Origin of the sequence: Campylobacter sp. CFSAN093229 (genome assembly GCF_011068225.1) — a bacterium.
Classification (GTDB): Bacteria; Campylobacterota; Campylobacteria; order Campylobacterales; family Campylobacteraceae; genus Campylobacter_D; species Campylobacter_D jejuni.
The window spans coordinates 1-57,671 of sequence record NZ_JAAMXB010000009.1 but is presented as its reverse complement, the minus strand read 5'-3'; the positions used below and the strand labels follow the sequence as shown (position 1 = coordinate 57,671).

The 57,671-nt window shown below is 29.7% G+C and carries 57 protein-coding genes, 1 tRNA gene and 3 pseudogenes (1 of these 61 running past the window's edge); 43 read left to right on the top strand and 18 right to left on the bottom strand.

All coding sequences use genetic code 11. The annotated features are described in order from the left end of the window. The 10 genes and pseudogenes from argB to FBE93_RS05775 form a co-directional block, all read right to left on the bottom strand. On the bottom strand, positions 1–19 hold the 5' end (the start) of the coding sequence (gene argB, locus FBE93_RS05825) for an acetylglutamate kinase (RefSeq protein ID WP_072225809.1). 827 nt of this gene lie to the left of the window's left edge; the window shows 19 of its 846 coding nt (coding positions 1–19); the start codon lies at positions 17–19; its stop codon lies off the left edge, out of view. A 3-nt stretch (positions 20–22) separates the two neighbouring features. Next, positions 23–469 (bottom strand): N-acetyltransferase, encoded by a 447-nt coding sequence (locus FBE93_RS05820; protein ID WP_165434258.1) that lies wholly within the window; start codon positions 467–469, stop codon positions 23–25. Positions 470–478: 9 nt separating this feature from the next. Further along, positions 479–1,507: an N-acetyl-gamma-glutamyl-phosphate reductase gene (gene argC / locus FBE93_RS05815; protein WP_002933742.1), complete on the bottom strand. Its 1,029-nt coding sequence runs from the start codon at positions 1,505–1,507 to the stop codon at positions 479–481. Positions 1,508–1,588: 81 nt separating this feature from the next. Further along, positions 1,589–5,215, bottom strand: a pseudogene (vvfC, locus tag FBE93_RS05805) (autotransporter serine protease VvfC). 39 nt (positions 5,216–5,254) lie between these two features. After that, complete coding sequence (locus FBE93_RS05800; protein ID WP_002851979.1) at positions 5,255–6,346, bottom strand: DNA adenine methylase; 1,092 nt, start codon at positions 6,344–6,346, stop codon at positions 5,255–5,257. Positions 6,347–6,384: 38 nt separating this feature from the next. Beyond that, a complete protein-coding gene (gene infC, locus FBE93_RS05795) occupies positions 6,385–6,903 on the bottom strand; it encodes a translation initiation factor IF-3 (protein ID WP_002851726.1) in 519 nt (172 codons plus the stop codon). After that, positions 6,900–8,708, bottom strand: a complete 1,809-nt coding sequence (gene thrS / locus FBE93_RS05790) for a threonine--tRNA ligase (RefSeq protein ID WP_002933745.1) — start codon at positions 8,706–8,708, stop codon at positions 6,900–6,902. Before thrS ends, infC begins: the two co-directional genes overlap by 4 nt. A 130-nt stretch (positions 8,709–8,838) precedes the next feature. Further along, a complete protein-coding gene (locus FBE93_RS05785; RefSeq protein ID WP_002933748.1) occupies positions 8,839–9,642 on the bottom strand; it encodes an undecaprenyl-diphosphate phosphatase in 804 nt (267 codons plus the stop codon). A gap of 70 nt (positions 9,643–9,712) precedes the next feature. Further along, positions 9,713–11,710, bottom strand: coding sequence for an oligopeptide transporter, OPT family (locus FBE93_RS05780; RefSeq protein WP_072225810.1), 1,998 nt, complete (start codon positions 11,708–11,710; stop codon positions 9,713–9,715). Between the two features lie 182 nt (positions 11,711–11,892). Beyond that, positions 11,893–13,239, bottom strand: coding sequence for an SLC13 family permease (locus tag FBE93_RS05775; protein ID WP_002933750.1), 1,347 nt, complete (start codon positions 13,237–13,239; stop codon positions 11,893–11,895). Positions 13,240–13,557: 318 nt separating this feature from the next. Between FBE93_RS05775 and FBE93_RS05770 the strand changes: the two genes are divergently transcribed. The 5 genes from FBE93_RS05770 to purF all read left to right on the top strand — a co-directional run bounded on the left by FBE93_RS05770 (position 13,558) and on the right by purF (position 18,478). Next, positions 13,558–13,905: a hypothetical protein gene (locus FBE93_RS05770; RefSeq protein WP_002851849.1), complete on the top strand. Its 348-nt coding sequence runs from the start codon at positions 13,558–13,560 to the stop codon at positions 13,903–13,905. 134 nt (positions 13,906–14,039) lie between these two features. Beyond that, positions 14,040–15,167 (top strand): hypothetical protein, encoded by a 1,128-nt coding sequence (locus tag FBE93_RS05765; protein WP_165434256.1) that lies wholly within the window; start codon positions 14,040–14,042, stop codon positions 15,165–15,167. Next, positions 15,167–16,348 carry an AAA family ATPase gene (locus tag FBE93_RS05760; RefSeq protein WP_059110875.1) on the top strand — a complete coding sequence of 394 codons (1,182 nt, stop codon included), beginning with the start codon at positions 15,167–15,169 and terminating at the stop codon, positions 16,346–16,348. The genes FBE93_RS05765 and FBE93_RS05760 overlap by 1 nt, the downstream gene beginning before the upstream one ends. A 62-nt stretch (positions 16,349–16,410) precedes the next feature. Then, a complete protein-coding gene (gene dapB / locus FBE93_RS05755; protein WP_002933755.1) occupies positions 16,411–17,139 on the top strand; it encodes a 4-hydroxy-tetrahydrodipicolinate reductase in 729 nt (242 codons plus the stop codon). 1 nt (position 17,140) lies between these two features. Next, positions 17,141–18,478, top strand: coding sequence for an amidophosphoribosyltransferase (purF, locus tag FBE93_RS05750; RefSeq protein ID WP_002933757.1), 1,338 nt, complete (start codon positions 17,141–17,143; stop codon positions 18,476–18,478). Positions 18,479–18,480: 2 nt separating this feature from the next. Here purF and fliI read toward each other — a convergent pair whose 3' ends face one another. Continuing rightward, on the bottom strand, positions 18,481–19,866 hold the full coding sequence (gene fliI, locus FBE93_RS05745; protein WP_002933759.1) for a flagellar protein export ATPase FliI: 1,386 nt from the start codon (positions 19,864–19,866) through the stop codon (positions 18,481–18,483). Continuing rightward, positions 19,866–20,438, bottom strand: coding sequence for a GTP cyclohydrolase I FolE (folE, locus tag FBE93_RS05740; RefSeq protein ID WP_100620958.1), 573 nt, complete (start codon positions 20,436–20,438; stop codon positions 19,866–19,868). The genes fliI and folE overlap by 1 nt, the downstream gene beginning before the upstream one ends. A gap of 141 nt (positions 20,439–20,579) precedes the next feature. Here folE and tig point away from each other — a divergent pair, with 141 nt between their 5' ends. From tig to FBE93_RS05690, 10 genes are all read left to right on the top strand, one after another. Continuing rightward, on the top strand, positions 20,580–21,914 hold the full coding sequence (gene tig, locus FBE93_RS05735; RefSeq protein WP_002933761.1) for a trigger factor: 1,335 nt from the start codon (positions 20,580–20,582) through the stop codon (positions 21,912–21,914). Further along, on the top strand, positions 21,914–22,498 hold the full coding sequence (gene clpP, locus FBE93_RS05730) for an ATP-dependent Clp endopeptidase proteolytic subunit ClpP (protein ID WP_002806309.1): 585 nt from the start codon (positions 21,914–21,916) through the stop codon (positions 22,496–22,498). Before tig ends, clpP begins: the two co-directional genes overlap by 1 nt. A gap of 35 nt (positions 22,499–22,533) precedes the next feature. Further along, complete coding sequence (gene def, locus FBE93_RS05725) at positions 22,534–23,061, top strand: peptide deformylase (RefSeq protein ID WP_002851936.1); 528 nt, start codon at positions 22,534–22,536, stop codon at positions 23,059–23,061. Continuing rightward, the gene (locus FBE93_RS05720) at positions 23,058–24,563 is read left to right on the top strand and encodes a YifB family Mg chelatase-like AAA ATPase (protein ID WP_052782234.1); all 1,506 of its coding nucleotides are present in this window, start codon (positions 23,058–23,060) and stop codon (positions 24,561–24,563) included. Before def ends, FBE93_RS05720 begins: the two co-directional genes overlap by 4 nt. 1 nt (position 24,564) lies before the next feature. Next, positions 24,565–25,263: an NYN domain-containing protein gene (locus FBE93_RS05715; protein WP_002826913.1), complete on the top strand. Its 699-nt coding sequence runs from the start codon at positions 24,565–24,567 to the stop codon at positions 25,261–25,263. Further along, entirely contained in the window at positions 25,247–26,617 is a 1,371-nt protein-coding gene (locus tag FBE93_RS05710; RefSeq protein ID WP_002933763.1) for a bifunctional ADP-dependent NAD(P)H-hydrate dehydratase/NAD(P)H-hydrate epimerase, read from the top strand. Before FBE93_RS05715 ends, FBE93_RS05710 begins: the two co-directional genes overlap by 17 nt. Then, positions 26,608–27,174, top strand: a complete 567-nt coding sequence (purN, locus tag FBE93_RS05705) for a phosphoribosylglycinamide formyltransferase (RefSeq protein ID WP_002933764.1) — start codon at positions 26,608–26,610, stop codon at positions 27,172–27,174. The genes FBE93_RS05710 and purN overlap by 10 nt, the downstream gene beginning before the upstream one ends. 71 nt (positions 27,175–27,245) lie before the next feature. Then, the gene (locus FBE93_RS05700) at positions 27,246–27,965 is read left to right on the top strand and encodes a TerC family protein (RefSeq protein ID WP_002933766.1); all 720 of its coding nucleotides are present in this window, start codon (positions 27,246–27,248) and stop codon (positions 27,963–27,965) included. Beyond that, the gene (locus tag FBE93_RS05695; protein ID WP_002933768.1) at positions 27,958–28,167 is read left to right on the top strand and encodes an alkylphosphonate utilization protein; all 210 of its coding nucleotides are present in this window, start codon (positions 27,958–27,960) and stop codon (positions 28,165–28,167) included. The genes FBE93_RS05700 and FBE93_RS05695 overlap by 8 nt, the downstream gene beginning before the upstream one ends. 9 nt (positions 28,168–28,176) lie before the next feature. Further along, positions 28,177–29,361, top strand: a complete 1,185-nt coding sequence (locus tag FBE93_RS05690) for a metallophosphoesterase (protein WP_002933769.1) — start codon at positions 28,177–28,179, stop codon at positions 29,359–29,361. A 12-nt stretch (positions 29,362–29,373) separates the two neighbouring features. Here the strand turns inward: FBE93_RS05690 and FBE93_RS05685 are convergent, their stop codons facing one another. Continuing rightward, a complete protein-coding gene (locus tag FBE93_RS05685; RefSeq protein ID WP_002854239.1) occupies positions 29,374–30,732 on the bottom strand; it encodes a hemolysin family protein in 1,359 nt (452 codons plus the stop codon). Between the two features lie 98 nt (positions 30,733–30,830). Beyond that, entirely contained in the window at positions 30,831–32,030 is a 1,200-nt protein-coding gene (locus tag FBE93_RS05680; protein ID WP_134860271.1) for a putative transporter, read from the bottom strand. A gap of 192 nt (positions 32,031–32,222) precedes the next feature. Here FBE93_RS05680 and FBE93_RS05675 point away from each other — a divergent pair, with 192 nt between their 5' ends. Genes FBE93_RS05675 through FBE93_RS05655 form a run of 5 tightly spaced genes read left to right on the top strand, consistent with a single transcriptional unit; the run spans position 32,223 to position 37,103 of the window. Further along, entirely contained in the window at positions 32,223–32,339 is a 117-nt protein-coding gene (locus FBE93_RS05675; protein WP_011812694.1) for a hypothetical protein, read from the top strand. A 10-nt stretch (positions 32,340–32,349) separates the two neighbouring features. Further along, positions 32,350–33,354 (top strand): Fe(3+) ABC transporter substrate-binding protein, encoded by a 1,005-nt coding sequence (locus tag FBE93_RS05670; protein WP_002933771.1) that lies wholly within the window; start codon positions 32,350–32,352, stop codon positions 33,352–33,354. Beyond that, the gene (locus tag FBE93_RS05665) at positions 33,354–34,970 is read left to right on the top strand and encodes an iron ABC transporter permease (RefSeq protein WP_165434255.1); all 1,617 of its coding nucleotides are present in this window, start codon (positions 33,354–33,356) and stop codon (positions 34,968–34,970) included. The genes FBE93_RS05670 and FBE93_RS05665 overlap by 1 nt, the downstream gene beginning before the upstream one ends. Further along, the gene (locus tag FBE93_RS05660; RefSeq protein ID WP_165434254.1) at positions 34,954–35,862 is read left to right on the top strand and encodes an ABC transporter ATP-binding protein; all 909 of its coding nucleotides are present in this window, start codon (positions 34,954–34,956) and stop codon (positions 35,860–35,862) included. Before FBE93_RS05665 ends, FBE93_RS05660 begins: the two co-directional genes overlap by 17 nt. A gap of 35 nt (positions 35,863–35,897) precedes the next feature. After that, a complete protein-coding gene (locus FBE93_RS05655; RefSeq protein ID WP_165434253.1) occupies positions 35,898–37,103 on the top strand; it encodes a saccharopine dehydrogenase family protein in 1,206 nt (401 codons plus the stop codon). 27 nt (positions 37,104–37,130) lie between these two features. Here the strand turns inward: FBE93_RS05655 and sodB are convergent, their stop codons facing one another. Next, positions 37,131–37,793: a superoxide dismutase [Fe] gene (gene sodB, locus FBE93_RS05650; RefSeq protein WP_002851662.1), complete on the bottom strand. Its 663-nt coding sequence runs from the start codon at positions 37,791–37,793 to the stop codon at positions 37,131–37,133. Between the two features lie 268 nt (positions 37,794–38,061). Here sodB and FBE93_RS05645 point away from each other — a divergent pair, with 268 nt between their 5' ends. Then, positions 38,062–38,244 carry a hypothetical protein gene (locus FBE93_RS05645; RefSeq protein ID WP_002851904.1) on the top strand — a complete coding sequence of 61 codons (183 nt, stop codon included), beginning with the start codon at positions 38,062–38,064 and terminating at the stop codon, positions 38,242–38,244. Between the two features lie 135 nt (positions 38,245–38,379). Here FBE93_RS05645 and FBE93_RS05640 read toward each other — a convergent pair. After that, a tRNA-Glu gene (locus FBE93_RS05640) sits at positions 38,380–38,454 on the bottom strand. A gap of 147 nt (positions 38,455–38,601) precedes the next feature. On the opposite strand from FBE93_RS05640, the gene FBE93_RS05635 reads away from it, so the two are divergent. Then, positions 38,602–39,165 (top strand): manganese efflux pump MntP family protein, encoded by a 564-nt coding sequence (locus FBE93_RS05635; protein ID WP_002933350.1) that lies wholly within the window; start codon positions 38,602–38,604, stop codon positions 39,163–39,165. Here the strand turns inward: FBE93_RS05635 and miaA are convergent. After that, on the bottom strand, positions 39,151–40,020 hold the full coding sequence (gene miaA / locus FBE93_RS05630; RefSeq protein ID WP_002933348.1) for a tRNA (adenosine(37)-N6)-dimethylallyltransferase MiaA: 870 nt from the start codon (positions 40,018–40,020) through the stop codon (positions 39,151–39,153). The genes FBE93_RS05635 and miaA overlap by 15 nt on opposite strands. Before the next feature lie 70 nt (positions 40,021–40,090). On the opposite strand from miaA, the gene mqnP reads away from it, so the two are divergent. The 21 genes and pseudogenes from mqnP to FBE93_RS05525 all read left to right on the top strand — a co-directional run bounded on the left by mqnP (position 40,091) and on the right by FBE93_RS05525 (position 56,224). Next, positions 40,091–40,975 carry a menaquinone biosynthesis prenyltransferase MqnP gene (gene mqnP / locus FBE93_RS05625; protein WP_002933346.1) on the top strand — a complete coding sequence of 295 codons (885 nt, stop codon included), beginning with the start codon at positions 40,091–40,093 and terminating at the stop codon, positions 40,973–40,975. Further along, a complete protein-coding gene (locus FBE93_RS05620) occupies positions 40,966–41,463 on the top strand; it encodes a hypothetical protein (protein WP_002933345.1) in 498 nt (165 codons plus the stop codon). The genes mqnP and FBE93_RS05620 overlap by 10 nt, the downstream gene beginning before the upstream one ends. Then, the gene (locus tag FBE93_RS05615) at positions 41,460–41,975 is read left to right on the top strand and encodes a hypothetical protein (RefSeq protein ID WP_002851715.1); all 516 of its coding nucleotides are present in this window, start codon (positions 41,460–41,462) and stop codon (positions 41,973–41,975) included. The genes FBE93_RS05620 and FBE93_RS05615 overlap by 4 nt, the downstream gene beginning before the upstream one ends. Positions 41,976–41,987: 12 nt before the next feature. Further along, on the top strand, positions 41,988–42,950 hold the full coding sequence (moaA, locus tag FBE93_RS05610; protein WP_002933344.1) for a GTP 3',8-cyclase MoaA: 963 nt from the start codon (positions 41,988–41,990) through the stop codon (positions 42,948–42,950). Between the two features lie 2 nt (positions 42,951–42,952). Next, a complete protein-coding gene (locus tag FBE93_RS05605; protein ID WP_002857378.1) occupies positions 42,953–43,696 on the top strand; it encodes a 7-carboxy-7-deazaguanine synthase QueE in 744 nt (247 codons plus the stop codon). Further along, positions 43,693–44,274 carry a 6-carboxytetrahydropterin synthase gene (locus tag FBE93_RS05600; RefSeq protein ID WP_002851757.1) on the top strand — a complete coding sequence of 194 codons (582 nt, stop codon included), beginning with the start codon at positions 43,693–43,695 and terminating at the stop codon, positions 44,272–44,274. The genes FBE93_RS05605 and FBE93_RS05600 overlap by 4 nt, the downstream gene beginning before the upstream one ends. After that, complete coding sequence (locus FBE93_RS05595) at positions 44,274–44,699, top strand: cytochrome c (RefSeq protein WP_002933342.1); 426 nt, start codon at positions 44,274–44,276, stop codon at positions 44,697–44,699. The genes FBE93_RS05600 and FBE93_RS05595 overlap by 1 nt, the downstream gene beginning before the upstream one ends. Beyond that, positions 44,699–45,106 carry a membrane protein gene (locus FBE93_RS05590; RefSeq protein WP_002851635.1) on the top strand — a complete coding sequence of 136 codons (408 nt, stop codon included), beginning with the start codon at positions 44,699–44,701 and terminating at the stop codon, positions 45,104–45,106. The genes FBE93_RS05595 and FBE93_RS05590 overlap by 1 nt, the downstream gene beginning before the upstream one ends. 1 nt (position 45,107) lies before the next feature. Next, entirely contained in the window at positions 45,108–45,764 is a 657-nt protein-coding gene (locus FBE93_RS05585) for a 16S rRNA (uracil(1498)-N(3))-methyltransferase (protein ID WP_002851903.1), read from the top strand. 78 nt (positions 45,765–45,842) lie between these two features. After that, the gene (rpmE, locus tag FBE93_RS05580) at positions 45,843–46,043 is read left to right on the top strand and encodes a 50S ribosomal protein L31 (protein ID WP_002851603.1); all 201 of its coding nucleotides are present in this window, start codon (positions 45,843–45,845) and stop codon (positions 46,041–46,043) included. 2 nt (positions 46,044–46,045) lie between these two features. Next, positions 46,046–46,870, top strand: a complete 825-nt coding sequence (gene rsmI, locus FBE93_RS05575; protein WP_002933338.1) for a 16S rRNA (cytidine(1402)-2'-O)-methyltransferase — start codon at positions 46,046–46,048, stop codon at positions 46,868–46,870. 13 nt (positions 46,871–46,883) lie between these two features. Then, entirely contained in the window at positions 46,884–47,567 is a 684-nt protein-coding gene (gene rlmB / locus FBE93_RS05570) for a 23S rRNA (guanosine(2251)-2'-O)-methyltransferase RlmB (protein WP_002933337.1), read from the top strand. Beyond that, a complete protein-coding gene (locus tag FBE93_RS05565) occupies positions 47,560–48,498 on the top strand; it encodes a hypothetical protein (protein ID WP_002933334.1) in 939 nt (312 codons plus the stop codon). The genes rlmB and FBE93_RS05565 overlap by 8 nt, the downstream gene beginning before the upstream one ends. After that, complete coding sequence (locus tag FBE93_RS05560) at positions 48,492–49,298, top strand: hypothetical protein (RefSeq protein ID WP_002933333.1); 807 nt, start codon at positions 48,492–48,494, stop codon at positions 49,296–49,298. The genes FBE93_RS05565 and FBE93_RS05560 overlap by 7 nt, the downstream gene beginning before the upstream one ends. 10 nt (positions 49,299–49,308) lie before the next feature. Then, on the top strand, positions 49,309–50,511 hold the full coding sequence (locus FBE93_RS05555) for an LL-diaminopimelate aminotransferase (protein WP_165434252.1): 1,203 nt from the start codon (positions 49,309–49,311) through the stop codon (positions 50,509–50,511). A gap of 3 nt (positions 50,512–50,514) precedes the next feature. Then, the gene (locus FBE93_RS05550; RefSeq protein WP_002933327.1) at positions 50,515–51,762 is read left to right on the top strand and encodes a homoserine dehydrogenase; all 1,248 of its coding nucleotides are present in this window, start codon (positions 50,515–50,517) and stop codon (positions 51,760–51,762) included. After that, on the top strand, positions 51,762–52,100 hold the full coding sequence (locus FBE93_RS05545) for a YraN family protein (RefSeq protein WP_002933326.1): 339 nt from the start codon (positions 51,762–51,764) through the stop codon (positions 52,098–52,100). Before FBE93_RS05550 ends, FBE93_RS05545 begins: the two co-directional genes overlap by 1 nt. A 56-nt stretch (positions 52,101–52,156) precedes the next feature. Further along, on the top strand, positions 52,157–52,471 hold the full coding sequence (gene trxA, locus FBE93_RS05540; protein WP_002778629.1) for a thioredoxin: 315 nt from the start codon (positions 52,157–52,159) through the stop codon (positions 52,469–52,471). Positions 52,472–52,604: 133 nt separating this feature from the next. Beyond that, positions 52,605–53,543 carry a thioredoxin-disulfide reductase gene (gene trxB, locus FBE93_RS05535; protein WP_002933325.1) on the top strand — a complete coding sequence of 313 codons (939 nt, stop codon included), beginning with the start codon at positions 52,605–52,607 and terminating at the stop codon, positions 53,541–53,543. Positions 53,544–54,140: 597 nt separating this feature from the next. Beyond that, positions 54,141–54,452, top strand: a pseudogene (locus FBE93_RS08350) (gluconate 2-dehydrogenase subunit 3 family protein); the annotation flags it as partial. Between the two features lie 56 nt (positions 54,453–54,508). Then, positions 54,509–56,224: a GMC family oxidoreductase gene (locus tag FBE93_RS05525; RefSeq protein WP_165434251.1), complete on the top strand. Its 1,716-nt coding sequence runs from the start codon at positions 54,509–54,511 to the stop codon at positions 56,222–56,224. 684 nt (positions 56,225–56,908) lie between these two features. Here FBE93_RS05525 and FBE93_RS08480 read toward each other — a convergent pair. Beyond that, positions 56,909–57,440: pseudogene (locus FBE93_RS08480) on the bottom strand (alkaline phosphatase PhoX). Between the last annotated feature and the right edge of the window lie 231 nt (positions 57,441–57,671).

Below are 57,671 nucleotides of genomic sequence, written 5' to 3'. Positions count from 1 at the left end.
AATATTTTTGCATGATCATTCCTTAAGCATTAAAGCTAGTTTGATTATACTCATTTAAAGAAAGATCGTAATAATTCGCATCCTCTCTTAAAGTAAAACCATAATGTTTCCAAAACTCATTGCCTAAATCATTGTTTTTAAAAGCGATTAAGGCGATTTTATTGATCTTTTGAGCTTTTAAGGCCTCAAGACAAAATTTTGTCATCTCGTGTGCTATACCCTTTTTTCTATGATCTTTATGCACACATACATGATAAAATCCCCCTGTGCGTCCATCATGCCCGCAAAGTATGCTTCCTACAATTTCTTCACCAAGCACTGCTACAACACTAAGATCTGGGTTTCTATCTAAAAAATTTTCTATATTTTCTTTGCTATCATCAATGCTTCTTATCCCAAAGCCTTTTATCTCCCACCAAAGCTTATAAACGGCTTCATAATCGCTTTTTTGCATAGCTCGTATTAACATTTTTATCCTTTACAAATTTGCAAAGAATTTAAGTCCTTCATCTTCATCAAAATCAAACATTAAATTCATATTTTGAACAGCTTGTCCTGCTGCACCTTTGATTAAATTATCAATAGCACCAAGCACAATAACACGCTTTGTGCGTTGATCTACACTAAAATTTATATCCGCAAAATTGCTTGATTTAACCCACCGAGTCTGCGGAAGCGACTGCGGCGGTAAAAGCCTTATGAATTTATTGTTTTGATAGTATTTTGTATAAATATCGCGTATATCTTGTTCTTGCAAGTCCTCTTTTAAATTTGCATAAGCACTGATTAAAATTCCTCTTTGCATAGGCACAAGATGAGGGGTAAATTGTAGAGTGATTTTCTCTTTGGCCGCATAACTTAAATGCTCTTCAATTTCGGGTGTATGGCGGTGCGAAGCCAAACCATAAGCTTTGATATTTTCATTAACTTCGCAAAAAAGATTTTCCATCTTTGCACTTCTTCCTGCTCCGCTTACTCCACTTTTTGCATCAATGATAACTGAGTTAAAATCGATGATTTTTTCTTTAAAAAGCGGATAAAGACTTAAGATAGAACAAGTGGTATAGCAACCTGGATTTGCCACTAAACTTGCTTTTTTTATCTCTTCTTTATAAAGCTCGCAAAGTCCATAAACCGCATTTTGCAAAAGCTCTTGATTAGGATGAGTGAATTTATACCAAAGCTCATAATCTTTAGGATTTTTAAGACGAAAATCCGCACTTAAATCAATGATTTTCATCTTTTTTAACAAATTCTCATTTAAAAGCTTAGCACTAAATTCATGCGGAGTAGCCAAAAACAAAAGATCAAGTTCAAATTCATCTAAATTTTTGTTTTCAAAACATAAATTTAAAGGGGTATTAGGATAAAGATCTTGATAATTTTGCCCCACGCTAGAACTCGAACCTAAATAAGAAATTTCAACTTTGGGATGATTAAGCAAAATGCGTACAAGCTCATTGCCCGCATAACCACTCGCTCCTAAAATCCCAACTTTTATTTTCATCTTTATCCTTTAAATGTAAAAGCAAGTATTATAAACAAAAAAAGCTTAAAATAAAAATACAATTTTTAAATTATTTTTTATTTAAAAACTATATCTTAAATTAGCATTTACACTCCAATCCACATTTAAATCGCCAAAAAATGTCTTTTCAAATTCGAAACTAAAGCGTGTTTTATCATTAAGCTTATAATCACTTCCTAAATTTATAAACATTCTTTGATCTTTTTTTCCTTCATATCTTCTCTGACTTGCTTGATCCTCTAAAATTTGATCTCCTGTTTTAATCAGATCTGCATACAAACCAAGTCCTGTTCTAAAATTTAAATTTTGATTTTGACTTCCTATGAAAAATGCTGTTTTTGCGACTAAAGGAATATAAGAAGATCGTTTTAAACTGGCAATATCTCCTTTTAGATCCATAGCTCCTACATAACCACTGATAAATTCCAAACTCGGCTCAAGATAAAATTTATCATAATTTTTTCTATAACCTAACTCAGCACTTAAGATGATATTATGCGAACCATCATTATCATCTAGTCTACCTTGATTTCCTGGGATAAAATTTGCATTTACTTCATTTTGATGATAAATATATCTTAAAACAAAATCACTATAAAAACCTTCATTAAACAAAAAGCTAAAATACTGTCCTATTCCATAACCATTTAATTTCGCACTTAAATCAGTAGCACTTAAATTCATATTTGTATAATTGATCATCACCCCGCTATAAAGTTCGAAATTCGAATACTCGTTTAATTTATCATATCCGCTTTGAATTTCAAAGTATTTTCCACTATTATACTCATCACTCGTACCCCCTCCAAAAGTTCTTAACCATACACCACTTTCGTAAGGATTATTACGTAATTCCCCCATTCTTTTATGCATATTATTCCATTCTATCATGGAGCCTAAAGTAGCTTGAGCAAGTATAGATTTAGCTTTTGCAATAGCTTGAGTATTATCATTAGTAAAAAAATACTCATCTTTAATTTTAGAATCAATTTTTTCTAAATTCCACTGGGCAAAATTTTCCTTATTGTGAGAAAAAACAACATTTGGGGTATAAATACTAAAACCTTGCTCCACATTTGGTATAGTAAAAAATTCCTTTGTTAAATGTTTATTTTCATCTTTTAAATGAGCTAGTAAGATATTTAAACCCTCTTTTTTACTAGGATTATTAAGAAAATTTAATACTAAAGTATTATTTGTTCCTTACGCGCTTTCCTTAGAATTAACATAATCTGCTTTAGATTTTTCAAAATCCACATTGATTTTAAATATTGTATTATTTGCATTTAATTTGTTTGTATCAACTTTCCCATAAATGGCACTTTTTTCTGCTTGAATATTACTCATTTGTATATTAGACTCAAGCAAAGAATCTTTAATCACAAGATTTTTTTGCACATCATCAACACCTTTAATATTACCGCTAAAAACTATGTTTTGTAAAGTAGCATCAGAATTATTAAGATTTAAATTCCCACTAAAATAAACCTTTTCTATCTTAGCATTTTGGGTATTTTGAAGCTTTTGCTCAAATCCCATTTCTTTACCAACCCCTGTATATGAAACATCTCCATAAAAACTATCTTGAACTTTATCAATGATATTTTCTCCATCTTTTTCATCGATCCATAAATTTTTACTTCCAAGCTCTATTTTGGAATTTTTAGCATTAAGGTTTTCTACTTTTAAGCTTGCATTTCGTCCTAAATAAAACTCGCTTTTTTCTAAATTAAGCTCTTTTAAAACAAAAACCCTATCTTCCCAATCTTCTTGTGTAAAACTTACAGGTTTGGTTAAAGCACTTAAACCTTGCTCTTGAAGTTTTTTAGCTTGTTCTTCGCTTACATAAGCGTGTATTCTAGCATGTCCTTGAAAATTTAACTTGGCATTTTCTGCCTTAAAAACACCTTCTTTATTGTAAATATTACCATCAAAAATCAAAGCTTTATCTGTATTAGCACTAATTGTTATGGCCTCATCTGAAAAAATATTGCCATGATAAAGATAATTTTGCTTGTTTTCTAAATTTAAATTTGCCCCTGCTTTAGAGCTTGTAATAAAAACATTATTAGAGTTAGCTTTAATTTGATCAAATTTTAATGTTAAGCCCGATAGATCCAAAGTTCCACCATTCATATATAAAGTGTCGGTTTTTAAATTTTGTGCGTTTTTAAACCCTAAAGTTCCACCATTCATATAAATTTCGCCAAAACTCAAACCTTCACCCTCAAGACTTACCTTGCCCTCACCCATTCTAAGTCCTGCATCCACACTTTGACTTTTGACAATAAGCTCCCCTTCGCCCATTTTATAAAGAAAATCATCTTTTTTGGTTTTAACATTATATTCTATACTTGAACCCTTATCAGCGTAAATTCCTCCATGTATAAGCCATTTGTCGCCTGTTATTTGCCAATTTGAATTTTGTTCAAAATTTAAAACACTAGCGCCTAAATCCACATCGCTATTTAAATTTATACTTCCATTTTGAGAAAAATACAAATCCTTGCTATTTTGCATTTCTTCAATTCTCTTATCATATTTAGTCTTATCATCAAAAGAATTTTTATAGCTTACATAACCCGCATTAGTCCCAGAAATCAAACTTACATTTTCTATTTTTTTACCATCTTTCATCAAACCATCACTACTAAGTGCATAAGTTCCAGATCCTATGGCTACTTTATGAGTATTTTGAAATTCATTGATCTTTGCTTGATTGATCAAAGCATAATCAACCTGTGAACAAGTATATCCATCAGTAAAATGGGCATTACAATTACTCGTACTTACTACACCTACTAAATACCATTTTTTATCAATCTTATCATAAACATAAACTCCACTTCCAGAATCCCCAGGTGTTGAAGAACTTGCAAAAGGATTTCTTTTATCATTGGTATAATTAAGAAATTGCAACTTAAAACGCTTATCTTCAGTATTTTTAGGAGCTAAACTGACAAAACCTCCTAAATTAATTTCATTAGAATCAAAAATCTTAATGGGTACTTTATTTGTATCTTCAAAACCTAAAGCTACAATACCACTTCCCTCTCTTACAAAGTACTCATAACGCGAACTATCAAAAAGCTTGCCTTTGCCTTTAGAATAATCACATTTTCCACTTTGACAACTATCCCAAAAAGGATCCTTGTATTCATAAATATCTCCACCATCGCCAGAATCTTTTTCAATAAAATTGAAATCTTTACTCAAATTTGCACTTTTATTGAGATTGATCTTACTCATTTTTAAAACAGCAAAATCCACATTTTCTTTCTTATAAGTAAAATTATCACTTGAGCTTACGATTCTATTTGCTACACCTCCAAAGTGTAAAACACTACCTTGTTTCACATAGCCTTTATTTACTTCCCCAGTATTTGAACTTGTACTCATATGAGAAGCACTGACTATATAAGATTGTCCTATATTGGTAAATTCTCCTTGGAATTTTCCTCCACGATTTGAAGTAGAAAAATCAATCATAGGTACATTGAAAGAGATGTTTTGATTAGGATTTTTTGCTAAAATTTCAAAGCCAATTTGACCTACTTGAAATTTACCCTTATTGCTAGCAAAATCAAGATATTCTTGAAAATAAAACTTTGGATCAATGGCCGAAGCAAAAAGATAATTAGAAAAACCAAATGCCATTAATGCACAAAAAGATAATTTTAGTTTCATAAATCCCTCCTTTTTATAAATATAATTTTAGCACAAAATTTAATTTTTAACTAAAATATAAAGTTGTTCATGAAGATGGATATTACGATTTTTAAGATTGCGAGAAGCTCTAAAAGTATTATATTTTTGTTCTAAAATCCGACATTTTCCAAGAGTACTTAAACGCTTTAAAAAAATTTCTTTTTTTACAAAACCTTCACAATTATAAGAAAGTAAAATCACTCTTGCTTTTAAATCATTAATAAGTTCAAATAAAGCATCTTGGGCAAATTTTGGCTTATTAAAAGTGCTACGGTTCCAATCTTTTGGAATGCCACTGATTTTAGAAATTTCTTCAGGTTTTTTATAATTTGCGATTAAATTTAGCATAAAATAATTAGAACTATAAGGGTGCTGATTATAAGGGGGATCAAGATACACTACATCAAAAAAATCAAGTTCTTTTGCAAGCATACTTGCATCCTTTTGCATCACTTCAAATTCACAAGAAAAATTTGAAAAAATAGGCATTTTAAGCTCTATTTCTCCTTTAATTCGTTTAAGTGCATTTTGTCCTTCGCCACCAAATTTTCCGATGCCATCCTTACCCTTATAAAAACCTTTAAAAACTCCACTAGTATTTGAATGAACACTGGCTTCATAAATCAAAGGAGCTATAAAGAAATGCCTCAATTCTTTTGGAATTTCATTTTCGATTTTTTGCCTTATAGTATCAAGATATAAAGCATTTTTAAAAGTATAAAAAACCCTTTCATTTTTTTTAATATCATCATCATCTTTTGGAGCATAAAGCTCACTGATAAAACCTTTTTGAAAATCTAAATTTTGGATTAAATTTTTATAATGCTTTTTTATATTTTGAAGTAAATCTTTGTCTTTATTGGCAAGATAACACTCATTGATGAGTTTTGAATAATCCTCTAAATCATTGGCTAAAATATAATTTGAGTGTGCTTTTGCAAAACGACTTACAACACCTGAGCCACTAAATATATCACAAAAACTAAATTTATCTTTACCAAGTTCTTTTTTAGCTACCTTAAAGCCCTTATTTAAAAAACTTAAAAGCGCTCTTTTATTTCCAAGATAAGTTATAATTTGCTCTTTTAAAAAAGAAGGATTTTCTTTCAAAATTTAAAACCTTTAAAAGCCTTATCCACAAAAGTGGATTAAGCTTTTTTTGGAGTTACAAGCATATTTACATAACGACCTTCAAAATTTGGCTCTTTGTCACGATTAGCTTCATTTTCTATCATAGTCCAAATTTTTTCAAGCAAAGCTACACCTGCTTCAGGAGTTGCCATTTCACGTCCTTTTAAGAACACACGAAATCTCACATGCTTACCTTGTTCTAAAAATTCTAAAGCATGTTTTACCTTGTAATTAATATCATTTTGAGCAATTTTTACAGAAAGTTTGATTTCTTTTATATCAATCACTTTTTGTTTTTTCTTTGCTTCTTTTTGTTTTTTCTCTTGTTGATAACGGAATTTACCATAGTCCATAATCTTGCAAACAGGTGGCTTAGCATCTGCAGCTATCATTACAAGATCAAGTCCTAAACGATTTGCAATTTCTAAAGCTTCATCACTACTAATAATACCATAAACCTTGCCATCATCGCCAACACATCTGATTTCATCCGCTCTTATTTCTTCATTGAGCAATACTTCTTTTTCTTTACTCAAAAGTGTACCTCACTCATTTTCTCCTTAACTAATTTAATAAATTCATCTAAGCTAAGATTTTTTTGTTCTTTAGCTCTTCTATCTCTTAAAGCAACGCTACGCTTTGCCACCTCATCATCGCCTAAAACTAAAATCATAGGTAATTTTTGTTTTTCAGCTGTGCGTATTTTCTTACTTAAACTCTCATTTTTTTCATACACCTCGCTATCGATATTAAGCTCTAATAATTCTTTTTGAATTTCTTTTGCGTAAGCAATATGTGCTTCGCCTATTGGCACTATACCCACCGCAGTTGGTGCGATAAAAAATGGAAACTCACCCGCACAATGCTCGGTTAAAATTCCTATAAATCTTTCAAAAGAACCTAAAATCGCACGATGCAACATTACAGGTTGTTTTTTTTCATTATCACTATCAGTGTATTCAAGTTTAAAACGACTTGGCAGGTTAAAATCTACTTGTATGGTTCCACATTGCCACTTTCTTTTTAAAGCATCGGTGATTTTAATATCAATCTTTGGCCCATAAAAAGCCCCTCCACCTTCGTCAATACCGTATTTTAAACCTTGTTCATCTAAAGCTTCTTTTAAAGCCTTAGTCGCTACTTCCCAAATTTCATCATCGCCTATGGCTTTTTCAGGTTTAGTTGAAATTTCCATTTCATAGCTAAAATCAAATAATTTCATCAAATTATCCACAAAAGCTAAAATTTCTAAAACCTGATCTTTAATCTGACTTGGCATACAAAAAATATGTGCATCATCTTGAGTGAATTCTCTCACCCTAAAAAGTCCATGCAAAACCCCACTTTTTTCATGACGATGCACTACGCCATATTCAAAAAATTTCAAAGGCAAATCACGATAACTTCTTACATCACTTTGATAAATTTTAATATGCCCCACACAGTTCATAGGCTTAATACCATATTCTTGTTCATCAATTTGTGTAAAATACATATTTTCTTTATAGTTTGCATAATGCCCACTGATTTTCCATGCATCTGCTTTTAAAAGTTCAGGCCCACGCACAGGTTCATAACCACGCAAACGATGGATCTTATAAAGCATGTGTTCAAGTTTAGATCTAAGTCTTGCACCATTACTTAACCAGATAGGAAGACCCCCTCCAATCTCATCATCAAAAGTAAAAAGCTTAAGCTCTGTTCCAAGCTTTCTATGATCGCGTTTTTTAGCTTCTTCAATAATAGTTAAATACTCTTTTAAACTTTCCTTATCTGCAAAAGCAGTACCATAAATTCGAGTAAGCATTTCTCTTTTTTCATCGCCACCCAAATACGCTCCTGCAACACGAGTGAGTTTAAAAAAGCGTAAAAATTTCGTATTTGGCACATGAGGACCACGACACAAATCTTCAAATTCACCTTGTTTATAAATACTTACAGCTCCATCAGGAATACGCAATAAAACTTCTTGTTTTAAATCATCATTTTGAAATTTAGCCAAAGCTTCGCTTTTTGTGATTTCATATTTTGAAATTTCAATCTTTGCTTCAGCAAGTTCTTTCATCTTTTTTTCAATTTTTACTAAATCTTCTTCGCCGATCTTACTTTCTACACGAAAATCATAATAAAATCCATCTTCTATAACAGGACCAACGAAAAATTTAGCTTCAGGATACAAGTTCTTAATCGCCTGTGCCATTAAGTGTGCACAAGAATGGCGGATTACTTCTAAACTTTCTTTAGAATTATCAAAATAAATTTCTTTTAAATTTGTATCTTTCACACTTTGAGAGTCAATTATTGTCTCATTATCCAAATACGCAATAACTTCTTTTTCCATATTTTTAACCCTTTGTCGCTCACTTACCCTGTGAGTGTTTATAAAGTTCTAATTTTAACTTTCTAAGACTTAATTATTTTTGAAATTCAGCTTATTTTTAAAAAAATCTTAGAATAAATTTAATATTTATTTATAGCTTAAATTCACTTCCAGCATTTAAAATCCCACTATAATACAAATAAAAGAAAATAAGCCCCAAAATAATGCGATAAATTCCAAAAGGGATAAAATTAAATTTAGAAATAAATTTTAAGAAAAATTTTATAACTAAAACCGCAACGACAAAAGCAGTGATAAAACCTATGCCTAAAGGAATTAAAGAATTTGCGTTACTCAGTAATTCAGGCTCTTTGTAAATGCTATAAGCCGTAGCAATAATCATCGTTGGAATGGCAAGCAAAAAGCTAAATTCAGCAGCCACTTTTCTATTAAATCCTAACAAAAGCCCACCAATAATACTTGCTCCACTTCTTGAAGTTCCAGGAATCATGGCTAAAGATTGAAAAATACCTATACAAAAAGCTTGTTTAAAACTTATTTCTTCTAAGGAATTGATACGATATTGTTTATTTTTATGTGCAAGTTCTATAAGAATAAACACAACACCACCAAAAATGAGCATTCCAACCACAACCCAACCATTAAATAAGGCGCTTAAGTATTTTGCCACAAAAAGCCCTATAACTCCGGTAGGAAAAAATCCCGCTGCAAGTTTTAACCAAATATCAAGCCCTTGAAATAATTTACGCCAAAATACAAAAATTACCGCCAAAATAGAACCAAGCTGGATGATAATCAAAAAACTTTTCCAAAACTCATCTATATCAATACCTAAAATAGTCGTACCTAAAATCATATGTCCTGTTGAAGAAACAGGTAAAAACTCAGTCAGGCCTTCTATAATTCCAAGTATTAAAGCATATAAATTTTCCATTTTAATCCTTGAATGATAATTGAAGAAAAATTATATCAGAATGGATTAAATGGGGTTTTAACCCCAAAAATTAAGCATCTTTTTTAACAATACGCTTAATGAAATATAATACAACTCCCGCAAAAAAGATAAGTGCGAAAAGCTCGCTATCATGAAAATTTATTAAATTTAAAGCTAAAGGATTTTCACTACCACCCATACTTACTGAAAATACAGTAATTCCTGCGATAATTACCCCAAAAATACTTTCACCCACTATAAGCCCTGAAGCAAAAAGCGTGCCTCTTTGCTCACAACTCGCAAGTTTTTCTTCTTTATGAGAATTTTTTGTATATTTTTTAGTCAAGTATTGCATTACAATATATTTTAAAATCCCGCCTATAACTAAAGGTATATTTACAGCAGGCGGAAGGTAAATACCTATTCCAACGGCTAAAGGCGGCAAAGACATCTTCTGTGTTCTTCTTAAAATTTTATCTATAATAATCATTAAAATTCCTACAAATACACCAAAAGCCATATAACTCCACTCTATATTGTGATGAAAAATTCCTTGAGCGATAGTACTCATTAAATTCGCTTGCGGTGCTGCTAAAGCCGAAGAAGCATCCATACCTTCTCTTGGCATTGCTCCGACAAAACCATAAGCTTGATAAAGTAAATTTAAAACAGGAACTATAGCCAAAGCACCAAAAACACAGCCTACAAGTAAAGCAACTTGTTGCTTCCAAGGAGTAGCTCCGACTAAATGTCCTGTCTTTAAATCTTGTAAATTATCATTCGAAATAGCAGCTGTAGCCAAAATAACACTAGTAGTAAAAATAGCTAATGCTACTGCAAATTTAGAAAGCATAGGATCTTGAAAAAGTTCCACACCTAAAACCAAAAAAACAATAGAAGAAATAATAACACCAATAAGCCCAATTCCAGAAATAGGACTAGAAGAAGATCCTACAAGTCCTGCCATATATCCGCAAGCTGCTGCAACAAAAAAACCTATTAAAACAGAAACTAAAGTTCCAATAAATGAAAATAGCATTTGATAATAAATACTTAAGTTAGCATCTTCAACAAAACTATAAAAAGTAATAAATAAACCCACAACCATTAAAACAAAAAGTATAAAAATACTTTTTAAAGAAAGATCTATATTTGTTCTTTCATTTTTTTCTTGATTAGTAATTTTAACATTTTTAACAATTTCTTTAATACCTTCAATAACCGGTTTTAAAAGTTCTATTAAAGTCCAAAGCGCTGCTATAGCAATAGCTCCTGTTCCTATAAGCCTTACTTTAGAACTCCATACACTAGAAGCTAAATCTACGGCATTTTTTGCACTATCGAATTCAAAATTTGAAAGATAAGGAGTAAAAATACCCCAAGCTAAAAACATACCTACAAAAAGAGCTATAGCACCTGCTAAACCAACTAAATAACCCGCTCCTAAAAGTGCCAAAGAATATCCCATAGAAAAACCAAAAACCATTTTATTCCAAATAAAAGCAAAATTACTCTCACTTGCAGCGAGTTTAAAACCATTGGTTAATAAACTAAAAATAGCAGCTATAAAAGAGCCTAATGCTATTTCTTTAATACCTTGTTTTCCTTTTTTATTGCTCTGATCTTTATTAGCTACTTTTAAAATTTCAGCTGCGGCCCTACCTTCAGGATAAGCAAGTTTGCTTTCAACCACCATAGCCCTTCTTAATGGTATAGTAAAAAGCACTCCAAGTCCGCCACCACAAAGACATATCATAAAAGTTTGCCAAAGTGGAAATTCACTCCAATACCCACACATAAAAAGCCCTGGGATAACAAAAATAACTGATGATAAAGTTCCTGCTGCTGAAGCTTGAGTTTGAACCATATTATTTTCTAAAATATTTGAAGTCTTAAAAAGACTCAAAACCGCCATGGAGATGACCACAGCTGGAATTGATGATGAAAAAGTAAGTCCCACTTTTAACCCCAAATATACATTTGAAGCTGTAAAAATAATGGTTAAAATACTTCCCAAAATCAAACCCCTTAAGGTAAGTTCTGGTAAATTTTGTTTTTTGTACATCATTTCTCCGTTTTAAAATTTACTTTCAACTTAAAAAATATTCTTATAAGTTTAAATTTATAATTTTTCTCTAAAGAAAAATAAAATAATACAAAAAAACGCTTATATTTTTATAAATTTTTGACTCAAAAATATCATAAAACAATGAACCAATCATTGAAAAATCAAAAGTTCTTTTATTTTAATTATATTATCCCAGCTACCTCAGCAAAAATCAAGCAAATAATACTTATACCCCATATATAAAAAAAGCTTCTTTTGATATGATCTTTAATATTAACCTCTGCTAAACCACAACCTAGCAAAGTTGCAGGCACAACAGGAGAAATAAATGTCGCACAATTTCTTGCTATCACCATGATAATAGCTATAGTCAAAGGTTCAGCACCAAAAGCCTTAGTTACACTCAAAACTATAGGCATCACTCCATAAAAATAAGAATCTGTACAAAAAATAATTGCCATTGGAACAGCCAATATCCCTACCATCAAAGGAATATAAGCACCTAAATAATCTGGAACAAAATTTAAAATCAAAACACCCATTTTCTCCATAATACCACTTTTATCAAATACGCCTATTAATATCCCAGCACCAATTAAAGTAATATACATAAGCATTGCACCAGCACTTGCACGATCTAAAACTTTTTTAGCTATTTTTAAATTAGGATAATTAAGCGGTAAAATTATTGCAAGTCCTATCATAAAGCAAATATAACTAGGAAAAATACCACTAATTAAAAGCCCAATAACCCCAATAGCTACAAGTAAATTTAACCAAAACCATTTTTCATTATGGTGTTCGCTTTTTTCTATATTTAAATTTATTCCCGACAAGTTACCTGCGCCTGCACCTCTTTTTATTTCTATCTTAGCAATCCAAATTGCCAAAAGAAGGGATAATACCAAACCTACAATCTGAATAGGTATAATATGGTGCCAAAGCAAATTTGCATCCATTCCTATATTAGTAGCCGCTCTTAAAGTAGGACCACCCCAAGGAATAACATTCATAACACCCATAGCCGAAGTAATAATCAATAACATTGAAGTCTTTCTTATACCTAAACGCTCATAAATAGGTAATAATGCAGGTATTACAATAAGAAAAGTAGAAGCACCTGAACCATCTAAATGTACAGCAGCAGCAATAAAAACAGTAAGAATGCAAACTTGATATACATTAGCTTTCATTTTTGATAAAAATGCATTTAAAATTTTAGTAAAAAAACCACTTGCATTTAAAACACTAAAAAAGAGTATAGAAAAAACAAACAAAGCCGCCGTATCCGTTACACTTTTGACTCCATCTTTAATAAAAGCAACCAATGTTTTAATATCAAAAACACCTCCTTTAACCCCTAAAGCTGCACCCACGCCAAAACCAAGCTGTTCAAGAATAAGTAAAATACAAGCTACACTAATACTTACACTTATAAAAGCTAATGCTGGAGTAGTATAATCTTTTAGCAAAAGCCAAACTATCAATCCTAACGAGAAAAACCCAAATAAAGCTAAAAAAATTTCCATATCCTATCCTTTTGTATCATTTTTATTCAATAATAAAATAGGATATTTTAAGTCCAACTTATATGTGTTTAATTTATAGCTTTTTGAAAAAAATATATTTTCTAATTGTAACCATTTTAAACAAGAATAAAAAAATAATTTTGAATTATCTTTGATAAAGTATTCACTCTTTTAAATTTACAACTAGAAGTAACGATGGTCAAAATATAATAAGTTGCATAATATTATCAAAACTAAAAAATCAAAATTTTTAACTTCACATTCACTTCACTTAAAAAGTTTATAATGTTATCACTTTACGTTGAAGGAGAAATAATTATGAAAAAAAGTATTTTATTTGCATCAGCACTTTTAGCTAGCTCAATGCTTTTTGCAGATAGTCTAAAACTTGAAGGTACTATTGCACAAATTTATGATAACAATAAAACCTTGCTTATTGACTCTATTTATGGCGGACAAATGGCTATAAAAGTTCTACCAAATACCGAAATAGAAATGGATGATTGTGGTATTTTTGGAACAGATAAAGATGGAACTTTTAAAGATTTACAGGTTGGAAATTTTTTAGAAAGTAAAATTTCTTATGGAACACCTGCTACACCAAATACTCAAGCTATTCCAGTAGCTAGAAAAATTGAAATTCAATGTTATAAAAAAGCTTATTAATATAAATCCCTTAACAAGGGATTTATAAAAATCATTCTTTACCAAATTACTTCATCACTCTTCAATAAAAATTTAAACTCTTTTTTAACAAGCAATTTATAAAATAACACTTATATTTTCATCTAAGGCAAATAATGAAAAAATGGATTTTTATTGTTTTTTGTTTTATATTAGGTTTTATTATTCATATATTTTATATAGGATACACTAACGAACTTTTATTTAATAAATTTATTAAAAACAGCAATCCTGATTATACAATTACAGATATTTACTTCAAAAAGGGTTTTTTAACTTCTAAAGGAAGTTTTACTTTAAATCACTCTCATACACAGCTTTCAACCAAAATCAACCTTAAATTTAATAATTATTTTTTCTTAAATAAAATTATAAAAGGAAATTTTACAAATCCTTTTGATTTTTTAGATGAAGTGTTAAAAAACAATAAATTAGGAGCTTTTACTCTCAAATTACACGATAACAACTCTAAAATATTTCTAAATATTAAAGATATAAATTTAAGCAATGAAGGCGGAGATACCATCATAAACGGCGGATATATTGAAGCTTTAATGAATAAAAATTTAGAAATTAAAAACATTAAAATACATTTTGATATGATTAATTTTTCTCAATTTTATACTAAATTTGTATTGCAAAATTTAAATTACGAACAATTTTTTAACAATCCTGTACAATTTTATGAGTTAAATTTATTTAGTGATAGCCAACAAGAGATCAACTTTGATTATCTTGTGCTAGATAACAATAAAATCAATTCTTTTTATAGCAAAAACCAAGTAAATTTTAATGAAGAAAATTCAACAATAGACTTAAACATACAAGGAAAATCCAATGAAATTGATATTGATCTTAAATCTTTATTAGGTCAAAATTTGAATTTTGACAAAACAAAATTTAATATAACCATAAATAAATTTCTTAACTCAAATTTCAATATCTCTCATTTTATTCAAAAAAATCTTGATCTAAAAATACAAAATTTAATTCTTGAAAAAAATAAACAAAATATCAGTCTACAAGGCAATTTAAATATTAACAACTCTTATCAAGCAAAATTACAAGTTATCAGTTCAGATGAACCTGATGAAATTTTTCCTTGGGTAAAGGATTATGGAGGTTTAAATCAATATTTTTTAAAAGAAAATAATAACTTTTTTCTAAATTTATCTTATGATAGCTTAGCCAATCCTCAGCTAAAAATTAATGGTAGTAAATTTTCAAATATGGATTTAAATTAATGAGCCTAGCTTTGACCTTTCGCCCTGAAAATTTTGATGATATTTTAGGACAATATGATCTTATAGAAATTTTCAAAAAATTTACTGCTTTACAAAAACTTCCTCATAGTATTTTTTTTGGAACAGCAGGTTCTGGAAAAACAACTTTTGCTAGAGTTGTAGCAAAAGAATTTGGCTTAGATTTTTATGAATTTGATGGAGGAAATTTTAAACTCGAAGAACTAAGAAAAATTTTAGATAATTATAAAAATAGTCTTTATAAGCCTTTAATTTTTATTGATGAAATTCACCGCCTTAGCAAAACCCAACAAGAAATGCTTTTAATTCCTATGGAAAATTACCGTTTAATTTTAATCGGCGCAAGCACTGAAAATCCCTATTTTGTTTTAAGTTCTGGTATAAGAAGTCGTTCCATGCTTTTCGAATTTAAATCTTTAGGGGTAAAGGAACTTGAAACTTTACTCTTGCGTGTACAAGAAAAAATGAAATTTAGTATTGATAATGAAGCTAAAGATTTTCTACTTAAAAGTGCTGATGCAAGAGCTATGCTAAATTTGCTTGAATTTGTCTTGGTTTTAGATGAAAAACATATCAGTCTTGAAAATCTTAAAAAACTTCGCAACACCATAAATAGTGAGGGTGTTAGCTCAAAAGATACACATTATATTTTAGCAAGTGCAATGATAAAAAGTTTACGCGGAAGTGACGTTGATACAGCTATTTATTATCTTGCAAGACTTATTGATGCAGGAGAAAGTGCGGATTTTATCGCTAGACGTTTGGTGATTTTTTCAAGTGAAGATGTTGGAAATGCCGATCCAAATGCTTTAAATTTAGCAGTTTCGACTCTAGAAGCTGTTAAAAATATAGGTTATCCTGAAGCAAGAATTATCCTAGCCCAATGCGTAGTTTATTTAGCAAGTGCAATCAAATCTAATGCAAGCTACAAAGCTATCAATGAAGCTTTAAACTATGTAAAAAACAATGAAGCTTTAGAAATACCTAATTATCTTAACAACAATCATCAAGAAAAACAAAACTATCTTTATCCACATGATTTTGGTGGCTGGGTAGAGCAAAAATATCTTAGTAAAAATTTAAAATTTTATCATAGTAAAGGCTTAGGAGAAGAAGCAAAATTGTTAGATAATTTATATAAATTAAAAAACCATAAAGCTTAATTTTATTATTTAAAATTTACAAAATAAATGCTAAAATCAATATTTTATTTTCAAGGAAAAAGATGATTAAAATAGGAATTTATGGCGCTAAAGGACGCATGGGAAAACAGATTAAAGAATGTTTAAAAAGCGAAACGCAAGCACAAATTTCGATACTTTATGATAAGGGTGGAAATTTAGAAGAGCTTTTTGAAAAAAGCGATGTGATTATTGATTTTTCTTCCCCAAGTGGAACTCATGAGCTTTTAAATTATGCAAGAACTATGCCTAAACCTTTGGTAATAGGTACAACAGGACTTGATGAGAAAATTTTACATTTAATGCAAAGTGCTAGCGAAGTGATGCCGATTTTTTATGCGACCAATATGTCTTTAGGTGTTGCGGTTTTAAACTATCTTGCTAGTAAAGCCAGTCAAATGCTAAGAAATTTTGATATAGAAATTTTAGAAATGCATCATCGCCATAAAAAAGATGCACCAAGTGGTACGGCTATGACTTTAGCCCAAAGTGTAGCAAAAGCTAGAAATTTAGAACTTGAAAAAGTAAGAGTAAGTGGAAGAGATGGCATTATAGGTGAAAGAAGTAAAGATGAAATTTCTGTGATGAGTTTAAGGGGTGGCGATATAGTAGGACGCCATACAGTAGGTTTTTATGAAGATGGGGAATTTTTAGAACTTAATCATACTGCTACTTCAAGGGCAACTTTTGCTAAAGGTGCGATTAAAATCGCTATTTGGCTTAGTAAGCAAGAAGCAAAAATGTATTCAATCAATGATTTTTTAGGAATTTAAAATGTGTGCAGTTGTAGGAGTTATCAATTCAAAAAATGCTAGCACTTATGCGTATTATGCACTTTTTGCTATGCAACACCGTGGGCAAGAAGCAAGTGGCATTAGTGTAAGCAATGGTAAAAATATTAAGACTATTAAAGCTAAAGGTGAAGTGAGTCAAATTTTTAATCCTGATAATCTAAAAACTTTAGAAGGTAAAATCGCTATAGGGCATAATCGCTATTCTACAGCAGGAAATTCAAGTTTAAACGATGCACAACCTATAGCAGCTACTTCGGTTTTAGGTGATATTGCTTTAGCGCATAATGGAAATTTAGTCAATAAAGAAGAAGTAAGATCAAGACTTATTCAAGATGGGGCTATTTTTCAAACCAATATGGATACAGAAAATCTTGTCCATCTTATCGCAAGAAGTAAGAAAGAAAGCTTAAAAGATAGATTTATTGAGAGTTTAAAAAAATGTATAGGAGCTTATTGTTTTGTTTTAGCAAGCAAAGATAAACTTTATGTTGTAAGAGATCCTCATGGGGTGCGTCCTTTGTCTTTAGGCCGTTTAAAAGATGGAGGCTATATAGTCGCTAGTGAAACTTGTGCTTTTGATCTCATAGAAGCTGAATTTATTCGTGATGTTAAACCAGGGGAAATCCTTATTTTTACTCAAGGAAATGATAAATTTGAAAGCATAGAACTTTTTTCTCAAACTCCTAGAATTTGTGCTTTTGAATATATTTATTTTGCTAGACCTGATAGCATAGTAGAAGGTAAAAGCGTATATGAAGTGCGTAAAAAAATGGGCGAAGCTTTAGCTAAAAAATTTGCTTATAAAGCAGACTTTGTTGTTCCCGTGCCAGATAGCGGAGTAAGTGCGGCTATAGGTTTTGCGCAATATTTACAAATCCCTCTTGAAATGGCAATAGTAAGAAATCATTATGTAGGAAGAACCTTTATAGAGCCAACTCAAGAGCTTAGAAATTTAAAAGTAAAACTAAAGCTTAACCCTATGCGTAAAGTTTTAGAAGGCAAAGAAATCGTAGTTATTGATGATAGTTTGGTGCGTGGCACTACTTCTAAAAAAATCATTTCTTTGCTTCGTGCTGCAGGAGCGAGCAAAATCCATCTTGCCATAGCTTGTCCTGAAATCAAATTTCCTGATACTTATGGCATAGATACTCCAACTTTTGAAGAACTTATCAGTGCAAATAAAAATGCTGAAGAAGTGCGTGAATATGTAGAAGCTGATACGCTAAGTTTTTTAAGCATAGAAGAATTAACCCAAAGCATAGGCGATGAAAGAAAATATTCTTTAATCAGTTTTGATGGAGATTATTTTATTAAATAATTTTATTTTAAATTAGGATTAGGCAAGGTTGCACTTGCACTTCCTACATTTATATTTTGAGTTGGTAGTGAAGGAGTATTTGGTGTATCAATTTGACTTAAAAGTTCTAAAGTTTGATTAAATTCGAAGCTTTCTTCAGGGTTTTGTCCTAAGAATTTTTGCATAAATTCTTTTTTAGAAATAGCTTCATCAAGTTCTTTATCACTTCCTTTTTGATAAGCACCAATGCGAAGCAATACTTCATTTTCTTTTAAAAGTGAGTTTAAACGCTTAAATTTTCTTGCCCAAAGTTTGTGTTCAGGACTTATAATATCACTCATTACCCTTGAAGCAGAGTTTTGTATATTAATAGGAGGATAAATTCCAAAGTCTGTTAATTCACGACTTAAAACAATGTGTCCATCTAAGATAGAACGACTTTGATCGGCGATTGGATCGCTCATATCATCTCCATCCACCAAAACGGTAAAAAAGGCTGTTATAGTGCCTTTACCTTCTTCTTTACCGGTTCTTTCCATGAGTTGAGGCAAAAGACTTAAAACACTTGGCGGATAACCTTTAGTTGTGGGAGGTTCTCCAAGAGCTAGTCCTATTTCTCTTTGCGCCATAGCAAAACGCGTTACACTATCCATGATAAAAAGTACATCTTTGCCCTGTTCTTTAAAGTATTCTGCCACACTCATTGCGCAAAAAGCACCGTATTTACGCATCAAAGCACTATCATCGCTTGTAGCAACAATAATCACTGTATCATCGAGCTTTCCACCTAAATTTTTTTGTATAAATTCAGGAATTTCACGCCCCCTTTCTCCTATGAGTGCCACTACCTTTATAGGAGCTTTGGAATTTTTAACTATCATTCCCATAAGAGTGGATTTTCCTACCCCACTTCCTGCAAAAATACCAAGTTTTTGTCCTACACCACAAGTTAAAAGTGCGTCTATGGTTTTAACACCCACGGGAAAAACTTCTTCTATAAGCCCTCTTTTCATCGCATCAATAGGCGCACGCATTATAGGCATATATTTACTTACTTCTATAGCTCCTTTACCATCTTTTGGACGCATAAAAGGATCTACTACCCTGCCTAAAAGTTCATCGCTAACACCTATTTGCATACCTGCATCACTTATGAAAGCACGATCGCCTATTTTAAAACCTTCTATAAAAGAAAAAGGGCTTAAATAGCTAAATTGTTCCTTGATTTCTACGACCATAGCTAGAGTGTTTAAATTTTCATTTTCATTAGAAACTAACTTCACTATATCTCCAACCCCTGTTTTAAGCCCACGAATTTCTATACTTGTAGCAGAAATTTTTGTAATCTCTCCAAAAATAGCACTTAAATTTTCTTTGCCAAGTTTGGAGCGTAGTTTTTCAAGATTCATTAAAATCTTACCTGTTTAGCAGAGTTTATGAGAGAAAAAAATTCCTCTCTGGTTTTTTCATTTTTTAAGAAAATTCCACGCAAAGCTGAAGTTGTAGTGGTGGAATTAGCTTTTTGTATTCCACGCATTTCAACACACATATGTCTTGCTTCTATGACTACACCCACACCTTTTGCATCGACATTTTCCATTAAAGCTTGTGCGATTTGTTCGGTGAGTTGTTCTTGGATTTGAAGTCTTCTTGCAAACACCTCTACAAGGCGTGGAATTTTGCTTAAACCTACTACTTTTTTATTAGGGATATAGGCTACATGAGCACGCCCAAAAAAAGGTAAAAGATGATGTTCGCAAAGACTATAAAATTCTATATCACGCACTAAAACCATTTCATTATTAGAGCTTTCAAATAAAGCATCATTTAAAATTTCTTTGACATTTTGCGTATAACCACTAGTAAGAAATTCATAAGCTTTAAAAACACGATTGGGTGTTTTAATCAGTCCTTCACGATTTGGATTTTCTCCTATAATTTCAAGTATGGTTTTAACACAATCTTCAAATTTTTTTTGCAAATTTTTCTCCAAAAATATTTTTATATTTTAATAATAATGTAATATTGCAATTTTATCATAAATTACTTTAAAATTTTATGCAAGTAATAAGGAAAAATTTGCTATCATTGAAAGCAAATTTTATTTTATAAGGAAAAAACTATGGAAGTAAAGGCAAAGCAACTAGATTCTGTTAATGCGACTGCTAGTGTAAAAATTCCTTCAGGAATGATCAAAAGTGAAGTAGAAAATTTAGCAAAAAAAGCTTCTAAAAGTGTAAAAATGGACGGTTTTAGACCAGGAAAAGTTCCTGTAAGTGCTGTACTTAAAAGATATGAAAGAGAACTCACTCAAGATGCAGAACAAAATCTTTTTAAATCCGCTGTAAATAGTGCTTTACAAGAACTTAAAAAAGAAAGTAAAGAGCTTGTAGGTGAGCCATATTTTGAAAAATTTGATCGTAAAGATGGAGAAATTATTGCTGAGTTAATACTTTCTTTTAAACCTGAAATTAAACTTGATGGTTATGAAAAACTCATCCCTGAATATCAAACTCCAAAAGTAAGTAAAAAAGAAATTGATGAGAAAAAAGATGAACTTTTAAAGCGTTTTGCTACTCCTGAAGCTATAAAAACAAAAAGAGCTTTAAAAGAAGGTGATTTTGCAAAATTTGATTTTGAAGGTTTTGTAGATGATAAAGCTTTTGAAGGTGGTAAAGCTGAAAATTATGTTTTAGAAATTGGTTCTAAGCAATTTATTCCAGGTTTTGAAGATGGTATGGTAGGAATGAAAATAGGTGAAGAAAAAGATATCAAAGTAACTTTCCCTAAAGAATACGGTGCGGCGCATTTAGCGGGTAAAGATGCAGTATTTAAAGTAAAACTACATGAAATTCAAGAGCTTAAAATTCCAGAACTTGATGATGAAATGCTTAAAAAACTTTTACCAGGAGAAGAAAAAGCTAGTGTTGAAGTTTTAGATGAAAAATTAAACGAGCAAATCAAAAATGAAAAACTTTTTAAACTTGTAAATGACGAATTAAAAGGTAAATTTGCAGATGCTTTGATTGAAAAATATAATTTTGATTTACCTAAAGGCATAGTAGAACAAGAAACTGATATGCAAATGCGTGCGGCTTTTAATACTTTTAGCGAAAAAGAAATTGAAGAGCTTAAAGCAAGTAAAGAAAAATACCAAGAAAAACGTGATTCTTTTAAAGAAGAAGCGCAAAAAAGTGTAAAACTTACTTTTATTATTGATGAGCTTGCAAAATTGCGCAAGATTGAGGTAAATGATCAAGAATTGATTCAAGCGATTTATTTTGAAGCATATCGCTATGGTATGAATCCAAAAGAGCATTTAGAAAACTATAAAAAACAAGGAGCTTTACCTGCTGTGAAAATGGCTTTAATTGAAGAAAAACTTTTTAATGATATTTTTATGCCAAAAACAGAAAAATCGGAAAAAGTGAGCAAAAAAGAGAAAGAAGATAAATAATGTTTATTCCTTATGTTATTGAAAAATCTAGTCGTGGTGAAAGAAGTTATGATATTTATTCACGTCTTTTAAAAGATAGAATTATTATGTTAAGTGGTGAAATTCATGATGAACTTGCCGCTTCTATCGTAGCACAACTTCTTTTTTTAGAAGCTGAAGATCCTACAAAAGATATTTATCTTTATATCAATTCTCCAGGTGGTGTAATTACAAGTGGTTTTAGTATTTATGATACTATGAACTATATCAAACCTGATGTTTGTACGATTTGTATAGGACAAGCTGCTTCTATGGGAGCATTTTTGCTTAGTTGTGGCGCAGAAGGAAAACGTTTTGCTTTGCCTAATTCACGCATTATGATTCATCAACCTTTAGGTGGAGCTAGAGGTCAAGCCACAGATATTGAAATTCAAGCCAAAGAAATTTTAAGACTTAAAACTATACTTAATGATATTTTGGCAAAAAATACTAAGCAAAAAGTTGCAAAAATAGCAAAAGATACAGAAAGAGATTTTTTCATGTCAGCACAAGAAGCTAAAGAATATGGGCTGATTGATAAGGTTTTGGAAAAAAGTTTTAAATGATTTCTTTGGAGATCATTTAAAACAAAGGCTTTTTAATGGTTAGAAAAATTATCACTTATCCTAATCCTAGACTTTTTTTAAACTCTGAAATTGTAAATAAATTTGATACAGAACTTCACACCTTGCTTGATGATATGTATGAAACTATGATAGCAAGTAATGGAGTAGGTTTAGCAGCTATTCAAGTGGATATTCCTTTGCGTGTTTTACTTGTAAATATTTTTGATGAAAATGATGAACAAAAAAAAGAAGATTTGCTAGAGATTATCAATCCTGAAATTATTCCTTTAGATGAAGAAATGATCACTTGCACAGAAGGGTGTTTGAGTGTGCCAGATTTTTTCGAAGAAGTAAAACGCTATAATCATATCTTGCTTAAATATCAAGATCGCTTTGGAGAATTCAAAGAACTTGAAGCAAAAGGTTTTTTAGCTGTGGCTATTCAACACGAAAATGATCATTTGAATGGACATTTATTTATAGAAAAAATTTCTTTTGCTAAGCGTCAAAAATTCGATAAAGAATTTAAGAAAAAGAAGAAAAATCATAAAAAAGAGAAATGAAAAAACTAAAGTGCATAAGCTTTCATGAAGGCTTAGACATTATAGAGGTAGAATCCACTTTTACAAGAGGTTTGCCAAATTTAAGCATAGTAGGACTTGCAAGTGTAGCGATTAAGGAAAGTGTCGAACGCATCAAAGCCACGCTTTTAAGTTGTGATTTTGCTTTTCCTGCTAAAAAAATTACTATCAATCTTAGTCCTTCAGGCATCCCAAAAAAGGGATCGCATTTTGATTTGGCTATCGCCTTATTAATCCTTTTGCAAAATGAAGAATTAGATGACTTTTTTGTAGTAGGAGAATTAGGACTTGATGGAAGTATTAAAAGCACAAATGAGCTTTTTTCTTTGCTTTTGTTTCTTTCTGCTAAAATTAAAAAAGCTAAAATCGTTGTTCCAAAAAGTATAGCACAAAAAGCTTCCATGATACCAAATTTGGAGGTTTATGGACTTGAAAATTTAAATGAAGCAATAGAGTTTTTTAAAGAAAAAAATTATGAAAATTTTCGTTTTTCTCACAATCATCCTTTATTCGCAAGCCCTTTACAAATAGAAAATGAAATTTTTTTACAAAATATGGATTTTAAACTTGATTTTAAAGATATCAAAGGACAGGAAAAAGCCAAAAGAGCTTGTATGATAGCTGCTTTAGGTATGCATAATATCTTATTTGAAGGAAGTCCAGGAAGTGGTAAAAGTATGTGTGCTAAACGCCTTGTTTATATCATGCCTCCTCAAAGTTTAAGTGAAATTTTAATGCAAAATGCTTATATGTCTTTAGATTCAAAAGATTGTGAATTTACTAAAATTCGTGCTTTTCGTCATCCTCATCATACTTCTACAAGAGCAAGTATTTTTGGTGGAGGAACAAAAAATGCTAGAATTGGAGAAGTCGCACTTGCAAATGGTGGAGTATTGTTTTTTGATGAATTTCCACATTTTAACAAGCAAATCATAGAGAGTTTAAGAGAGCCTTTAGAGGATCATAAAATTCATATTTCAAGAGTAAATTCTAAAATCACTTATGAAACAAAATTTAGCTTTATAGCTGCCCAAAATCCTTGTCCTTGCGGAAATTTATTTTCTAAAAATCTTTCTTGTGTTTGTAGTGAAAATGAGATTAAAAAATACAAAAATCACATTTCAGCTCCTATTATGGATAGGATTGATCTTTATGTAGCTATGGATGAGATCAGCAAGGATGATAAAACGAGTATAAGTTCTAAAGAAATGAGTGAAAAAATTTTACAAGCTTTTATTTTTGGTAAAAAACGAGGGCAAAAAGAATTTAATGGGAAATTAAAAGATGAAGATTTAAGTCGTTTTTGTGTACTAGAAAAAGATGCCAAAGATACGCTAGATTTAGCAATTTCACGTTATAATCTTTCTTTGCGATCGCTTAATAAAATTTTAAAAGTTTCAAGAAGTATAGCGGATTTAGAACAAAGTCTTAATATTAACAAAACCCATATTTTAGAAGCTTTAAGCTTTAGAGCAAGGAATTAAAATGGAAAATAAAAGTATAGCTATCTTTATAGATGCAGAAAATATCCCTGCAAAATACGCTAAAAGTATTTTTGATATCGCTTCAGATTACGGAGAAGTTATCATTAAACGCATTTATGGGGATTGGACTCAAAAAAATATACAAGGTTGGAGAGAGCAAATTGCTGAATATTCTTTAATCGCTATGCAACAATTTAATTTTGCAGCCAACAAAAACTCAAGCGATATGTATTTAATCACTGAAATCATGTCCATATTTTATGAAAAAAACATAGATATTTTTGTTATTGTTTCAAGCGATAGTGATTATACTTCACTCATTCAAAAATTAAGAGAAAATAAAAAACAAGTTATAGGAATGGGGCTTGAAAAGTCTATAAAATCCTATGTAAATGCTTTTAGTGAATTTTTTTATTTAGATAAAGATGAGAGTAAAAAAGAAGATATTTTAAGTAAGGATTATTTAAGAGCTTTAATCAATATCACCGAACAGCTTATCGATGAAAAAGGGCGCGCCGAATACGCACAAATCCGCACTAATATGAACCGCAAATACTCAGATTTTCATCCGCAAAATTATGGTTTTAAGAATTTTCGTGCTTTGATCCAGAAATTTTTACCTAAAATGAAAAAATTTGAAGAAGAAAGAGAAAAAAATATATATTTTTTGGTGAAAAAAGATTATGAAAGCTATTATTGATAATATAAAAATTTTAGAACAAAATGCTATAAATAAAGGCTTAGATGAGCTTATTTTAATGGAAAATGCAGGATTAAATTTAGCCAAGCTGATTAAAAAAGAAGCTAAAAAAATCCGCATTCAACGCAAGATTAAAAAAGTAAAAATACTTTTTTTATTAGGTGGGGGCAACAACGCTTCAGATGGCTTGGTGGCTTTAAGAAATTTAAAACACGCTAAAGCTTATAAAATAGGCTTTAAAGAAAATACGCTTTTTAAAAAACAAGAGCAAATTTTACAAAATTATGCTTTTAAATTTTGTAAAAAAGAACCTGATTTTAAGAAATTTCATATTATTATTGATTGTATTTTAGGCACAGGTTCAAATCGTTGTTTAGATGAAAAAACAAGTTTAATCATTCAAAAAGTTAATCAAAGCAAAGCTTTAAAAATAGCTTGTGATATACCTACAAATTTGGGATTTTATCCTTGTTTTAAAGCTGATATTACACTTTGCATGGGAGCTTTAAAGGAAATTTTACTTGAAGATTTTGCTAAGGAATTTGTAGGAAGGATTAAAATAGCCAATTTAGGCATTAGATCTAAGAAATTTTACCCTAATTCTCAAGCTTTTTTGCTTGAAAAAAAAGATTTAAAAACTATAGATAGAAAAATCAACGCCAATAAAGGAAATTTTGGCCATATTTATATAGTTGCCAATGCAAGTGCTGGAACTTTAGCAGGACTTGGAGCCTTAAATTTTGGAGCAGGTCTTGTTTCTTTAGTAGCACAAAAAAGTTTCTCGCCTCTTTTGATGTTAAAAGAAAAAATTGAAAATAATGCAAGTGCTATTGCTTTAGGTATGGGGCTTGAAAATTTGGATTTTCTAAAAGATGAAATTTTGCAAAACACTCCTTTGATCTTGGATGCAAACTGCTTTTTAAGTGAAGCTTTGCTTTGGTATTTAAACAGAAAAGATGTTGTTATAACCCCTCATCCAAAAGAATTTATAAAACTTTATAAAATGTGCTTTGATGAGGATTTAGATATAGAAACATTGCAAAAAAACCGCTTTTTCTATGCTAGAAAATTTTCACAAAATTATGATTGTGTTCTTGTTTTAAAAGGAGCAAATCCTATTATTGTGCAAAAAGAAAAATTATTTGTTGTAAATTTAGGAAATCAAGCCTTAGCTAAAGGTGGGAGTGGAGATGTTTTAAGTGGAATGATTGCTGCACATTTAGGTTTTGGTTTTAGCGCTTTAGAAGCAGCAAAAAATGCTACTTTAGCTCATGGACTTGTTGCAAAAAAATATAAATTTAATAAAAATAGCTTTGACGCTTTAAAACTTATCAAAGGATTAAAATGCTTGTAAAATTAGCTGTACTTTTTAGTGGAAATGGAAGTAATTTAGAAAATATTTTAGAAAAACTTCATAAAAAAACCATAGGGGAAAATACCTATGAAGTAGTACTTTGCCTTTGCAATAAAAAAGATGCTTTTGGTATACAAAGAGCAAAAAAATTTAGTCTTGATACTGTCATTGTTGATCATAAGGCTTATAATACTCGTGAAGAATTTGATACGATTTTGGTACAAAAAATCAAAGAAAGTGGAGCAAATCTTACTGTATTAGCAGGTTTTATGAGAATTTTAAGTCCTGTTTTTACAAAAAATATTAAGGCAATTAACCTTCATCCTTCTTTATTACCCCTTTTTAAAGGAGCACATGCGATTAAAGAAAGTTATGAAAGTGATATGAAAGTGGCTGGTGTGAGTGTGCATTGGGTCAGTGAAGAACTTGATGGTGGAATGATTATAGCTCAAAAAGCTTTTGAAAAAAGAAATTTGAGTTTTGAAGAATTTGAAGAAAAAATTCATAGCCTAGAACATGAAATTTTACCCTTAAGTGTGATTGAAATTTTTTCTTAAAGAATTAAAGGTATTTGCTTTAAAACTATAAAATATCGCTTTAAAAAATTTTAAAATTTTCAAGGAAATTTATGTTTGAATGGATATTTAGTATTGATGCTTGGATTACTTTAGCTACTTTAAGTGCTCTTGAAATTGTACTGGGGATAGATAATATCATTTTTTTAGCTATTTTAGTTAGTAAACTACCCCATGAACATCGTGATAAAGGACGTATCTTAGGTTTAGCTTTTGCAATGATTACAAGAATTTTACTTCTTTTGTCTCTTTTTTGGGTGATGAAACTTGTAACACCTTTGTTTAGTGTATTGAGCAATGAAATTTCAGGAAGAGATCTAGTTCTTTTACTAGGTGGGCTTTTCTTGATTGTAAAGTCTATTAAAGAAATTAAAGAGCAAATTTCTCATCAAGAAGAAAGTCAAAGTCATTTTAAAGCAAGCAATAAACTTTGGATAGTTGTAGCTGAAATTGCTGTGATTGACATAGTGTTTTCGCTTGATAGTGTTATTACCGCAGTAGGAATTGCTCAAGATGTAACCATCATGATTATCGCTGTTATTATCGCAGTAGCTGTGATGCTTTTTGCTTCTAAACCTATAGCAAATTTTGTTGAAAAATATCCAAGCATTAAAATTTTAGCCTTAGCTTTTTTGGTGTTAATAGGCGTAGTTTTAGTTGCTGAAAGTTTTGATATTCATATTGATAAGGCATATATTTATACTGCTATGGCTTTTGCTTTAGTGGTGCAAATTTTAAATATTTTAGATCAAAGAAAGGAAAAAAATGGCTAAAGACGCTAATGGAACAGAACTTAACGCAGGTGATAGCGTGAGTGTAATAAAAGATCTTAAGGTTAAAGGTGTAAGTACAACTTTAAAACGTGGAACTACTATAAAAAATATTAAGCTCACTTCTAAAGAAGGTGAAATTGAGGCTAGAGTAGATAAATTTGGCGTTATTGTTTTAAAAACTGAATTTTTAAAGAAAATCTAGGCAAAGAATGTGCGAATCTTACTTGTTTTAAGAGGGAATTATTACGCAGGACAAGAAGAATTTATCAAAAATAACAAACTTCAAAATTATACACTTGATTTAAATGCTTTGCGTCTTTTATCAGGAAGCGTTAAAAATATAATCAGTGAATATAAAATTTTAAATGTTAAAAATGATGAAGATTTGAGTAAAATTTTACTCAAACTTCTAGAAATGCGTATGCAAAAAGGTGAGTTTTGCATAATAAACGCTTACAATGAAACATTAAAAATTTATAAAGACTTAGCTAAACAATATCGCTATAAAATGTATGTTATTGTTTTTGATAACTCTTTAAAACAATGTCAAGAAAAAAATCTTTTAGAAGCTAAAAAAAATGGATATATCATCCCTTATGCTCTTTTGGAAAAAACTCAAGATTTACTCAAAAAAAATCCAAAAAAATACCCAATTTTAGACTCGAGCGACTGGAAAAAATGTCTTTACCAAATGCCAAATTTAAGCAAATACAAAAAAATTCATCATATAGGAGATTTACAAGGTTGTTATAGTGTTTTAAAAGAATACATTAAAACAATCAAAGAAGATGAATTTTATATATTTTTGGGAGATTATATCAACAGAGGTATAGAAAATGGCAAAGTAATAAAATTTCTTTTAAAAATTTGCGAAAAAGAAAACGTATGCTTATTAGAAGGAAATCACGAAAGACATCTTATAAAATGGGCTAATGGAGAATTGTCAAATTCCAAAGAATTTAATGAAAATACTTTAAAGGATTTTAGAAAAGAAAAACTTACTCCAAGAGATGCTAGAAAACTCTATCCTCATCTAAAAGAATGTTTATACTACAAATTCCAAAATAAATTCATATTTTGTTCACATGGAGGAGTAAATTTTATACCCTCCAAACCTGAAAAAATAAGTTTTATACCAAGCCATGATTTTATTTATGGTGTAGGTGGATATGAAGACAGTCAAAAAGTAGCAAATCAATTTTGCAATTTCACCTCGGACAATCTTTATCAAATCTTTGGACACAGAAATAAAGAAAAACTTCCTATGAAAATAGCCAAAAGAGTATTTTTATGCGAGGGTAAAATAGATGATGGTGGATATTTACGCGTAGTTACACTAGATAAAAAAGGTTTTGAGTGTATAGAAATTAAAAACCAAATTTACAAAAAGAAATAAGCCTAAAGAGGCTTATTCTTCATCTTTATTTGTTTTTTTAACCACCTTAACACGCTCTATAGAATTCCCGTCCATTTTTTTAACTTCATAGTAACAAAGTTCATCTTCAATACGATCTCCTACCATAGGCAAGCGTCCTAAAAGATTAAATACATATCCACCTATAGTAACTTGTTCTAAATCCTCATCATAGTTTATTACAAGCATTTCTTCAACAGTTTCTATATCGCATCGTCCTTGAAATTCATAGATATTTTCAGCAAGTTTTTTATAGCTGTCTTCTTCATGCTCGCTTTTAATTTCGCCAATAATTTCTTCCATGATATCTTCCATGGTTAAAATTCCAGCAGTTCCACCATACTCATCAACTACTAATGCAGTATGAGAGCGTTCTTTATTCATCATTACAAGTACTTTTGAAATGCTGATATTTTCAGGAACTAAAATCAAAGGTTTAACAAAAGTATCTAAATTTTGACTTTTATGGCTTAATTCATTTTGTATTATATCTCGTATGTGTATCATCCCTAAAATAGTATCTTTAGAACCGTCAATATAAGGAAAGCGAGTATGTTTATGTTCACAAATGATTTGCATATTTTCTTCGTAACTTTTTTGTTTATTTAGACAAATCATATCTTTTCTAGGAGTCATAATCTCTTTAGCAACAGTATCTGAAAAATCAACAGCATTGCGTATGATCTCTGTTTCAAATTCATCTAAAACTCCACCTTTTTGACTCTCACTTGCTATGATTTTAATTTCTTCTTCGCTATGAGTTAGCTCGCTTTCTTTAGCAGGTTTTATTCCAAAAAGTTTCAAACTTATAGCTGCTAAAAAATCGAAAATTTTAATACAAGGCAAAAAGAGTATCCAAAACCAATGAAGAGGTCTAGCTATAAATAAAACCGCTTTATCTGCAACTGCAATAGCTATACTTTTTGGCACAAGTTCTCCTAAAACCACATGTAAAAGAGTAATAATACTAAAAGCAATAATAAAAGCTATAGTATGGATAATAACAGTGCTAAAACCAAGATTAATAAGCGGAATTTCTAGCATTTTTGCAATAGCAGGCTCACCTATCCAACCAAGAGCTAGAGAACTTAAAGTGATTCCTAATTGACAAGCACTAAGATAAGTATCAAGTCTTGAAGTAACCTCCAAAGCTTTCTTGGCACCAGCTTTTTTTTCTTTTACCATCTCTTCAAGCTTGGAACGACGTACTTTAACAATACTAAATTCAGACAAAACAAAAAAACCATTTAAAAACACTAGAGCAAGTGCAACAACAACCATAAGTATAGAATATCCTGCATCAAAAGATGCTGTAGAAGTTTGGTTTAAATCCAAAACCTGACTGGGGTCCAATGAAGCTCCTTAAGAAATAAAATATTATTAAACCTTATTATACACAATTAAAAGTAAATTTAATATTTGAATTTTTTCTTGTATTTTACAAGAAAAAACTAAGACTTATAAGAAATATTTTTCTCAAATTCTTTTAAACGCTTATATATACTTCTAAGTTGAGTGATAGTTGTCCAGTTTGTGATAAAAACACTAAAAGAGCTTCGTACTTGATCAAAAGCATTGTTAATCTGCATTACAATACCAAGTCCTATAGCTCCGGCAAAAAGCCCTGGTGCCATGATTAAAAATGGCACTATAACTATCATTTGCTCAAATAAAATGAGCCAAATATTAAAATATCCATAATGTAAAAAAAGTCTTTTATAGTTAAATTTAAGCCCTGTAAAAAGCTCTATCATAGTCTCATTTTTAGCGTATTCTTTGCGATTATCCTCAGCATAAACAAGCTCTTTTCTAAAAGCTGCTTCAGCTTTTTGATTGTTATATTCAAGTCCAGGAAGCTTAATACCTACAAACCACGACACAACCAAGCCTCCTAAAGAAATCAAAAGTGCAATATAAACAAGCAAACCATCAATGTTTTTTAAAAAATAAAAAGAAGAATTTTCGCTTAAATTTGCAAATAAAGCTTTACTCACAACATCACTTAAACTCCATAAAATCGGGATAAATGCTACAAGGGTCATCAAAGCTTTTATAAAACTAAGTCCTAAACTCTCTACGATTTTAGAAAAATTATAAGTATCTTCTTGAATTCTTTGCGAACTTCCTTCTATATTATCATCTTTATTTTTCCAAAATTTTAAATAAGAAAAAGTCATAGCCTCACGCCACTTAAAAGCATAGACGCTAGCAAAATAGATATTAATCGTAGCGATTAAAACATAAGGAATAGCAATAGCCAAAAAAACTAAAATCAAAGCATAAAAATCATTTGCTGAATAATTTGGCTTTTCAATCATAGCCCTAGAGTTGAAAAAATATTCTAATAAATTTTGATAATAATACAATGCACCTTTATTGATAAAATTAGCTTTTTGGAAATTTTGCTCAGCTCTTTGATTAGCCTCTTGGATTAAAGTGGCATTATTTTCGAAATTAGTTTCTATTTTTTGTGTTGAATTTAAATCTAAAATTTCTATTTTAGGTTTTTGCAAGACATTATAAAAATCACTATACCATGAATTTATAGCAACATTAAGACTTGTTTGAATGAAAAGAAAAAATAAGAGTAAAAAAAGTCCTAAATAAGCCCATAAAGCCCATTTTTTACTTGCAAAAAATGAAGAAAACATGCTACCACCTTTTAAAAGAAAAATTTTAATCAACTTTATTTAATCAAGAGTTTATTAAAAATCATAAATTTATCAACACATGTGTCAAAAATAAACCTCTTTATTCTTTAAAGAAATATAAAAATATAAAGATTATGTCATATTTACTTTTTAATATTAATATTTCTTATCAAAATATCTAAAAAGGAATTAATGTCTATGAAAAAAATAATTTTATTTTTACTATGCGTTGGCTTTGCTTTTGCTTGCTCTGAACATTCTCATACTGATTTTAAAGATCTTAATAAAACCGAGTATAATTCTCAATAAAGGATAAAATATGAAAAAAATCTTTCTTATGTTTTTAACGGCTTTTTCATTTTTAGGTGCTAGTGAGCTTAATATTTACTCAGCAAGAAATTATGATGCTGATTTTGAAATCATAAAAAAATTCGAAGAAAAAACAGGTATTAAGGTCAATCATACTCAAGCTAAAGCTTCAGAACTTATTAAAAGGCTTTCTCTTGAAGGAAGTAATTCTCCTGCTGATATTTTCATCACAGCTGATATTTCAAATCTTACAGAAGCTAAAAATTTAGGACTTTTATCTCCTGTTTCATCAAAATATTTAGAAGAATTTATACCTGCTCATTTAAGAGATAAGGATAAAGAATGGTTTGCGATCACAAAAAGAGCAAGAATTATTGCTTACAACAAAAACGCAAATATCGACATTAGCAAAATGAAAAATTATGAAGATTTAGCAAAAGCTGAATTTAAAGGAGAAATTGTTATGAGAAGTGCTACAGCTCCTTATAGCAAAACTCTTTTAGCATCTATTATAGCTAATGACGGAAATAAAGAGGCTAAAGCATGGGCTAAAGGTGTGCTTGAAAATCTTGCGACAAATCCAAAGGGTGGAGATAGAGATCAAGCCAGACAAGTATTTGCAGGCGAAGCTAAATTTGCAGTTATGAATACTTATTATATAGGGCTTTTAAAGAATTCTAAAAATCCAAAAGATGTAGAAGTGGGGAATTCTTTGAGTATTATTTTTCCTAATCAAGACAATAGAGGAACGCATATTAACATTAGCGGTATTGCTATGACAAAATCAAGTAAAAATCAAGATGCGGCTAAAAAATTTATGGAATTTATGTTAAGTCCTGAAATTCAAAAAATTCTTACTGATAGTAATTATGAATTTCCTATAAGAAATGATATAGAATTAAGCCAAACGGTAAAAGATTTTGGAACTTTCAAAGAAGATCAAATTCCTGTGAGTAAGATAGCAGAAAATATTAAAGAAGCTGTTAAAATTTACGATGAAGTCGGTTTTAGATAATGTATAAAACCCTAAAATACTATAAACTCGGGGCAATTTTACTTGCCCTTTTTCTTGCTTTGCCTATTTTTGGTATTTTTGCTGAACTTTTTTATATTTTATTTCAAAATTTTAATACAAGTGATTTAACCCAATTTTCATCTATTAAAGAAAATTTGAGTCATTTTTTTGATTATTTATTTTTAAAATTCATCAAAGATACTTTTATAATTAGCGTGGGAGTATTGTGTTTGAGCTTGATTTTGGGTGTGAGTTCTGCTTATTTGATCGCAAATTATGATTTTTATTTCTGTAAAATTTTAGAAAAATTACTCATTTTACCCTTGGCCATACCTGCTTATATTTTAGCCTTTGTTTATGTGGGAATTATGGATTTTCAAGGATTTTTTCATGAAAATTTTGGCTTTAGGATAGATTTTTTCAATCATTATGGCGTTATTTTTGTTTTGGCTATTTCTTTATATCCTTATATTTATTTATTTGCTAAAACAGCTTTTAAAAGTGAAGCTAAAGAGGCTTATGAAATAGCTAAAATTATGAAATATTCTGAATTTAGAATTTTTACACGCGTGGCACTTTTGAGCGCAAGACCTGCCATTTTTTCTGGAGCTTTATTGGTTTTAATGGAAACTTTAAGTGATTATGGTGCAAGTGCTTATTTGGGAGTGGATACTTTTTCGGCTGGAATTTTTAAACTCTGGTATGATTTGAATGATTCTTATTCTTCTAGTGTTTTATCGGGTATTTTAATGCTTTTTGTATTTTTGATTATGTATGTGGATTATTATTGTAAAAATAAACATCATTATAGTTTTAATCAAAATTTAACTCTTTTTATCAAAAAAAGAAAATTAAATCCTATCAAACAAATTCTATCCTGTATTTATTGTTTTATGATTGCTTTTGTAGGTTTTATTTTACCTTTTATTTGGCTAGTTTATTGGGGGTTAAAAGATCATAAGCTTTTTGAATCACAATTTTATATTATCAGTTTTCAAACTATAATCTTAGCTTTAGTCACTGCTTTAATTACCACTTTTTTAGCTTATTTTTTGATGTTTAGTTCTAGGATAGTTAAAAATCATTTTTTTAATTTATTTATTTTAAAAATAAGTTCTTTGGGTTATTCTATACCTGCTGCTGCTTTAGGGATTAGTATTATAGTGCTTTTTGTATTTTTGGATAAAATTTTTCATATGAGTTTATTGGGAAATTCTTTACTTGTTCTTGTTTTTGCTTATATAATTCGTTTTTTAGCGAGTGCAATTTATTCTTTAGAGGGAGGATATAATAAAATTCATCTAAATACTGATGAGGCAAGTTTAAATTTAAGAGCGAATTATTTTATTTTATTTTTTAAAATTCACACACCTTTAATGAAACATTTTTTATTTTTAGCTTTTATTATTGTTTTTATTGATACGATTAAAGAACTTCCTTTAAGTAGAATTTTAGCACCTTTTGGCTTTGAAACTTTAAGTGTTAAAGCTTTCTGGTTTGCAAGTGATGAAAGAATTTATGATGCAGCTTTGCCTTCCTTGTTTATCGTTTTTCTTTCTTTAATGGTTGTTGTTTGGATGGATAAAATCACAAGGAAAGATGATGTTAGAAATTAAAAATTTATCTAAAAATTTTGGAAAAATACAAGCTTTAGAAAATATCAATCTTCATGTCAAAGAAGGAGAATTTTTGAGCATTTTAGGAGGTAGTGGAAGTGGAAAAAGCACACTTTTAAGGATTGTTGCTAAGCTTGAACAAGCTAGTTCTTATGATTTGTTTTCTTGCAAAGGTGAAGTGGCTTTGATGTTTCAAAATTATGCTTTATTTCCTCATTTAAATGTTGAAAAAAACATACTTTTTGCACTTTATGATAAAAAAGATAAAAATCAAATTTTAAATCATTTGCTTAAAACTTTTGAAATTGAAGATTTACGATATAAAAAAATCGATGAAATTTCAGGAGGGCAAGCGCAAAGAGTGGCTTTTGCTAGAGCTATAGCAAGAGGATGTAAGCTTTTGCTCTTAGATGAACCTTTTTCTAATTTGGATCAAAATTTAAAACAGGATTTAAGAAGAGAATTGAAAAAAATGATAGAAAATCAAGGCATTACGGCTATTATGGTAACTCATGATATTGAAGATGCTTATTGTATGTCCGATCAAATCGCTTTTTTAGAAAAAGGAAAAATTTTAGCTCATGCAAATCCTAAAGAGCTTTATTTTAAGCCTAATTTTAAAAGTGCGCAAATTTTACCTGATTTAAATATCATAGAAAAAAAACTTGATTTAGAAGATGAATTTTTTGCTTGGATAGCTTCAAAAAATTATATTTTTGGTTATGCAGAGCTTAAAATAGAAAATCGTTTTGAGGCTAAAATTTTACAAAAAGAATTTTTAGGGGCTTTTTATAGACTTAAGTTAAGATATAAAAATATAGAATTTTTTATGTTATTAAGCTCAAATTATAACTTAGAAGAAAAAATAAATTTTGATATTATCAATTTTTAGCTAAAATTCCTAAAAATCTTTTAAGGACAAATTTCATGAAAAATCTTTTAATCATAGGCGCAGGCGGGGTAAGTCGTGTGGCTACTGTAAAATGCGCAATGAATTCTGATACTTTTAGTAAAATCACTTTAGCTAGTAGAACAAAAAGCAAATGTGATGAAATCGCTGCTTTTATCAAAGAGCGTTTAGGGGTTCAAATTGAAACAGCACAAATTGATGCTGATGATAGCAATGCAGTTGTAGAACTCATCAAGAAAACAGGGGCTCAAATTTTACTCAATGTTGCTTTGCCTTATCAAGATTTAAGTTTAATGGATGCTTGTATAAAAGCAGGGATTAATTATGTAGATACAGCAAATTATGAACATCCTGATTTAGCTAAATTTGAATATAAAGAGCAATGGGCGAGAAATGATGAGTTTAAACAAGCAGAAATTTTAGGACTTTTAGGAAGTGGATTTGATCCTGGTGTAACTAATGTTTTTTGTGCCTATGCACAGCAAAATTTATTTGATGAAATTTCTTATATAGATATTTTAGATTGCAATGCAGGTGATCATGGCTATGCTTTTGCGACGAATTTTAACCCTGAAATCAATCTGCGTGAGGTTTCTGCTAAAGGGCGTTATTGGGAAAATGGCAAGTGGATAGAAACGCAGCCGATGGAAATAAAAATGGAGTGGGATTATCCAGAAGTAGGCGTAAAAGATAGCTATTTGCTTTATCATGAAGAACTTGAAAGCTTGGTAAAAAATATCAAAGGTTTAAAAAGAATACGCTTTTTTATGACCTTTGGACAAAGTTATTTAACTCATATGAAATGCCTTGAAAATGTTGGAATGCTAGGAATTAAACCTGTGATGCACCAAGGAAAAGAAATCATTCCTATAGAATTTTTAAAAACCTTGCTTCCTGATCCTGCGAGTTTGGGGCCACGCACTAAAGGTTATACCAATATAGGTTGTGTGATTCGTGGTAAAAAAGATGGAAAAGACAAGCAAGTTTATATTTATAATGTTTGCAATCATGAAGAATGTTACAAAGAAACTGGCGCACAAGCTGTGAGCTATACTACAGGTGTTCCTGCTATGATAGGTACAAAATTAATCGCTAAAGGAATTTGGCAAGGAAAAGGTGTATTTAATATGGAAGAATTTGACGCTAAGCCTTTTATGGAAGAGCTAAATTCTCAAGGACTTCCTTGGAAGATTATCGAAATGATTCCGAGTTTAGGAGAGTAAAAAAGGCATCGTTTTGATGCCTTTAAATTATTTTACAGGATGAAGTTCATTCGCATAAAAGCTAACTGATCCCATACCTTCTTTTAAAGCCCATTCATAAGCTTTTGCAACAAATTCCCAATTAATATGAGCATAGAATTTCTCTAAATAAGCAGGGCGTGCATTACGATGATCTACATAATAAGCATGCTCCCAAACATCTACAACAAGTAAAGGAACTTTATCTTCGGTAATTGGTGTAGCTGCGTTTGAAGTACCTACAAATTCTAGTTTTTGATTTTTAGTATTATAAACTAACCAAAACCATCCTGAACCAAAAACTCCTGTAGCACCTTTGATAAATTCAGCTTTGAAATTTTCCAAAGATCCAAATTCTTTTTCTAATGCCGCTTGTAAATTAGCATCTATACTTTGGCATGAACCGCCACAGCCACAGCCTGTACTTGGCTTAATGCAATCAAAATAAAAATCATGATTATAAACTTGAGCTGCGTTATTAAATACGCCCCCATTTGAAGTTTTGATAATACTTACAAGATCTTTACCTGCAAATTCAGTATCTTTAATAAGATTATTTAGATTTGTAACATAAGTATTGTGATGTTTTCCATGATGATAGCTAAAAGTTTCAGCACTCAAAAAATCACCAAAAGCATTGGTATCATAAGGTAATTTTCTTAATTCAAACATAATTTCTCCTTTATTTTTAGTTTGATATTGAAAATATTACCATAATAATATTAAAAAGAGTAAAAATATCTTAAAAGCTTAGTGGGTAAAATTTCTATTTATTTAACCTAAATAAAATAAGATACATTTATAATATATTTTAATAATAATTTAAATATATATAAAAAAATTATATTTTTTTGAAATATTTTTACAAAAAATATCTATTTGTTGATTTTTAATAATTACAATTAATTTGCAACTAAAAATTATTCATAAGGAGGAAAATATGAAAAAAGTTGTACTAATCTCAGCATTACTAGGTGCTTTCGCAGCTAATGTTTTTGCAGCTAATACTCCAAGCGATGTGAATCAAACACATACAAAAGCTCATCATTCAAAAGCTAAAGCTGATAAAAAACATGAAGCTAAAACTCACAAAAAAACAAAAGAGCAAACACCAGCTCAATAATGCCCAGCCTTGATATAAGTCTATAATAGGCTTATATCAAAAGCTATTCGTATTCTACAAAATAAATTATTAATATTTATTAAATTTTAATAGAAAAAATGAAAAAATCGTTATTTTAAAAGAAAAATTAAAAAGTGGTGACCCATACGAGACTCGAACTCGTGTTACCGCCGTGAAAGGGCGATGTCCTAACCGCTAGACGAATGGGCCACTTTTAAGGAGTAAAAAATAAAAATGAAATTGAATTATATATATTTATTTCTTAAAATTTAATTAAATATATCAAAATTATGTGATTTTTATCTTTGTTTGATTATAATTTCATCTTCAATTTTTTATAAAATTTTAGGATTTATTATGGATTTTTATAGTCTTATTTTTTTATCCTGTGCTTTAGGAATGGATGCTTTTGCTGTATCACTATGCAAAGGTTTTAGTGTTAAAAAACTACATTTAAAACATTATCTTATTGTTGGAATTTATTTTGGTGGATTTCAAGCCTTGATGCCAACTATTGGTTATTTTATAGGCATAACTTTTGCATCTTTTATAGCGAGTATTGATCATTGGATAGCTTTTATTTTGCTTTCTTTAATAGGATTAAAAATGATCAAAGAGTCATTGGAAAATGAAAATTGCGATAGTAATGCCAATCAATTTGGCTTTAAAACCATGCTAACTTTAGCAATTGCTACGAGTATCGATGCGTTAGCAGTTGGCATAAGTTTTGCATTTTTAAATGTAAATTTATTATTAGCTATATTTTTAATAGGTATTATCACCTTCATTTTATGCATCATTGCTCTAAAAATAGGAAATAAATTTGGAATTTATCTTAAAAATAAAGCTGAACTTTTAGGCGGATTGGTTTTAATTATATTAGGAGTAAAAATTCTAATAGAACATTTATTTTTCGATTGAAAATTTCATTCTTAAAATAGCTAAAGCTTTATCAAATTCCAAGGCTTTACTTTGAAATTTTTTATTAAAAGTTCTTTGTCTTTTGGCAAGTTGTGTAGTATGTATCGTGATTAAATTTTCAAGCTCTTTAAAGGAAATTTCTCCATCTAAATATTCTTTACACTCTTTCAAACCTATAGAATTTAATGCTTTAAGTTTATGATCAAATTTAGAAAAAAGAATTTTTGCTTCATCTAAAAGTCCATTATCAAGCATTTCTTTTGTTCTAGTTTTAATACGTTTTTTTAAAATTTCTTTATCCCACGCAAGCTCATAAATTTCTATATCTTTAAGCACCCCGGTTTTTTGTGTTCTTTTTAAAAATTCACTAGGAATTTCTCTTGTTTGTTCATAAATACCCAGCCATTTTTTTAATCTATAAGTATCATTTTTTTCTATTTTATAGTTTGGATCAATATTTAATAAAAGAGCATAAATTTCATCGTTATTTAAAGAACTCTTTGACTCTAAGGTTTTTTCACTTAAACCATCTATCATAGTTTTTAAATAAAATCCAGTTCCACCTACTATAATTAGAGGTAAATTTCTAGCTAAAGCAAATTCTTTTGCTTTTTGATATTCTCTTATGAATAACTCAACATTAAAATGTTCATTCACACTCAATAAATTCACCCCAAAGTATTTTATACTCGCAAGATCATTTTGTGAAGGCTTGGCGCTTGCTATATTAATCTCTTTATAAACACAAAGACTATCAAGACTTAAAACAACAGCATTAAATTCTCTTGCTAAAGTATTGGCTATGTATGTTTTTCCACTCGCGGTTGTTCCTATTAATGCTATTTCAAAAAACATTTTAATATTTATCCTAAAATTTATAAAAATTTTAGTAAAATCATAGCAAAAAATATTTTAAAGTAGAAAAATGAACACATTCTGGATAAAATTTAAAGATATTTTAGAACTTGTAGTATTTAAGCATTCTATTTTTGCTTTGCCTTTTTTATTTTCCTCTATGATTGTAGCATCAAAACTTGCAAATGACACTGCTTGGTTTGGTTTTAAGGCATTGATTTTAGGTATTATTTGTGCAGTGAGTGCAAGAAATTTTGCCATGGCTACAAATCGTTTAATGGATGAAGATATAGATAAGGATAATCCTCGTTGTGCAAATCGCCCTAATGTCAGTGGAAAAATAGGTAGAAAAAGTGTATGGGTTTTTATTATTATTAATGCACTTATTTTTATATCATGTTCTTATTTTATTAATACCTTGGCCTTTTATTTGTCTTTTCCTGTGCTTTTTGTATTGGCTATTTATTCAGCTTTTAAGCGCTTTAGTTCTTTAGCGCATTTAGTTTTGGGATTTTGTTTAGGACTTGCGCCTATTGCAGGAAGTGTTATTATTATGGGTGAAATTCACATTTATAGCGTTATTTTATGTTTAGGTGTAACTTTTTGGACAGCTGGGTTTGATCTGCTTTATTCTTTACAAGATATGGAGTATGATAAAAAAATAGGACTTCACTCTATTCCTGCTAAATTTGGTTCAAAGACTACTTTATTTATATCAGCTTTTTGCCATATTTTAGCGGTATTATTTTGGCTTCTTTTTGTGTGGGAAGTTTGGGGTATAGCGCTTGGAAAAATAGCACTTATTGGGGTAATTATAAGCGGTATTATTTTAGCCTTGGAACATAAAATTGTTCACAAGAATTTTGCTCATATTGATAGAGCATTTTTTACTCTAAATGGTTATTTAAGTATTATCTTTTTTATTTTTATTTGGATTGATTTATTATGGAATTAACACTTTTTAAAGCAGGATTTGAAGCTCATTTAGAATGTTGTGAAATAGAAAATAACCGTTTTCTTGGAGAATACCTAAAACTTGGAGCAATTTCTCAAATTTTAAAATGGAAAAAACTTGCTTTACGCATTGATTTTGATGAGGGTGAAAAAATTATTTTTGATCTTCTTTTAAGCCTAAAAGAAGATATTTTAAGGCTTGAAAATTCTTTAGATAAAAATAAAGAACTTATACCACTTAAGCAAAAAGGGGTAGTAGAATCTTTGAATTTTGAATATCTAAATTTTTTGGATACTATTTTAGAAGAAGATAAAGAATATTATTTAAGATTTGATTTAAATAATCAAAAAATAGCTATTTTTATCAAAGCTCAAAGTCAAACATTGGCAAAAATTATCAAAATTAAGCCTGAAGACAAAATGGCTTTTGATGCTTTTGTTGTTGAAATTCAAAGAAATATGATAAGAAATAAGAAAGGCCAAGAATGAGTGATGATGTACTTTATTTAGTTTTTATAATTGTGCTTTTAATTGCAATGCTAGCCTATATGAATATCAAAGAAAGAGAAAATAATGCAAAAATAGCAAAACTTCAAAATGTGATAGAAGATATTACCAAAGAACTTCATTATTTTCGTAAAGAATTAGGAGTTAAAGATGATAGCGAAGAGGATGAAGACTATAAAACCTCTCTTTTAAAAGAAGAAATTATGATTGAACTTGATAAACAAATCAGTTCAAAAATCACTCCTGTTTTAAGAACACTAAAAACTATGGAACATATCATAGAAGATTTTCAAAATGAACAACAAAATCGTCTTTTAAATTTGGAACAAAAAGCACAAAGCATGGCTAAACTTACGCCAAATTACGATACAGAAGAACAAAAAATAGAAAATCTTTTCAAAGAAGGAAAAAGCATAGAACAAATCGCTAAAGATTTACGCATTGGCACTGGAAATGTAGAACTTGTCTTAAAATTTAAGAAATTAATAAAATAGAATGGAAAATAAATGCTTATAGATCAATTCGGTAGAAAGATAAATTATCTTAGAATTTCAGTTACACAAAGATGTAACTTTCGCTGCCTTTATTGTATGCCAAAAATTCCTTTCGATTATCAGCCAAAAGAAAATTTATTAAGCTTCGAAGAACTTTTTTTATTTGTTAAAGCAGCTATAGACGAAGGAATTGAAAAAATCCGTATAACAGGTGGAGAACCTTTATTAAGAAAAGATTTAAGTATTTTTATAAAAATAATTAGCGATTATAAAAGCGATATTGACCTTGCTATAACTACAAATGGATTTTTACTAAAAGACTTTGCTAAAGACCTAAAAAATGCTGGACTTAAACGACTTAATATTTCACTTGATACCCTAGATCACAAAAAAGCAAAAACTCTTGCGCAAAAAGATGTATTAGATAGTGTTTTATCTGGAATTGATGAAGCTTTAAATCTAGATTTGAAAGTAAAACTTAATACTGTAGCTCTTAAAAATTTAAACGATGATGAACTGATATCTCTTTTGGAATTTGCAAAATCAAAAAAAGCTCAAATTCGCTTTATAGAATTTATGGAAAATACTCATGCTTATGGTAAATTACAAGGATTAAAAAGAGATGAAATTATACAAATTTTGAGTCAAAAATATCAAATTCAACTTATAAAAAAAGATGAAAAAGCACCTGTGAGTATTTACAAGGCAGATGATTATGAATTTGGAATTATAGATCCTCATAGCCATGAATTTTGCGATTCTTGCAATCGCATACGCTTAAGTGCTGAAGGCTTGTTAATACCTTGCCTTTATTTTGATGAAGCATTAAGCATAAAAGAAGCGGTTCGAAAAGGTGATATTAAAGCCGCTGTAGAAATATTACAAGAAGTATTAAGAAATAAACCAGAAAAAAATAAATGGAGTGTTGTTGATAATGAAACCTCATCTCGTGCTTTTTATCAAACTGGAGGTTAATTTTGCAACTTGTTGAAAGTTTCTTAAGCATTCAAGGAGAAGGCAAATATAATGGAAAATTAGCTATTTTTATGCGTTTTGCTGGTTGTAATTTCAACTGTTTAGGTTTTAATGTAAAAATATCAAAAAACGATAAAACTCTCATTGGATGTGACACGATAAGAGCTGTTTTCACAAAAGATTTTAAAGAAAGTTATGAAACTTTAAATGCTAATGAACTTTTAAAAAGAGTGATAAAATTAAAACAAGACTTTAATCCTATAGTTGTTATCACAGGTGGAGAGCCATTAATCCATTATGAAAATCCTGAATTTATAAAATTTATCCAAATGTTATTAAAAAATAAATTTGAAATACACTTTGAAAGCAATGGAAGTATAGAAATTGATTTTGATAGATATCCTTTTTACAAAGAATGTATTTTTGCTTTAAGCGTTAAACTCCAAAATAGTGGGATAAAAAAAGATAAACGATTAAATTTTAAAGCTTTGAAAGCATTTAAAAATTACGCAAAAGATAGTTTTTATAAATTTGTTTTAGATGCCAATACCCTTGATAATTCATTTTTAGAAATCAATGAAATTCTAAAAGAAGCTCCAAATCAAATTTTTTGCATGCCTATGGGTGAAAATGAGCAAAATCTTAAAAAAAATGCTCAAAAAATTGCTGAATTTTGTATTAAGAATGGTTATAATTATTCTGATAGAATTCATATTCGTCTTTGGAACGATAAAGAGGGTGTATGATTATAAGAAAATTATTTGAATTTGAAAATGCACACATTGTTAGATTTTGTTCTTCTAAGCGTTGCAAAAGTAGCATTCATGGACATTCTTACAAAGTTGAAGTTTTACTTGAAAGCAAATATTTAGATAATGCTGGAATGGTCTATGATTTTGGACTTTTAAAAACCTATATACGCCAAATTATTGATAGTTTTGATCATGCTATCACTCTTTTTAAATATGATGACGCAAAATATTTAGAAGAAATGAAAAAATATTCAAGTCGTTGGATTTGCCTGCCTGTTAATGTAAGTGCTGAAAATTTTTGTCGTGTATTTTTCATACTTATAGATGCTTTATTAAAACAAACAAAAATGGTAAATGGAGAACAAGGAGTGACTTTACAAAGCATCATTGTTCATGAAACAAGAACAGGCTATGCACAAGGTTTTAGAGAAGATGCCTATAGTGAACTAATGCCAAAAATTTCACTTCAAGACATAGAATTTTCCAATGGCATTAAAGTAGAATGGAATGATATAGATTTTTATAACAAATTAAAAAATGAAGAAATTTTTATAAATCCAAAGGAGATTTAATGCAAAAAGCTAAAATTTTAATTGCCTTAAGTTTTTTTTTATTAGTTTTATCTGCCTGTTCTAATGATGAAAAAAATATTTCCAAGACTCAAAATACAGATCAAGAAGTAGTCCAAATAGAACAAAACGATGAAAAAACAGAATTAAGTGACTCCAACCTACCTTTACCTGTAGATGATGAAGCACAAAGTTCAGATGATGAACATGAAGCCAATCCTAGTATTATCAACTCTTTATATAAACAAAAATGCGCCACTTGTCATGGAGAAAAAGGGGAATTAAAACCTAAAAACAGCACGGCCATTAAAACCTTAGGCAATAAAATTTTTATACAAAAAATAAAAATGATAAAAGATAAAAACCATAGTTTTTTAAGCGATGAACAAATTCAAAATTTAGCTGATTTTATAAACAAAGGAAAATAATGGATCAAAGTTACGAATTCTTTTTAGCTTTACATCTTTATAGTCTTTATGCGAGCGGTTTTTTAATGCTTTTTTATCTTATACTAACACAAGGAAATTTTAAAACCGAATTCATTTTTATTCGCAGAATACGATTATTTTTACCAATTTATTATTTATTTTTAGCTTTGATTATTTTTACAGGTTGCTTGTTATCAGCAATGAAACAATTTCAAATGAATGTCAATATCTGGGTAATGATTTTTTCTTGGATCTTAATTTTTGCCTTAGCAATTTTTCACTTTGTTTGTTTTAAAAAAGCAAGAAGATTTAGAAAATATGCCACTTTTAGATGGATTAGTTGTTTGATTTTACCTTTTGAAATTTTTTTATTGTTTTTGCCTTTTTTAATAGAAAGATATCTATAAAATGCAATTTTTGTACAACAAGCAAGCTGGAGAAGAGTTTATACAACTTCAAGGAGAAAACTTTAATCATTTAAAAGTAAGAAGAGTAAAGGAAAATTCGGAGCTAAATCTTAGAAATTTACAAGATAATTTTCTTTACAACTATACAATCACAAATTTAACAAGAAATTCTTGCACTTTAAAATTTTTAAACAAAAAATCACAAAATATAAAACAAAGTGAATTAAACTTAGCCTTAGCCATTATAGATATTAAAATTTTAGAAAAAACTCTACCTTTCTTAAATGAACTTGGAGTAAAAAAGTTACATTTGGTTTTTACAAATTTTTCACAAAGAAATTTTAAAATCGATTTAGAAAGATTTGAAAAAATCATTATTTCTTCTTGTGAACAATGCGGTAGAAATACTAAAATGGATTTAATTATCCACCAAAGCACTCAAGAATTTGTTCAAAAATTTCCAAATGCAATTATGGTTGATTTTCAAGGAGAACAACAAAGTCATTTCGATGAAAAAGAATTATATTTTATAGGTCCTGAAGGTGGATTTAACAATGATGAGAGATTATTGTTTAACCGGAAAATCTCTCTTAAAAGCTCTAATATTCTAAAAAGTCAAACAGCTATTATAGCTATAGCTTCAAAAATTTTGCTTTAACTTTTCTTAAATTAATCTCTTTTTTATGTTAAATAATTTATAATCACGGCTTATTGTTTTAATTTTTAAGGAAAACTAATGAAAAAAGAAATTCACCCAGAATATGTAGAATGCAAAGTAAGTTGTGCTTGTGGAAATACTTTTACAACAAAGTCAAACAAAGCAGAATTAAGAGTAGATATTTGTTCAAATTGCCATCCTTTTTTTACAGGCAGTGAAAAAATTGTAGATGCTGCAGGTCGTGTAGAGAAATTTAAGAAAAAATACGCAATGCAATAATTATGCTTTATTTTATTCCTACTCCCATAGGAAATTTAAGCGATATTTCTTTTAGAGCCTTAGAACTTTTAAAGACTTGCGATCTTGTGTTTTGCGAAGATACAAGAGTAAGTAGGTCTTTGATTTCGTTATTAAATACCAAATTTCACACTGATATACATATTTCTAAATTTATAGCCTTACACTCCCATAATGAAAAAGAAGTTTTAGCAAGTATTGATTTAAAGATATTTGAAAAAAATGTAGCTTATTTAAGCGATGCAGGAATGCCAGGAATTAGTGATCCTGGCAAGGCTTTGGTAGAATTTGCACAAGAAAATAATATCGCCTATGAAATTTTACCAGGTGCAAATGCAGCCTTAGTTGCTCTTGTAAGCTCGGCATTTTGTCAAAAAGAATTTATCTTTATTGGTTTTTTAGCAAATAAAGGCAAAGAAAGACAAAAAGATATAGAAAAAATTTTAAACTTTCCTTATCCAAGTATTATTTACGAATCCCCCAAACGTATTTTATCTTTAGTAGAACAAATTATGATTCTAGACAGCCAAAGAGAAATTTTTTTGATTAAAGAAATTAGTAAAAAATTTGAAAAAAAATTTAAAGGCAATGCTAAAGAGCTTTTTGAAATTTTAAAAAAGTCTAATTTAAACGGTGAATGGGTTGTAGTACTGCAATCAAAAGAGCAAAATTTTTTGCAAAATACTCTTTGTGAAAAAGATATTATGGATTTAGAGCTGTCTTTAAAAGCAAAAGCAAAATTATTATCAAAGATCAATGGAAAAAATGCAAAAGAAATTTATCAAAAACTGCTTTTAAGTCAAGATTAGGTAAAATTTTAATATGATAGTTTATGGGAAGCAAATATTTTTTTATATTTTAGAATATCATAAAGACTGTATCAATGAGCTTTATTTAGCAAAAGAATGTGATAAAATTACTTTTTCCAAAATCGCAAAATCAGGTTTTAAAATCAAAAAACTTGATTTTAAAACTGCTCAAGCTTATGCGAAAGGTGGAAATCATCAAGGTTTTTTGCTAGATATTAAAGAAAGTTCTTTTGCAAATTTAAATGAGATCAAAAAAAATGATTTTATTGTTATGCTTTATGGAATTAGTGATGTAGGAAATATAGGGGCTATCACACGTACAGCTTATGCTTTAGGGGTTGGGGCTTTAATTTTTATTGGTGAAAAATTAGCCATGGAAGGAGTAATTCGCACAAGCAGCGGAGCGGCTCTTGATTTACCTATTGTGATAAGTAACGATGCTTTAAGTGTAATAAATGAACTAAAACAAGTAGGTTTTTATTTTTATGCGAGCGATGGCTCAGGAAAAGAAATTCACAGTGTAAAAATAAGCAAAGGTAAAAAAGTTTTAGTTTTGGGTAGCGAGGGTTTTGGTTTAAGCTCTAAAATTGTAAAAAAATGCGATGAATGCGTGGGCATTGCGATGAAAAATAATTTTGATAGTCTTAATGTCAGCGCTGCTTTTGCAATACTTTGTGATAGGATGTTAAATGCTTAATTGGAAAAAAATACAAGAATTAAATTTAAAAGAAGTTGCAGCAAAAACGCAAATTGAACTTGATTTTCTTGAAGCTTTAGTAGAAAAGAATTTTACTGTTTTAAGTCGTTTTAATGTTAAAGGTTTTGTTAAAATTTTGAGCAGAGAATATGAACTTGACTTTAGTGATTTTAACGAAGAGTATGAAGCTTATCTTAACGAAAACAATCCTACTCCACAAACAAAATCAAAAATGATAACCCCTAAACTAGATGCTTATAGCCCAAAAACCTCTTCTAATTGGCCTTTTTTGGTTACTTTTATTATTTTAGTGATTATAGGAAGTGGAATTTATTATTTTGATACACTTAAAACTTTTTTCAAAGATGAACAAAATAATACTAGTGCAACAGTTATAGATATAATAGGACAAGCACAAGAAAATTTAAAATCTTTAGGTGAAAACAATGTTGTTGTTATAGACAACAATAAAGCACAAGAAACAAATCAAACAGAGAGCGTTTTACCAAGCCAAAACGTCTCATTGCAAGAAAATGATAAAAACATAAGCATAGAAAACAATATCAGTGAAAATAACACAACCCTACTCGATGAAGAAAAAAATACCCAAATCCAAGAAGATACAAATACACCAAAAACTGATTCTTTAAAAGAAGCACATTTTAAAACCTCTACCAAGATTTGGATAGGTTTGATAGATTTAAAAAGCCTTAAAAAAACAAGCTTTGTTAAAGAAAAAGATTTTAATATTTCTTTAGATAAAGATCAACTGGTTTTAACTGGAGCTGCAGCTTTAACAATGTTTGATCAAGAAAATAAAGAACAAAAATTTCCTGCAGGGAATTCAAAACGTTTTTTAATCAAAGATGGAAAAATTATAAGTATTTCAGCTGCTGAATTTATAAAATTAAATAAAGGTAAAGAATGGTAAAACAAATTATTATTCTTACTCTTTGGGTTAATATATCTTTTGCAATATCAAGTCTTGAATTAGCAAAAAATTTAGTAAACAATCCTAGTAAAAATTCTCAACTAGAATTATTATTTTCAAATAATTCTTACATAGATAATAATGGAAATTGTGATATTGCAAAAATATCTCAAATATTAAAAACCAATTCTTTAATTGCCCTAACACTATCAAATCCTCAAAGTCTAAGACTAAATTTTAAAGCAAAAGCTGATGAAGTTATGTTTTTTAAAATTTTATCCGATGTTTTAACGGATGCTGGATATATATATTTTATCCCTATAGATTTGATTTTAAGAGAGGGAAATATTGATTATACTATACAAGTAGAATCTCAATATGTTTTAGATCCTGGAACGCTTTACAATCTCTTAAAAGAAAATTCTGTCTATATAGATAATATTAAGCGTATTGGGGCATATGACTATGAATATGATTTAAATTTTTCCAATGCTGCATTAAAAACCAATACAAATGTTAATTTAAATACTCCAAAATCATTAGAAAAGCCCCTTAAAGACTATGTGCTTGATTTAAAAAATGCTACAAATTTGATTATTGATGCAAATGATTTAGACAATTGGTTTCCTAAAATCTTCTTTTTAGATAAAAATCTAAATCTAATTAAAGCGGTAAAAAGCGAAAATAAAAATAATCATTTTTCAGAACTTATTCCAAATGGTGCTATATATGCTATTATAAGCGATATGTATAGTTTAGATAATATACGCAGGGGTTTAAAAATCACACTTAAAAAATAAAGGATTAAAAATGTTTGATGAAATCCGTTTTAATACCATAGAAAGACTTCCAAATTATGTTTTCGCAGAAGTAAATGCGATAAAAATGGCAGCAAGACGTGCTGGAGAGGATATCATCGACTTTTCAATGGGAAATCCCGATGGTAAAACTCCACAACACATTATAGATAAACTTTGCGAAAGTGCTAACAAGGATAAAACCTCGGGATATTCTACATCCATGGGGATTTATAAACTTCGCTTAGCAATTTGTAATTGGTATAAAAGAAAATATAATGTTAATCTAGATCCTGAAAATGAAGTTGTAGCTACTATGGGTTCAAAAGAAGGTTTTGTAAATCTTGCAAGAGCGATTATAAATCCTGGAGATGTCGCTATAGTACCTACTCCTGCTTATCCTATACATACTCAAGCTTTTATTATAGCAGGTGGAAATGTAGCAAAAATGCCTTTAGCTTATAATGAAAAATTTGAACTTGATGAAAATCAATTTTTTAAAAATTTACATAAAACTTTAAATGAAAGCATCCCGCGTCCAAAATATGTCGTTGTTAATTTCCCACATAATCCAACAACAGTAACTTGTGAGAAAAGTTTTTATGAAAGATTAATAACAATGGCAAAAAAAGAAAGATTTTATATTATTTCAGATATTGCTTATGCAGATTTAACTTATGATGACTATAGAACTCCTTCTATTTTGGAAATTGAAGGCGCAAAAGATGTAGCGGTAGAAACTTACACTCTTTCAAAATCTTACAATATGGCAGGCTGGCGTGTAGGTTTTGTAGTAGGAAATAAACGCTTAGTCAGTGCGCTTAAAAAAATAAAATCTTGGTTTGATTATGGTATGTATACACCTATTCAAGTAGCAGCTACCATAGCTTTAGATGGAGATCAAACTTGTGTGGATGAAATCCGTGCAACTTATGATAAAAGAATGCACATTTTACTTGAAGCTTTTGAAAATGCAGGCTGGAAACTTCAAAAACCAAGAGCAAGTATGTTTGTTTGGGCAAAACTCCCTGAAAGCAAAAGACATTTAAAAAGTTTAGAATTTTCAAAGCAACTTTTACAGCGTGCTAGTGTTGCAGTAAGTCCTGGGGTAGGTTTTGGCAAAGCAGGTGATGAGTATGTAAGAATTGCTTTAATTGAAAATGAAAATCGCATACGCCAAGCTGCACGTAATATCAAAAAATATTTAAAAGAGTAAGTTATGAAAGTAGCGATTCTTGGTTATGGCACTGTTGGAAGTGCTGTAGTTAAATTTCTTTTAGAAAACGATAAACTTATTCGTGCAAGATGTGGGCAAAGCATAACTCCTGTGATCGCTCTTGCTAGAAGTCCTAAAAAAAATGCTTTAATTCCAATTACTCATAGTGTTGAAGAAATTTTAAATGCTGATGTAGATGTTTTTGTAGAATTAATGGGTGGGGTGGATGAAGCTTTTAAAATAGTGAGTGAAATTTTAAAAAAGAAAAAAGCTGTTGTTACTGCAAATAAAGCTATGCTTGCTTATCATCGTTATGAACTTGAAAATTTAGCTAAAAATTTAGCTTTTGGTTATGAAGCAAGTGTGGCTGGAGGAATTCCTATTATCAAGGTTTTAAAAGAAGGTTTAAGTGCAAATAATATTTTGGCTATAAAAGGGATTTTAAATGGTACGAGTAATTATATTTTAAGTTCTATGAGTCAAAAAAATATGAGTTTTAAACAAGCCTTACAAATAGCTCAAAATTTAGGTTATGCAGAAGCTGATCCAACTTTTGACATAGAAGGGCAAGATGCAGCACATAAACTGCTTGTTTTATCAAGTATCGCTTATAATCTTAAAGCTAAACCTGAAGATATCTTGATCGAGGGTATTAGCGAAATTGCGCCTGAAGATATGTATTTTGCTAATGAGTTTGAATTTACCATAAAACTTTTAGGTATAGCTAAGGTGCGTGAAAATAAAGTAGAATTAAGAGTGCATCCTACTATAATAGATAAAGAAAAAATGCTTGCAAAAGTTGATGGAGTGATGAATGCTATAAGCATTAATGGAGATTTATTAGGTGAAAGTTTGTATTATGGAGCAGGAGCAGGAGGAGAAGCCACTGCAAGTGCTGTGATTTCAGATCTTATGGATATAGCAAGAGATCAGGTAAAATCACCAATGCTTGGTTTTGTGAATACTTTAGAATACGAGCTTTTAAGCAAAGATGAAATTTATACCAAGTATTATTTAAGGGTGAAAGTTGAAGATAAAATAGGAATTTTATCTAAAATCACACAATTGATGAGTGAAAATAATATTTCTATCGATAGTTTTTTACAAAAACCTAAAAAAAATGATGAAAATTACAGCACTTTGTTTTTTACTACACATTTAACTTATGAAAAAAGCATACAAAATTTGCTTGAAATTTTACGCAAACAAGATTTTATAAAAACCAAGCCTTTTATGATGCGTATAGAATAATGGGTGTAAAAGCTTATTTAGATGGAATTTTAGGTGAAGATAAGGCTTGTAAATTTTTAAAAAAACAGGGCTTTGAAATTTTAAAAAGAAATTTCCATTCTAAATTTGGAGAAATCGATATAATAGCCAAAAAAGATGAAATTTTACATTTTATAGAGGTTAAATTTACTCAAAATAATTATGAAGTTTCCGAGCGTTTGGATAGAAAAAAACTTGAAAAAATTTTAAAAACTATAGAATTTTATCATCTTAAAAATGGAATTTTATCGGATTTTCAGATTGATCTGATTTGCATTAAAAATGATGTAATACAATTTTGCGAAAATATAAGTTTTTAAGCTGATATTTAAAAAAATAAAATACAATTAGACAAAAATTAAAGAAAGGAAAAATTATGGGAAAATATATTGAATTAACAAGCGATAATTTTGCTCAAGCAAAAGAAGGTGTAGCTTTAGTTGATTTTTGGGCTCCATGGTGCGGACCTTGTAGAATGCTTGCTCCAGTTATTGATGAACTTGCAAATGACTTTGACGGTAAAGCTAAAATTTGCAAAGTAAATACAGATGAACAAGGTGATTTAGCAGCTGAATTTGGTGTTCGCTCTATTCCTACACTTATTTTCTTTAAAAATGGTGAAGTTGTAGATCAACTAGTTGGCGCACAATCTAAACAAGCAATTAGCGATAAACTAAACTCTTTACTATAAACTAAAGGCTAGTATAACTAGCCTTCTTCTCAAAAATTTCAAATTTATACTAAATAATAATTTTTATTAACTACTATTAAGAATAATTTTTATATCATTATTAATAATAAAATTCAATATAAAGGAAATGTAAATGTTAGATGTAGCAATCATAGGTGGAGGTCCTGCTGGACTTAGTGCCGGACTTTATGCAACTAGAGGTGGTCTTAAGAATGTAGTAATGTTTGAAAAAGGTATGCCTGGCGGACAAATTACCTCAAGTTCTGAAATAGAAAATTATCCAGGTGTAGCCCAAGTTATGGATGGAATTTCTTTTATGACTCCTTGGAATGAACAATGTATGCGTTTTGGTTTAAAACATGAAATGGTTGGAGTAGAACAAATTTTAAAAAATAGTGATGGAAGTTTTACCATCAAATTAGAAGGTGGTAAAACAGAACTTACTAAAGCTGTGATAGTTTGTACAGGTTCAGCTCCAAAAAGAGCAGGTTTTAAAGGCGAAGATGAATTTTTTGGAAAAGGTGTAAGCACTTGTGCAACTTGTGATGGATTTTTTTATAAAAATAAAGAAGTTGCAGTTTTAGGTGGTGGAGATACGGCTTTAGAAGAAGCTTTGTATCTAGCAAATATTTGTTCTAAGGTTTATCTTATCCACCGCAGAGATGAGTTTAGAGCAGCTCCATCTACAGTAGAAAAAGTTAAGAAAAATGAAAAAATAGAACTCATTACTAGTGCAAGTGTAGATGAAGTATATGGTGATAAAATGGGTGTTACTGGTGTAAAAGTAAAATTAAAAGATGGTAATATTAGAGATTTAAATGTTCCAGGAATTTTTACTTTTGTTGGTCTTAATGTAAGAAATGAAATTTTAAAACAAGACGATGGTAAGTTTTTATGCAATATGGAAGAAGGTGGGCAAGTAAGTGTTGATCTTAAAATGCAAACTAGTGTTGCTGGACTTTTTGCCGCAGGAGATCTTAGAAAAGATGCACCTAAGCAAGTGATTTGTGCTGCAGGTGATGGAGCTGTAGCTGCATTAAGTGCTATGGCTTATATAGAAAGCTTGCATTGATTTTTTCTTATTATAGGCTAGAATTCCTAGCCTAAATCTTTATATCAATACTCCTTAAAAATATAAAATATTTTTCATAACGTTTTATAAATATTATTAAGTATAATTTAAATTATACTTAATTTTGTTACATAATTACACATTTAAAAAAATATAAAAATATTATTTTTTTAAATCAATATATTTTTTATATTAAAAACTATAACTTATTTATGTTAAAAAAATAAGGAAGGAATAAACATGGACAAAAAACAAAGTCACAGAAATTTTCTTAAAGCCTCATCTTTGTTTGCTTTAGTAGGTGCTAGCGCACCAAGTGTGGTTTTGCTCATACGCACAATCAAAACAATTTGAATTCTACTCAAAATTATCGTGCTAGAATTTTTTTAATAATTCTGCACAACTTGATATTCTGAGTGAAGCAGTAGAAAAAATTTTTCCCGAAGATGATTTAGGACCAGGTGCTAAAAAATTAGGTGTAGCTATTTTTATAGATAATGAACTTGCAGGAAATTACGGAAGTGGAGCAAAAGATTATCGCTTTGGACCTTTTATACAAGGAAAGAAAAATCAAGGTTATCAAAATATCCTTTAACTAGAGCCGAACTTTTTAAAATGGGGGTAAATGCTTTAGATGAAGAATCAAAACTTCGTTATAAAAAAAGCTTTATAGAACTTAATGCGAAACAAAAAGATGAAGTCTTAAGAGCTTTTGAACAAGATAAAACAAAGGTTTCTTTTGGAGATAAGATAAAAGCAAGCGATTTTTTTACAGAATTAAGAAGCATGACTATAGCAGGAGTTTATGCTGATCCAATTTATGGCGGCAATGCAAATATGCAAGCTTGGCGCATGAAAAAATTCCCAGGCGCTCAAATGACTTACGGCTCAAGTTTTAGATGGAGATAAATTTGAAGTGATAGAGCCTATTTCTTTGGCTGATATGTCACATTAAAGGAATATAAATGGCAAAAATACTTAAAAAAACAGATGTTGTTGTTATAGGTTTAGGTTGGAGTTCTTCTATTGTTGCAAATGAATGTGCTAAAGCAGGGATTAAAGTTGTCGCCTTAGAAAGGGGTGGACATCAAGATACTTCGGATTTTTTGGGTGCGCATGATGAGTATAAATATGTAAATAATGCTGCAATGAAACAAGATTTAAGTAAAGAAAGTATATGTGTTAGGAATAATGATAATGAAATTGCTTTACCAATGAGAAAAAATTATGCTTTTGATGTCGGTAATAATGTTGGTGGAGCAGGAGTTCATTGGAATGGTATGAGTTATCGTTTTCTACCTTATGACTTTCAAATAAAATCTTTAACAGAAGAAAAATATGGCAAAAATAAAGTTTCTAAAGAATACACTATTCAAGATTGGGATGTAAACTATGATGAAATGGAACCTTACTACGACAAAGCTGAAAAAATGATGGGAGTTTCTGGAGAAGATAAAAGTCCTTTCTCAGGAAAAAGAAGCAATCCTTATCCTAATCCTCCTTTAGAAAAAACAACTATGTTAAAAAAATTTGATGAAGCAACCAAAAAACTTGGATATCATCCTTGCATGGTTCCTGCTTCAAACTCATCTCAAACTTATACAAATCCTGATAAACAAAGCTTGAGAGCATGTCAATATTGTGCTTTTTGTGAGCATTTTGGTTGTGAATATGGTGCAAAAGCTTCTCCTATAGTAACAACTATACCTTCAGCTTTAGCAACAAAAAATTTAGATATTAAAACTTATGCTAATGTGTTAGAAATTTTGCATAAAGATGGTAAGGCTACAGGAGTACGATTTGTTAATACTTTAACTTTGGAAGAATTCATACAACCTGCAGAAGTGGTTATGCTAGGCTCTTATGTTTTCAACAATGCTAAACTTTTAATGGTTTCTAATATAGGCGAAATTTATAATCCAAAAACAGGCAAAGGAACTTTAGGAAAAAATTATAGTTATCAAATCACACCTAGTGTTAATGGTTTTTTCAAAGATCCATTTAATTCTTATCTTGGAGCTGGGACACTTTGCAATTGGATAGATGATTTTAATGGGGATAATTTCGATCATTCCAAACTTGATTTTATTCATGGAGCAAGCTTTAGAATTTCTCAAAATGGAGCAAGACCTATAGCATCAAATCCAATTAAACCGAGTACACCTTCATGGGGAGCCGAATTTAAAAAAGCTTCTATTTATAATTATACTCAATTTACTTATATTGGAGCTCAGGGTGCATCTATTCCTTATATAGGTAATTATTTATCCCTTGATCCAACTTATAAAGATGCTTATGGACTACCACTTATCCGCGTAACCTATAATTTTACCAAGCAAGATAAAAATCTTTATAATTTTATGCTTCCAAAACTAAAAAGCATCATGCAAGAAATGGGAGCGCAAAATATTTACACTTCGCCAAAATTAGGAGATTATGGAGTAGTTTCAAATGGTTGGTATACTTCTACCCATATTGCTGGCGGAACTATAATGGGTACAGATAAAAACACAAGTGTAGTTAATCCTTATTTACAACATTGGGATGTTAATAATCTTTTTGTCGTAGGTGCAGGAAATTTTCCACATAATCCAGGCTACAACCCTACCTTAACCTTAAATGCTTTAGCCTATCGTGCTAGCGAAGCTATTATAAAATATTTAAAAACTGGTAATTGCTAATGCAATAATTAAATTCCAAGCCTTAAGCTTGGAATTTATTAGCTTCCTATCACTCCACCATCAAGTTTTCTTATCATCATCACACCAGATCTTGGTTGTTTTTCCATAAGGAAAAACACTACCTTTTAAACCTTCTCTTGGGTGTTGTATACCTACAAACATTGTAGTATAATCCTCACTAAAAGCAATCCCTGTTAATTCACAAGCAATAAACCCTGTTAAAAAGCGTCTGATTTCCTCTGTTTTTGGATTTGCTACATTAGGTTCTTGGCGATTTTTATTATTTGTTAGTGTTGCAAATACTTCTTTAGAATCACTTTTGTTTATGGCTTGCTATCCATTTTCCCTATCTTTTAAAATCTCCCACTTTACCATTAAACTGTCCTATATACAAAATGCTTTCATCTAATAATTTTGCTATATTAGCACATTTTTTATATTTGTGTTTACTAATAAATTTAAAAATAACACGTCATTCACCCATATAAACCCGTCTTTTTTACGATAATTCCTATATTTACATGTTTAAACACCCTAAAGAAGTTCTTTTAAAGCATATTTTTATATTAAAAAGATTGATTTCGTCGATATTTTTAGCTAAATCAAATATTTCATCAAAATTCTAAATTTTCATCTAAACTTCAAAAAATCGTCAAAATTTTCTTCATAGGTGATATAAGCTCCCTAAGATATTTGTCCATTTGCATAATTTGAAAAAGTTCCATGAATAAATTTTTCATTTTTTAAAACTTCTTTTTTAGCTGCTCCACTTACTTGCATTTTAGTGTTTGCATCGATTCTGCGGTTATACTTAGAGTCTAAAACCACAGTCCAATCATCACCTTTTTTTCGATTTCTAAGATACTCACACCCACACTGGCTTGCTCATATAAAATATCTTCTTTGCTTAAATTTTTACCATGATGATTAAACATGATTTCAGGATTTATATATTCATTATTAACGGCTAAAATTCCTCTGTTTTTTGAAAGTGGAAAAAACTCATACCATCATTGTCATCTCCAAAAACCAAATGAGCATTTTTAACTGCATTCATGTCGATGATTTTATTTTCATCATAAGGTTTTGCTTTACTAAAAAGTGGATCACCCCAAGAAATTAAAACCTTTGCTTCATAACCTTGTGGTACTATAACTTTATCTTGTGTGCTTACACTAACAGCTTTAAAACCTAGCAAATCCTTATCCTTAAGCATAGCAGCACTTAAATTTGAACTTGCAAAAAAGCCACCATAGAACCTAAAGCTGAACCTTTTAAAAACAATCTTCTTTCCATTTGTTTTTACCCCATATTGAAATTTAAAACAATGGAAGTATAAAAATATTTGGAAACTTTTTAGAAACTTTGATGAAAAATTTAAATTGAAGAAAAAATTTATACCTAGTTTTTCACTAGGTATAAATGATTAATTAAAACCTCTTCTTCT

What these genes read in the sequence shown, in the direction of transcription:
- mqnP (WP_002933346.1), top strand. Translation starts at nt 40,091, where the DNA reads ATGAACACATTCTGGATAAAATTTAAAGATATTTTAGAACTTGTAGTA.
- FBE93_RS05550 (WP_002933327.1), top strand. Translation starts at nt 50,515, where the DNA reads ATGAAAGTAGCGATTCTTGGTTATGGCACTGTTGGAAGTGCTGTAGTT.
- FBE93_RS05700 (WP_002933766.1), top strand. Translation starts at nt 27,246, where the DNA reads ATGTTTGAATGGATATTTAGTATTGATGCTTGGATTACTTTAGCTACT.
- FBE93_RS05600 (WP_002851757.1), top strand. Translation starts at nt 43,693, where the DNA reads ATGATTATAAGAAAATTATTTGAATTTGAAAATGCACACATTGTTAGA.
- FBE93_RS05775 (WP_002933750.1), bottom strand. Translation starts at nt 13,239, where the DNA reads ATGGAAATTTTTTTAGCTTTATTTGGGTTTTTCTCGTTAGGATTGATA.
- FBE93_RS05635 (WP_002933350.1), top strand. Translation starts at nt 38,602, where the DNA reads ATGGATTTTTATAGTCTTATTTTTTTATCCTGTGCTTTAGGAATGGAT.
- FBE93_RS05660 (WP_165434254.1), top strand. Translation starts at nt 34,954, where the DNA reads ATGATGTTAGAAATTAAAAATTTATCTAAAAATTTTGGAAAAATACAA.
- purF (WP_002933757.1), top strand. Translation starts at nt 17,141, where the DNA reads ATGTGTGCAGTTGTAGGAGTTATCAATTCAAAAAATGCTAGCACTTAT.
- FBE93_RS05525 (WP_165434251.1), top strand. Translation starts at nt 54,509, where the DNA reads ATGGCAAAAATACTTAAAAAAACAGATGTTGTTGTTATAGGTTTAGGT.
- rlmB (WP_002933337.1), top strand. Translation starts at nt 46,884, where the DNA reads ATGATAGTTTATGGGAAGCAAATATTTTTTTATATTTTAGAATATCAT.
- FBE93_RS05820 (WP_165434258.1), bottom strand. Translation starts at nt 469, where the DNA reads ATGTTAATACGAGCTATGCAAAAAAGCGATTATGAAGCCGTTTATAAG.
- trxB (WP_002933325.1), top strand. Translation starts at nt 52,605, where the DNA reads ATGTTAGATGTAGCAATCATAGGTGGAGGTCCTGCTGGACTTAGTGCC.
- FBE93_RS05680 (WP_134860271.1), bottom strand. Translation starts at nt 32,030, where the DNA reads ATGTTTTCTTCATTTTTTGCAAGTAAAAAATGGGCTTTATGGGCTTAT.
- fliI (WP_002933759.1), bottom strand. Translation starts at nt 19,866, where the DNA reads ATGAATCTTGAAAAACTACGCTCCAAACTTGGCAAAGAAAATTTAAGT.
- FBE93_RS05620 (WP_002933345.1), top strand. Translation starts at nt 40,966, where the DNA reads ATGGAATTAACACTTTTTAAAGCAGGATTTGAAGCTCATTTAGAATGT.
- FBE93_RS05695 (WP_002933768.1), top strand. Translation starts at nt 27,958, where the DNA reads ATGGCTAAAGACGCTAATGGAACAGAACTTAACGCAGGTGATAGCGTG.
- FBE93_RS05670 (WP_002933771.1), top strand. Translation starts at nt 32,350, where the DNA reads ATGAAAAAAATCTTTCTTATGTTTTTAACGGCTTTTTCATTTTTAGGT.
- FBE93_RS05560 (WP_002933333.1), top strand. Translation starts at nt 48,492, where the DNA reads ATGGTAAAACAAATTATTATTCTTACTCTTTGGGTTAATATATCTTTT.
- FBE93_RS05645 (WP_002851904.1), top strand. Translation starts at nt 38,062, where the DNA reads ATGAAAAAAGTTGTACTAATCTCAGCATTACTAGGTGCTTTCGCAGCT.
- FBE93_RS05770 (WP_002851849.1), top strand. Translation starts at nt 13,558, where the DNA reads ATGAAAAAAAGTATTTTATTTGCATCAGCACTTTTAGCTAGCTCAATG.
- FBE93_RS05615 (WP_002851715.1), top strand. Translation starts at nt 41,460, where the DNA reads ATGAGTGATGATGTACTTTATTTAGTTTTTATAATTGTGCTTTTAATT.
- FBE93_RS05765 (WP_165434256.1), top strand. Translation starts at nt 14,040, where the DNA reads ATGAAAAAATGGATTTTTATTGTTTTTTGTTTTATATTAGGTTTTATT.
- def (WP_002851936.1), top strand. Translation starts at nt 22,534, where the DNA reads ATGGTTAGAAAAATTATCACTTATCCTAATCCTAGACTTTTTTTAAAC.
- FBE93_RS05715 (WP_002826913.1), top strand. Translation starts at nt 24,565, where the DNA reads ATGGAAAATAAAAGTATAGCTATCTTTATAGATGCAGAAAATATCCCT.
- sodB (WP_002851662.1), bottom strand. Translation starts at nt 37,793, where the DNA reads ATGTTTGAATTAAGAAAATTACCTTATGATACCAATGCTTTTGGTGAT.
- FBE93_RS05565 (WP_002933334.1), top strand. Translation starts at nt 47,560, where the DNA reads ATGCTTAATTGGAAAAAAATACAAGAATTAAATTTAAAAGAAGTTGCA.
- FBE93_RS05555 (WP_165434252.1), top strand. Translation starts at nt 49,309, where the DNA reads ATGTTTGATGAAATCCGTTTTAATACCATAGAAAGACTTCCAAATTAT.
- FBE93_RS05710 (WP_002933763.1), top strand. Translation starts at nt 25,247, where the DNA reads ATGAAAGCTATTATTGATAATATAAAAATTTTAGAACAAAATGCTATA.
- FBE93_RS05780 (WP_072225810.1), bottom strand. Translation starts at nt 11,710, where the DNA reads ATGATGTACAAAAAACAAAATTTACCAGAACTTACCTTAAGGGGTTTG.
- trxA (WP_002778629.1), top strand. Translation starts at nt 52,157, where the DNA reads ATGGGAAAATATATTGAATTAACAAGCGATAATTTTGCTCAAGCAAAA.
- FBE93_RS05785 (WP_002933748.1), bottom strand. Translation starts at nt 9,642, where the DNA reads ATGGAAAATTTATATGCTTTAATACTTGGAATTATAGAAGGCCTGACT.
- FBE93_RS05655 (WP_165434253.1), top strand. Translation starts at nt 35,898, where the DNA reads ATGAAAAATCTTTTAATCATAGGCGCAGGCGGGGTAAGTCGTGTGGCT.
- clpP (WP_002806309.1), top strand. Translation starts at nt 21,914, where the DNA reads ATGTTTATTCCTTATGTTATTGAAAAATCTAGTCGTGGTGAAAGAAGT.
- FBE93_RS05720 (WP_052782234.1), top strand. Translation starts at nt 23,058, where the DNA reads ATGAAAAAACTAAAGTGCATAAGCTTTCATGAAGGCTTAGACATTATA.
- rpmE (WP_002851603.1), top strand. Translation starts at nt 45,843, where the DNA reads ATGAAAAAAGAAATTCACCCAGAATATGTAGAATGCAAAGTAAGTTGT.
- rsmI (WP_002933338.1), top strand. Translation starts at nt 46,046, where the DNA reads ATGCTTTATTTTATTCCTACTCCCATAGGAAATTTAAGCGATATTTCT.
- FBE93_RS05590 (WP_002851635.1), top strand. Translation starts at nt 44,699, where the DNA reads ATGGATCAAAGTTACGAATTCTTTTTAGCTTTACATCTTTATAGTCTT.
- moaA (WP_002933344.1), top strand. Translation starts at nt 41,988, where the DNA reads ATGCTTATAGATCAATTCGGTAGAAAGATAAATTATCTTAGAATTTCA.
- FBE93_RS05760 (WP_059110875.1), top strand. Translation starts at nt 15,167, where the DNA reads ATGAGCCTAGCTTTGACCTTTCGCCCTGAAAATTTTGATGATATTTTA.
- dapB (WP_002933755.1), top strand. Translation starts at nt 16,411, where the DNA reads ATGATTAAAATAGGAATTTATGGCGCTAAAGGACGCATGGGAAAACAG.
- FBE93_RS05545 (WP_002933326.1), top strand. Translation starts at nt 51,762, where the DNA reads ATGGGTGTAAAAGCTTATTTAGATGGAATTTTAGGTGAAGATAAGGCT.
- thrS (WP_002933745.1), bottom strand. Translation starts at nt 8,708, where the DNA reads ATGGAAAAAGAAGTTATTGCGTATTTGGATAATGAGACAATAATTGAC.
- tig (WP_002933761.1), top strand. Translation starts at nt 20,580, where the DNA reads ATGGAAGTAAAGGCAAAGCAACTAGATTCTGTTAATGCGACTGCTAGT.
- FBE93_RS05585 (WP_002851903.1), top strand. Translation starts at nt 45,108, where the DNA reads ATGCAATTTTTGTACAACAAGCAAGCTGGAGAAGAGTTTATACAACTT.
- FBE93_RS05595 (WP_002933342.1), top strand. Translation starts at nt 44,274, where the DNA reads ATGCAAAAAGCTAAAATTTTAATTGCCTTAAGTTTTTTTTTATTAGTT.
- FBE93_RS05665 (WP_165434255.1), top strand. Translation starts at nt 33,354, where the DNA reads ATGTATAAAACCCTAAAATACTATAAACTCGGGGCAATTTTACTTGCC.
- FBE93_RS05675 (WP_011812694.1), top strand. Translation starts at nt 32,223, where the DNA reads ATGTCTATGAAAAAAATAATTTTATTTTTACTATGCGTTGGCTTTGCT.
- argC (WP_002933742.1), bottom strand. Translation starts at nt 1,507, where the DNA reads ATGAAAATAAAAGTTGGGATTTTAGGAGCGAGTGGTTATGCGGGCAAT.
- purN (WP_002933764.1), top strand. Translation starts at nt 26,608, where the DNA reads ATGCTTGTAAAATTAGCTGTACTTTTTAGTGGAAATGGAAGTAATTTA.
- miaA (WP_002933348.1), bottom strand. Translation starts at nt 40,020, where the DNA reads ATGTTTTTTGAAATAGCATTAATAGGAACAACCGCGAGTGGAAAAACA.